The 57,553-nt window shown below is 71.2% G+C and carries 46 protein-coding genes, 3 tRNA genes and 1 pseudogene (1 of these 50 cut by a window edge); 18 read left to right on the top strand and 32 right to left on the bottom strand.

Features of this window, described 5'->3' with window-relative positions; translation table 11 throughout:
- The 4 genes from FF100_RS09700 to FF100_RS09715 form a co-directional block, all read right to left on the bottom strand.
- Positions 1 to 181: the 5' end (the start) of an alpha/beta fold hydrolase gene (locus FF100_RS09700; protein WP_139035501.1), read on the bottom strand. 449 nt of this gene lie to the left of the window's left edge; the window shows 181 of its 630 coding nt (coding positions 1–181); the start codon lies at positions 179 to 181; the stop codon falls past the left edge of the window.
- Positions 182 to 240: 59 nt separating this feature from the next.
- Positions 241 to 316 (bottom strand) — tRNA-Lys (locus tag FF100_RS09705).
- 105 nt (positions 317 to 421) lie between these two features.
- Positions 422 to 497 (bottom strand) — tRNA-Lys (locus FF100_RS09710).
- A gap of 141 nt (positions 498 to 638) precedes the next feature.
- A complete protein-coding gene (locus FF100_RS09715) occupies positions 639 to 2,210 on the bottom strand; it encodes a 2-isopropylmalate synthase (protein ID WP_139035503.1) in 1,572 nt (523 codons plus the stop codon).
- A 402-nt stretch (positions 2,211 to 2,612) separates the two neighbouring features.
- Between FF100_RS09715 and FF100_RS09720 the strand changes: the two genes are divergently transcribed.
- Positions 2,613 to 2,945, top strand: a complete 333-nt coding sequence (locus FF100_RS09720) for a hypothetical protein (RefSeq protein ID WP_139035505.1) — start codon at positions 2,613 to 2,615, stop codon at positions 2,943 to 2,945.
- 4 nt (positions 2,946 to 2,949) lie between these two features.
- Here FF100_RS09720 and FF100_RS09725 read toward each other — a convergent pair whose 3' ends face one another.
- Complete coding sequence (locus tag FF100_RS09725; RefSeq protein ID WP_139035507.1) at positions 2,950 to 4,239, bottom strand: PLP-dependent transferase; 1,290 nt, start codon at positions 4,237 to 4,239, stop codon at positions 2,950 to 2,952.
- 142 nt (positions 4,240 to 4,381) lie between these two features.
- Between FF100_RS09725 and FF100_RS09730 the strand changes: the two genes are divergently transcribed.
- Complete coding sequence (locus FF100_RS09730; RefSeq protein ID WP_139035508.1) at positions 4,382 to 4,576, top strand: Rmf/CrpP family protein; 195 nt, start codon at positions 4,382 to 4,384, stop codon at positions 4,574 to 4,576.
- A gap of 9 nt (positions 4,577 to 4,585) precedes the next feature.
- The gene (locus FF100_RS09735; protein ID WP_139035509.1) at positions 4,586 to 5,893 is read left to right on the top strand and encodes an MFS transporter; all 1,308 of its coding nucleotides are present in this window, start codon (positions 4,586 to 4,588) and stop codon (positions 5,891 to 5,893) included.
- Positions 5,894 to 5,928: 35 nt separating this feature from the next.
- Here the strand turns inward: FF100_RS09735 and FF100_RS09740 are convergent, their stop codons facing one another.
- Positions 5,929 to 6,930, bottom strand: coding sequence for an SDR family oxidoreductase (locus FF100_RS09740; RefSeq protein WP_139035510.1), 1,002 nt, complete (start codon positions 6,928 to 6,930; stop codon positions 5,929 to 5,931).
- Positions 6,931 to 7,216: 286 nt separating this feature from the next.
- On the opposite strand from FF100_RS09740, the gene FF100_RS09745 reads away from it, so the two are divergent.
- From FF100_RS09745 to FF100_RS09765, 5 genes are all read left to right on the top strand, one after another.
- Positions 7,217 to 10,228 (top strand): response regulator, encoded by a 3,012-nt coding sequence (locus FF100_RS09745; protein ID WP_139035511.1) that lies wholly within the window; start codon positions 7,217 to 7,219, stop codon positions 10,226 to 10,228.
- A 162-nt stretch (positions 10,229 to 10,390) separates the two neighbouring features.
- Positions 10,391 to 12,151 (top strand): hypothetical protein, encoded by a 1,761-nt coding sequence (locus FF100_RS09750; protein WP_139035512.1) that lies wholly within the window; start codon positions 10,391 to 10,393, stop codon positions 12,149 to 12,151.
- Between the two features lie 25 nt (positions 12,152 to 12,176).
- Positions 12,177 to 12,740, top strand: a complete 564-nt coding sequence (locus FF100_RS09755) for a histidine phosphatase family protein (RefSeq protein ID WP_139035513.1) — start codon at positions 12,177 to 12,179, stop codon at positions 12,738 to 12,740.
- Positions 12,741 to 12,890: 150 nt separating this feature from the next.
- Entirely contained in the window at positions 12,891 to 14,978 is a 2,088-nt protein-coding gene (locus FF100_RS09760; protein ID WP_139035514.1) for a YgiQ family radical SAM protein, read from the top strand.
- A 163-nt stretch (positions 14,979 to 15,141) separates the two neighbouring features.
- Positions 15,142 to 17,055 (top strand): PAS domain S-box protein, encoded by a 1,914-nt coding sequence (locus FF100_RS09765; RefSeq protein WP_139035515.1) that lies wholly within the window; start codon positions 15,142 to 15,144, stop codon positions 17,053 to 17,055.
- A gap of 14 nt (positions 17,056 to 17,069) precedes the next feature.
- On the opposite strand, the gene FF100_RS09770 is transcribed toward FF100_RS09765, so the two are convergent.
- Both FF100_RS09770 and FF100_RS09775 read right to left on the bottom strand, forming a co-directional pair.
- Complete coding sequence (locus tag FF100_RS09770) at positions 17,070 to 18,011, bottom strand: GNAT family N-acetyltransferase (protein WP_139035516.1); 942 nt, start codon at positions 18,009 to 18,011, stop codon at positions 17,070 to 17,072.
- Positions 18,008 to 18,868, bottom strand: a complete 861-nt coding sequence (locus FF100_RS09775; RefSeq protein ID WP_139035517.1) for a class I SAM-dependent methyltransferase — start codon at positions 18,866 to 18,868, stop codon at positions 18,008 to 18,010. Before FF100_RS09775 ends, FF100_RS09770 begins: the two co-directional genes overlap by 4 nt.
- A gap of 225 nt (positions 18,869 to 19,093) precedes the next feature.
- Here FF100_RS09775 and FF100_RS09780 point away from each other — a divergent pair, with 225 nt between their 5' ends.
- Complete coding sequence (locus FF100_RS09780) at positions 19,094 to 20,173, top strand: patatin-like phospholipase family protein (RefSeq protein ID WP_139035518.1); 1,080 nt, start codon at positions 19,094 to 19,096, stop codon at positions 20,171 to 20,173.
- Between the two features lie 328 nt (positions 20,174 to 20,501).
- Here the strand turns inward: FF100_RS09780 and FF100_RS09785 are convergent, their stop codons facing one another.
- The 12 genes from FF100_RS09785 to FF100_RS09840 all read right to left on the bottom strand — a co-directional run bounded on the left by FF100_RS09785 (position 20,502) and on the right by FF100_RS09840 (position 35,517).
- Positions 20,502 to 21,971, bottom strand: a complete 1,470-nt coding sequence (locus FF100_RS09785; RefSeq protein ID WP_139035519.1) for a M81 family metallopeptidase — start codon at positions 21,969 to 21,971, stop codon at positions 20,502 to 20,504.
- A gap of 237 nt (positions 21,972 to 22,208) precedes the next feature.
- A complete protein-coding gene (locus FF100_RS09790; RefSeq protein WP_139035520.1) occupies positions 22,209 to 23,705 on the bottom strand; it encodes an amidase in 1,497 nt (498 codons plus the stop codon).
- A 279-nt stretch (positions 23,706 to 23,984) separates the two neighbouring features.
- Positions 23,985 to 25,628, bottom strand: a complete 1,644-nt coding sequence (locus FF100_RS09795; protein ID WP_139035521.1) for an ABC transporter ATP-binding protein — start codon at positions 25,626 to 25,628, stop codon at positions 23,985 to 23,987.
- Complete coding sequence (locus FF100_RS09800; protein WP_139035522.1) at positions 25,625 to 26,545, bottom strand: ABC transporter permease; 921 nt, start codon at positions 26,543 to 26,545, stop codon at positions 25,625 to 25,627. The genes FF100_RS09795 and FF100_RS09800 overlap by 4 nt, the downstream gene beginning before the upstream one ends.
- An 11-nt stretch (positions 26,546 to 26,556) precedes the next feature.
- Positions 26,557 to 27,498, bottom strand: a complete 942-nt coding sequence (locus FF100_RS09805) for an ABC transporter permease (protein ID WP_139035523.1) — start codon at positions 27,496 to 27,498, stop codon at positions 26,557 to 26,559.
- A 10-nt stretch (positions 27,499 to 27,508) separates the two neighbouring features.
- Entirely contained in the window at positions 27,509 to 29,080 is a 1,572-nt protein-coding gene (locus FF100_RS09810; protein WP_139035524.1) for an ABC transporter substrate-binding protein, read from the bottom strand.
- Between the two features lie 309 nt (positions 29,081 to 29,389).
- Positions 29,390 to 30,292 carry a LysR family transcriptional regulator gene (locus tag FF100_RS09815; protein WP_139035525.1) on the bottom strand — a complete coding sequence of 301 codons (903 nt, stop codon included), beginning with the start codon at positions 30,290 to 30,292 and terminating at the stop codon, positions 29,390 to 29,392.
- Positions 30,293 to 30,346: 54 nt separating this feature from the next.
- Positions 30,347 to 30,422 (bottom strand) — tRNA-Ile (locus FF100_RS09820).
- Between the two features lie 136 nt (positions 30,423 to 30,558).
- Positions 30,559 to 31,317, bottom strand: coding sequence for an ABC transporter ATP-binding protein (locus FF100_RS09825; RefSeq protein ID WP_139035526.1), 759 nt, complete (start codon positions 31,315 to 31,317; stop codon positions 30,559 to 30,561).
- Positions 31,314 to 33,083, bottom strand: coding sequence for a branched-chain amino acid ABC transporter ATP-binding protein/permease (locus FF100_RS09830; RefSeq protein ID WP_139035527.1), 1,770 nt, complete (start codon positions 33,081 to 33,083; stop codon positions 31,314 to 31,316). Before FF100_RS09830 ends, FF100_RS09825 begins: the two co-directional genes overlap by 4 nt.
- Before the next feature lies 1 nt (position 33,084).
- Complete coding sequence (locus FF100_RS09835; RefSeq protein WP_139035528.1) at positions 33,085 to 34,122, bottom strand: branched-chain amino acid ABC transporter permease; 1,038 nt, start codon at positions 34,120 to 34,122, stop codon at positions 33,085 to 33,087.
- A gap of 237 nt (positions 34,123 to 34,359) precedes the next feature.
- On the bottom strand, positions 34,360 to 35,517 hold the full coding sequence (locus FF100_RS09840; protein WP_139035529.1) for an ABC transporter substrate-binding protein: 1,158 nt from the start codon (positions 35,515 to 35,517) through the stop codon (positions 34,360 to 34,362).
- 262 nt (positions 35,518 to 35,779) lie between these two features.
- On the opposite strand from FF100_RS09840, the gene paaG reads away from it, so the two are divergent.
- The 4 genes from paaG to FF100_RS09860 all read left to right on the top strand — a co-directional run bounded on the left by paaG (position 35,780) and on the right by FF100_RS09860 (position 39,149).
- On the top strand, positions 35,780 to 36,586 hold the full coding sequence (gene paaG, locus FF100_RS09845; RefSeq protein ID WP_139035530.1) for a 2-(1,2-epoxy-1,2-dihydrophenyl)acetyl-CoA isomerase PaaG: 807 nt from the start codon (positions 35,780 to 35,782) through the stop codon (positions 36,584 to 36,586).
- Positions 36,583 to 37,029: a hydroxyphenylacetyl-CoA thioesterase PaaI gene (gene paaI, locus FF100_RS09850; protein WP_139035531.1), complete on the top strand. Its 447-nt coding sequence runs from the start codon at positions 36,583 to 36,585 to the stop codon at positions 37,027 to 37,029. The genes paaG and paaI overlap by 4 nt, the downstream gene beginning before the upstream one ends.
- A 130-nt stretch (positions 37,030 to 37,159) precedes the next feature.
- Entirely contained in the window at positions 37,160 to 38,494 is a 1,335-nt protein-coding gene (paaK, locus tag FF100_RS09855) for a phenylacetate--CoA ligase PaaK (RefSeq protein ID WP_139035532.1), read from the top strand.
- A gap of 28 nt (positions 38,495 to 38,522) precedes the next feature.
- The gene (locus FF100_RS09860) at positions 38,523 to 39,149 is read left to right on the top strand and encodes a TetR/AcrR family transcriptional regulator (protein WP_139035533.1); all 627 of its coding nucleotides are present in this window, start codon (positions 38,523 to 38,525) and stop codon (positions 39,147 to 39,149) included.
- A gap of 239 nt (positions 39,150 to 39,388) precedes the next feature.
- On the opposite strand, the gene FF100_RS09865 is transcribed toward FF100_RS09860, so the two are convergent.
- Complete coding sequence (locus FF100_RS09865; RefSeq protein WP_139035534.1) at positions 39,389 to 39,925, bottom strand: GNAT family N-acetyltransferase; 537 nt, start codon at positions 39,923 to 39,925, stop codon at positions 39,389 to 39,391.
- Positions 39,926 to 40,106: 181 nt separating this feature from the next.
- A complete protein-coding gene (locus FF100_RS09870; RefSeq protein WP_139035535.1) occupies positions 40,107 to 41,273 on the bottom strand; it encodes a type III PLP-dependent enzyme in 1,167 nt (388 codons plus the stop codon).
- A gap of 699 nt (positions 41,274 to 41,972) precedes the next feature.
- On the opposite strand from FF100_RS09870, the gene FF100_RS09875 reads away from it, so the two are divergent.
- From FF100_RS09875 to FF100_RS09885, 3 genes are all read left to right on the top strand, one after another.
- Positions 41,973 to 43,592, top strand: a complete 1,620-nt coding sequence (locus FF100_RS09875) for an OpgD/OpgG family glucan biosynthesis protein (RefSeq protein WP_139035536.1) — start codon at positions 41,973 to 41,975, stop codon at positions 43,590 to 43,592.
- A 14-nt stretch (positions 43,593 to 43,606) separates the two neighbouring features.
- Positions 43,607 to 44,086, top strand: coding sequence for a GNAT family N-acetyltransferase (locus FF100_RS09880; RefSeq protein ID WP_246101992.1), 480 nt, complete (start codon positions 43,607 to 43,609; stop codon positions 44,084 to 44,086).
- 216 nt (positions 44,087 to 44,302) lie between these two features.
- Positions 44,303 to 44,722, top strand: coding sequence for a hypothetical protein (locus FF100_RS09885; protein WP_139035537.1), 420 nt, complete (start codon positions 44,303 to 44,305; stop codon positions 44,720 to 44,722).
- Positions 44,723 to 44,850: 128 nt separating this feature from the next.
- On the opposite strand, the gene ugpA is transcribed toward FF100_RS09885, so the two are convergent.
- From ugpA to FF100_RS09935, 10 genes are all read right to left on the bottom strand, one after another.
- Entirely contained in the window at positions 44,851 to 45,735 is an 885-nt protein-coding gene (gene ugpA / locus FF100_RS09890) for a sn-glycerol-3-phosphate ABC transporter permease UgpA (RefSeq protein ID WP_139035538.1), read from the bottom strand.
- A 4-nt stretch (positions 45,736 to 45,739) separates the two neighbouring features.
- Complete coding sequence (gene ugpB / locus FF100_RS09895) at positions 45,740 to 47,071, bottom strand: sn-glycerol-3-phosphate ABC transporter substrate-binding protein UgpB (RefSeq protein WP_139035539.1); 1,332 nt, start codon at positions 47,069 to 47,071, stop codon at positions 45,740 to 45,742.
- Positions 47,072 to 47,357: 286 nt separating this feature from the next.
- Positions 47,358 to 49,034: a thiamine pyrophosphate-binding protein gene (locus FF100_RS09900; RefSeq protein WP_139035540.1), complete on the bottom strand. Its 1,677-nt coding sequence runs from the start codon at positions 49,032 to 49,034 to the stop codon at positions 47,358 to 47,360.
- Between the two features lie 43 nt (positions 49,035 to 49,077).
- Complete coding sequence (locus FF100_RS09905) at positions 49,078 to 50,250, bottom strand: CaiB/BaiF CoA transferase family protein (protein ID WP_139035541.1); 1,173 nt, start codon at positions 50,248 to 50,250, stop codon at positions 49,078 to 49,080.
- Positions 50,251 to 50,460: 210 nt separating this feature from the next.
- Positions 50,461 to 51,513, bottom strand: coding sequence for an ABC transporter ATP-binding protein (locus FF100_RS09910; protein ID WP_139035542.1), 1,053 nt, complete (start codon positions 51,511 to 51,513; stop codon positions 50,461 to 50,463).
- Positions 51,514 to 51,541: 28 nt separating this feature from the next.
- A complete protein-coding gene (gene ugpE / locus FF100_RS09915; RefSeq protein WP_139035543.1) occupies positions 51,542 to 52,384 on the bottom strand; it encodes a sn-glycerol-3-phosphate ABC transporter permease UgpE in 843 nt (280 codons plus the stop codon).
- 119 nt (positions 52,385 to 52,503) lie between these two features.
- Complete coding sequence (locus FF100_RS09920; RefSeq protein ID WP_139035544.1) at positions 52,504 to 53,499, bottom strand: adenosine kinase; 996 nt, start codon at positions 53,497 to 53,499, stop codon at positions 52,504 to 52,506.
- 69 nt (positions 53,500 to 53,568) lie between these two features.
- A complete protein-coding gene (locus FF100_RS09925; RefSeq protein WP_246101993.1) occupies positions 53,569 to 54,120 on the bottom strand; it encodes a Uma2 family endonuclease in 552 nt (183 codons plus the stop codon).
- A gap of 41 nt (positions 54,121 to 54,161) precedes the next feature.
- A complete protein-coding gene (locus tag FF100_RS09930; protein WP_139035545.1) occupies positions 54,162 to 54,689 on the bottom strand; it encodes a Uma2 family endonuclease in 528 nt (175 codons plus the stop codon).
- A 39-nt stretch (positions 54,690 to 54,728) separates the two neighbouring features.
- Complete coding sequence (locus FF100_RS09935) at positions 54,729 to 55,040, bottom strand: hypothetical protein (protein ID WP_139035546.1); 312 nt, start codon at positions 55,038 to 55,040, stop codon at positions 54,729 to 54,731.
- 114 nt (positions 55,041 to 55,154) lie between these two features.
- Between FF100_RS09935 and FF100_RS09940 the strand changes: the two genes are divergently transcribed.
- Both FF100_RS09940 and FF100_RS09945 read left to right on the top strand, forming a co-directional pair.
- Positions 55,155 to 56,081: a protein-methionine-sulfoxide reductase heme-binding subunit MsrQ gene (locus FF100_RS09940; RefSeq protein WP_139035547.1), complete on the top strand. Its 927-nt coding sequence runs from the start codon at positions 55,155 to 55,157 to the stop codon at positions 56,079 to 56,081.
- A gap of 133 nt (positions 56,082 to 56,214) precedes the next feature.
- Positions 56,215 to 57,223: pseudogene (locus FF100_RS09945) on the top strand (integrase core domain-containing protein).
- The last annotated feature ends 330 nt before the right edge of the window (positions 57,224 to 57,553 follow it).

Below are 57,553 nucleotides of genomic sequence, written 5' to 3' on the forward strand. Positions count from 1 at the left end.
CGTTCCGGTCCCGGATCGCCGCCAGGGCGGGCCGCAGATGCTCGGCGCAGGCCGCGAGGCCAAGGCGACGGGACGGGTAGCCGAGGCTCTCGACCCGATACCCGGCCGCCCGCAGGCTTGCGGCGAGACGCGCCATGCTGGCCTGGCTGCGTCCCAGGCCATGAAGCAGCACCACGATCATGCGCGCCCCGGTCGGGAACGGCCGGAGCCGTCGAATGACATCGTCATGGTTTGAAAGGGTGGTGGGCGCACTAGGGCTCGAACCTAGGACCCGCTGATTAAGAGTCAGCTGCTCTACCAACTGAGCTATGCGCCCGTCGCCCGCGAGGACGAGAGGGGAACGGCCACCTACCGTTCCACTGGTGCCGGCCATCCTGTCGGAGCGCCGAAGACAGTTACCGCGAGAGTAACCGGGTTCTTGTGGTGGGCGCACTAGGGCTCGAACCTAGGACCCGCTGATTAAGAGTCAGCTGCTCTACCAACTGAGCTATGCGCCCGCTCTCACAAGAGCGCCTCCGGGGAAGCCACCAAACCGCCCCGGCGGTGAGGGTCGTTTAATGGGCCGGCGGAGGGCTGTCCAGCCCCGATGCCGCCGAGCCCTCGATTTTTTGCCGGCTCCCGCCCGGCTCCCCCGCGGCTTACTCGGCGGCGGCGTGCTGGGCGTGCAGGCGGCTGGCGCCGGCCTGCAGCTTGTTCAGGGCGGCGAGGTAGGCCTTGGCCGAGGCGACCAGGGTGTCCGGATCGGCGCCGCGGGCGGTGACGATGCGGTCGTCCTGGCGCAGGCGCACCGAGACCTCGGCCTGGGCGTCGGTGCCCTCGGTGACGGCGTGGACGTCGTAGAGCTCGAGCGCGGCCTCGTGCGGCACCAGGGCGTGGATGGCCTTGAACACCGCGTCGACCGGGCCGTTGCCGTCCGTCTCCTCGGTGACGATGCGGCCCTCGATGTCGAGGCGCAGCGTCGCCCGCTGCGGGCCGCGGGTGCCGGCGATCACCGTGAGCGAGACCAGCTTGATGCGGTCATGCGCGGTGGCCAGGTTCTCGTCGACCAGGGCCTCGATGTCCTCGTCGTAGACGTGCTTCTTGCGGTCGGCCAGCGCCTTGAACCGCTCGAACGCGTCCTGGAACTGGTTGTCGGACAGCCGGTAGCCCATGTCCTCGAGCTTCGAGCGGAAGGCGGCGCGGCCCGAATGCTTGCCCATCACCAGCGAGGTCTTGTGCACGCCGACCGATTCCGGCGTCATGATCTCGTAGGTGGTCTGGTTCTTCAGCATCCCGTCCTGGTGGATGCCGCTCTCGTGGGCGAAGGCGTTCCGGCCGACGATCGCCTTGTTGTACTGCACCGGGAAATGGGTGGCGCCGGCCACCAGCTTCGAGGCGCGCACCAGCTGGGTGGTGTCGATGCCGGTCTCGTAGGGCAGCACGTCGGCGCGGGTCTTGATCGCCATCACGATCTCCTCCAGCGCCGCGTTGCCGGCCCGCTCGCCGATGCCGTTGATGGTGCACTCGATCTGGCGCGCGCCGCCCTCGATGCCGGCCAGCGAGTTCGCCACCGCCAACCCTAAGTCGTTGTGGCAATGGACCGAGAACACCGCCTTGTCCGCGTTCGGCACCCGCTCGCGCACGGAGCGGAACATCGCCCGGTACTCGTCGGGCGTGGCGTAGCCGACCGTGTCGGGCAGGTTGATGGTGGTGGCGCCGGCCCGGATCGCCGCCTCGACGCAGCGGCACAGGTAGTCGATCGGGGTGCGGGTCGCGTCCATCGCCGACCACTCGATGTCCTCGACGAGGTCGCGGGCCTGGGCGACGGTCTTCAGGATGATCTCGACGACCTCGTCCTCGGTCTTGCGCATCTGGTGGGCCAGATGGATCGGCGAGGTGGAGACGAAGGTGTGGATGCGGCCGCGGCGCGCGAACTTCACCGCTTCGCCGGCCCGGGCGATGTCGGCGGGGATCGCGCGGGCGAGGCCCGCGATCACCGCCCGCTTCGAGCGCCGGGCGATCTCCGCCACCGCCTCGAAGTCGCCGTTGGAGGCGATCGGGAAGCCGGCCTCGATGATGTCGACGCCCATCGTGTCGAGCATCTCGGCCACCGCCAGCTTCTCCTCCAGCGTCATGGTGGCGCCGGGGCACTGCTCGCCGTCGCGCAGGGTGGTGTCGAAGATCAGCACGCGCTCGGCGGGGGAGGCGGTGCGGGCGGTCTGGTCGGTCATGGTCTGGCATCCTGGTACGCCCGGGAGGTCGCGTCACGACGGGGCGGCTTGGCGACGGGGCGGCTTGCGCTCGGAGGGTGTCTCGACTTTCAACCCCCAAGGGCCCAGGCGCACGCCCGGACGGCCCTCAGGGGCTGATAAGGAGAAGGAGGCCGCCGAGAAGGAGCGCGCGCGCCCGCGCCGCCGGGAGGGCGGTCGTCGGAAGCGTCAGCGGGGAGCCGGCATGAGCCACGGCTCGCGTCTCCTGAAGGGGTATGACCCAGTGCGAGGGCCGCCTGTGTAACGGCAGGCGCGCGCGATGACAAGCCGCGCCCGACGCTGCGTCGGCCCGCGATTGACCGCCCCGCCCGTGCTTGCCACAAGCTTGGCCTTACGTGTTCATCCCAAGGTGGAGTCGTCCCCGTGTCGCATTGGAAGCCCGGGCTCGCCGTCGCGGCCCTCCTCGCCCTCGCCGCCTGCCAGTCGAAGCCCGCGGTCCCGCCGCCGGCCGCCGGCCTCGGACCGGTCGCCGCGCTCCCCGCCGGGGCTCTGCCCGCCGGCACCGGCTGCGGCCCGGCCATCGCCCGCACCCAGGCGGTGGTCGACAGCGACGTCGCCACCGGCAACCTCAACGCCCCGGTCGGCAAGCGCTTCTCGGCCGACCTCGCCAACGCCTCCTCGGCCTGCGCCGCCGGCCGCGACGGCGAGGCCCTGCGCCTGCTGGCGGCCGCGAAGGCCCGTTACGGCTACCCGTAGGCTCCTACGGGACGAGCGCCCGGGCGGCTTGCTCCAGGTCGGCGATCAGGTCGCCGGCCTCCTCCAGGCCGGCATTGAAGCGGAACATCGCGCCTGTCGGGAGCATCGCCGGATCGCGGCGCGGATGGACCGGCAGCACCAGCGAGACGTGGCCGCCCCAGCTTTCAGCGACGCGAAACAGCAGAAGCGCGTCGACGAAGGCGTGGAGCCGCCCGGCCGGGAGGCCTTCGTCGAACGCGACCGTGAACAGGCTGTTTCCGGCGCCGAAATAGGCCTGGAAGCGCCCGTGATACGGGCTGTCCCGGCGCGTGGGGCTCAGGATTTGGGCCGCGAAGGCCTGGGTCTCGAACCACCCCATCAGCGCCGCCGCCGTCGCCGCGTGCCGGTCGAGGCGGGCCTTCGCGCCGTCGACCCGGTGGAACAGGCGGGTGCAGGTCTGGGGCGAGACCGCGCCGTGGCCGCTGATCCTGAGCTGCCGGCGCAGGCGGGCGAGGTCGGCCTCGCCGCGCGCGACCACGATGCCGCTCGGGGTGTCGCCGTAGCCGCCCTCGTACTTCGTCGTCGCCTGGATCGCCAGGTCGATGCCGTGGTCGAGCGGCCGGAAGCGCAGGTGGCTCGCCCAGGTGTTGTCCATCGCCGTCCGGACGCCCGCCGCCTCGGCCCGGGCCGCGATGCCGGCGATGTCGGGGATCTCGAACGTCCCGCTCACCGGCGCCTCGAGGTAGACCAGCGTGTCGCGGGGCGCGACGCGCTTGCCCGCCTGCGCCAGCAGGGCGCCGACCGCCTCGGCCGAGGCGCCGGCCGGATAGGTCAGGAGTTCGGCCCGGCCGGTCTCCGCCATGTAGCGCCAGGCCGGGAAGTAGATCCCCTCCGGAATCAGGACGAGCGTCGGCGCGAAGGCGTCGAGCACCGTCGCGATCGCCGCGAGGCCGGACCCGCAGACGATCGCACCGGCGCCGCCATGCAGGCCCGCGAACTTGGCGCCGACCGCGTCCGCCTCCGGCGACTGGACGACGCCGTACTCGGCGCCGCCATAGGGGGCGCGGCCCGCTGCGTCCGCCGCCTCGTAATCGCCGAGCGTCTCGAACCCGACGCTGCTCTGGCCGAGGGATCCGAGATCCGAGAAGGCCCGGGCATGGCCGAGGCCGCGCGGGTTGAGGTGGCCGCGCGATGCCGCGAGGTCGACGATCGGGCCATGGATGCGCCGCGTCGCCGGGGCGCACCCGGCCAGGAAGTCTGCGCGCCGCCGCACCTTGGCCTCGGCAGCGGAGGGGGCGACGGGGTCATGCGGCACGGGACGGCTCCATCTCGGGGCGGGTGACCGCCCTATAGCCGCAGGCCGCGCCGGGCGTCACGCCGATGCGCCGCACGGCCATCCCCTTCGCCTGCCGGAGCCCTAGATCGCACCGACACGGCCGACCGGAGCGACCACCCCCATGCAATCCCCGCCCGACAACCTCGACGCACACGCCCTCGGCCGCGCCGCCCCGGAGAAGGGCCTCGCCCGCGAGGCCTGCCCCTATGCCGAGGGCACCGAATCCCGCGAGCGCTGGCTGTCCGGCTACGACGAGGCCGTGGCGGCGGGGGCCGAGCCGGTGACCGGCGGCCTCAAGCGCGAACCGGGGCGCTGACCGGTCGGCATGGACGCGCGGATTCCCACCCACCCGACCCTCGACCGCAAGGCGGTCGGGGCCGTGGTCCTCGGCAACGCCCTCGAATTCTATGATTTCACCGTCTATGCCTTCTTCGCCAAGGCGATCGGCGAGGCGTTCTTCCCGGCCTCGGACGCGAGCCACAGCCTGCTCGCCTCCCTCGCCCTGTTCGGCGTCGGCTACGTCATGCGGCCGATCGGCGGCGCCCTGATCGGGGCGCTGGCCGACCGGGCCGGGCGCAAGCCCGCGATGCTCGTCACCATCGCGCTGATGGCCCTCGGCATGCTGATGCTCGCCGCCTGCCCGGGCTACGCCCAGATCGGCGGATGGGCGCAGGCCATCGTCATCGCCGGCCGGCTGATCCAGGGGCTGGCGCTCGGCGGCGAGGTCGGGCCCTCCACCGCCTACCTGCTGGAGGCGGCCCCGGCGCGGCACCGCGGCTTCGTCACCAGCTGGCAGATCGCCAGCCAGGGCTGCGCCGCCCTGTTCGCCGGTCTGCTGGCGACGGCGCTCGCGCTCACGGTCGGTGATGCCGCCATGGCGCAATGGGGCTGGCGGGCGATGTTCCTGGTCGGGCTCGCGGTGGTGCCGGTCGGCCTCGTGATCCGCAGCCACCTGCCCGAGACCGGCGGCGTTGCCGAGGACCCGCAGGCCGCGTCCTCGACCGCCGCGGTGATCCGCCGGCTGCTCGGCGAGCATGGCCGCCTCCTCGGCCTGACCTTCCTGGTCATCGCCGCCTCGACGGTCTCGAACGCGGTCGGCACCAACATGCCGGTCTATGCCGGCGCGACGCTCGGCCTCTCCGAGACCGCCGCGACCGCGGTGCCGATCGCGCTCGGCCTCGCCTCGGTCGCCTTCCCGCTGCTCGGCGGCTACCTCGCCGACCGGTTCGGCCGGCGCCCGGTGATGATCTGGCCGCGCGCCCTGATCCTGCTCCTCGCCGTCCCGGCCTTCGCCTGGCTGCTGCGGGACCCGAATGCGCTCGCCGTCTACGCCGTGACCTTCCTGCTCTCGGCCCTGTCCTCGATCAACGCCGCGGCGATCATCGTGGGGATTCCGGAATCGCTGCCGCGGGCGGTGCGCAGCTCCGGCCTCGCCATCGTGTACGCGCTGGCGGTCTCGATCTTCGGCGGCAGCACCAACTACGTCATCAACTGGCTGATCTCCGCCACCGGCGACCGGATGGCGCCGGCCTACTACCTCGCCGCCTTCAGCCTCGTCGGCACGGCGGCGGCGTGGCTGCTGCCGGAGACCCGCGGGCGGGATCTCGAGGCGGGGGAGGGGAGCCGGGGGTAGGGTGCCGAAACCCGTCGGGTCGACCGGCGCGCCCCTCACGATCGCCGTCGCCGACCCCCGAAACCCCCGAGCAGCACAGCCGCGGCCGTCGCCATCCCGGCGGCGATGCCGACGCTTGCCAGCGGGTGCAGGGTCGCCCGGGTATAGGCGCTCCGGCGCATCACCGGCACCGGCGGGTCGCCGCGCTCCTCGCCGGCCCGCACCGGGGCGTGCAGGGCACCCGCCGTGTCGCGCGGCGGCTCCGCCCGCTTCTGGAGCGCGATGATCGCCGGGGCGAGCTCGTCATAGGCGCCCGGGGCGAATTCCTTGCCCATCACGAACAGCTTGCCGCCGCCGCCGACGAAGATGTCGCGCTGCGGGTGCAAGGCGGCGTGCAGGATCGCGCGGGCGACCTCGTCGGGCGGGTAGATCGGCGGCGGCAGGGTCGGCTGGCGGTCCATGTAGTTGCGGGCGCGGTTCGGGAGCGGCGTGTCGATGGAGGCGGGCTTCACCAGCGTCACCGAGACCGGCGCGCCCTCGGCGATCAGCTCCATGCGCAGGGTGTCGGTAAAACCCTTCACCGCGTGCTTCGAGGCGGCGTAGAGGCCCTGGAACGGGAAGGCGAGGTCGGAGGCGATGCTGCCGACATTGATCAATGCGCCGCCGCGCGCCCGCAGGTGCTCGGCGGCGACGAGCGAGCCGTTCACCGTGCCCCAGAAATTGGTCCGGATCAGCCGCTCGTGGTCGTCCTGGGTGATCTCGCGCAACGGCCCGTAGACCGTGAGCCCTGCGACGTTGACCCAGGTATCGAAGCCGCCGAACGTCGCGATCGCCTTGTCGGCGACGGCCTGGACCTGCGCCCGATCACCGACATCCGCCGTCACGGCGACCGCGCGGGCGCCGAATGCCTCGGCCAGCCGGTCGAGCACGTCGCGGCTGCGGGCGGCCAGCACCACCCGGGCGCCGCGCTCGGCGGCCATGCGGGCGGTGGCGAGCCCGATGCCGCTCGACGCGCCCGTGACCACGATGACCTGCTCGCGCAGCGGCTTGTGTCGCATCGTCGAAACCCCGGCTTGGTGGAACTCGGCTGGCGCCGGGGTGACGTGCGAGGGAGCGAGTTGTTGCAACCTGTGCGCTTTCGCGCATCCGGGGCGGGTGGGCGCCGCGTGCCATGCCCGTGGCGGCGACGCCCCTGCCCGCCGGGCGATCGGTCGTGCCCTAGGCAATTGATTCGACCGAACTTTTCCAGGCGCCGGTATCCCCTTCGCGCCCGGACGCTCTAGCTCCGCCTCCTGTCGGTCGGACAACGACGCGCGAGCGGCCGGCATGCAGAGTACGGGTGACATGAGCATCAAGACCGCCGCCGCACAACGCTGGCGCTTCCTCGCCCCCGGCCGGCGCGTGCCGGGATCGCCGCTGGCGTTCCTCCTGCTCGCCCTCGCGGTCGCGACCGGCGGCTGGAACTACGTCGAGGGCGCCCGCAGCCGGGCCGAGGCCGACAGGCTCGGCCGGGTGATGGCGCTGAGCGAGCGGGTCCTGTCGACCATGAAGGACCTCGAGACCGGCCAGCGCGGCTACGTCCTGACCGGCCGCGACGATTACCTCGCCCCCTACGACACGGCGCTCGCCCGGCTCGACGGCGAGCTCACCGCCCTCGACGCCGTCACCCTCGACCCCGCCATCCGCGAGCGCCGGCGCCAGGTGGTCGCGGCCGAGCGGGACTACGCCGCCCGCGTCGTCTCCTTGCGCCGCACGGGGGGCCTGCCGGCCGCCACCGACCTGATCCAGACCGGCGAGGGCAAGCGGACCATGGATGCGGTGCGCACCCTGACCGCCCAGGTCCAGGACGGCGCCGGCGCCGAGCTGAAGCGCCTCGCCGAGGCCGATGCCCTGCGCTCGCCGCTCCTGCCGCTCGTCACCCTGGTCTCGGGCCTCGCGGCGGTGGGCCTGCTCGCCCGCCTCGCCCTGGTGCGCCGGCGCGAGAGCCAGCGCATGGCCGATCTTCTGGAGAGCGTTCTGGAGAACGCGCCGGTCGGCCTCGGCTTCCTCGACGGCGACCTCAACCTGCGCCACATGAACCGGGCGCTCGGCAACATGAGCGAGCGCGGCTTCGGCGCCGATGTCGGGGCGCCGATCTGGGCCTTCCTGCCCTCGCTGCGCGACGCGCTCGCCCCGAAGCTCGCCGCGGCCCGCGACCGCGGCCTCGTCACCGCCAATATCGAGGTCGGGGTGCCGGCCGAGAGCGCGCCCGGCGGCACCCGCTACTTCGAGGTGAGCTTCTTTCCCTTGCGCCGCCGCGGCCGCGGCCCCGAGAGCGAGCGGGCCGACGGCGTCGGCATCGTCATGGACGACGTGACGCTGGGCAAGATCGCCGAGCGGCGCCGGGCCGACAGCGAGGAGCGCTTCCGCTCGCTCACCGAGGCGACCTCGGCCATCGTCTGGACCACCACGCCGGACGGCGCGTTCCGCGAGGTCGCCTCGGAATGGACCCGCTTCACCGGCCAGTCGCCGGCCGAGGCCGCCGGGGCCGGCTTCCTGGCGGCGATCCATCCCGACGACCGCGAGGCGACGCGGGTGGCCTGGGAGCACGCCGTCGCCGGCCGCACGCTCTACACGATCGAGCACCGGCTTCGCCGCCACGACGGCGTCTGGCGCCACATGGAGGGCCGCTCGGTCCCGATCCTGGAGGAGGACGGCCGGGTGCGCGAATGGGTCGGCGCGCATGCCGACGTCACCGCCCGCAAGGAGGCCGAGCTGGAACTGGCCGCCGCCAAGGAGGCGGCGGAGGAGGCCAACCGGGCCAAGAGCCAGTTCCTCGCCAACATGAGCCACGAGCTGCGCACGCCGCTCTCCGCGGTGATCGGCTACTCGGAGATGCTGCAGGAGGAGCTGGAGGATCTCGGCGAGGAGAGCCTGCTCGGCGACATGCGCAAGATCGAGGCGAATGCCCGCCACCTGCTGGGCCTCATCAACGACGTGCTCGACCTGTCGAAGATCGAGGCCGAGCGGATGGAGGTCTATGCCGAGGATCTCGACGTCGCCGAGACCGTCCGGGAGGTCGCCACCACCGTCGACGCCCTGGTGGTGAAGAAGGGCAACCACCTCGACCTGCATCTCGGCGAGGGAGACGGCAAGGACTTGGGCCGGGCGCATACCGATGCGACCAAGCTCCGGCAATGCCTGATCAACCTGCTGAGCAACGCGGCGAAGTTCACCGAGGGCGGCACCATCACGCTCTCGGCCGCGCGCGAGCACCGCGAGGGCGGCGACCGCCTGCGCTTCACCGTCACCGATACCGGCATCGGCATGAGCGAGGAGCAGCTGTCGCGGCTGTTCCAGCGCTTCACCCAGGCCGACGCCTCGACCACCCGGCGCTTCGGCGGCACCGGCCTCGGGCTCGCCATCACCCGCGCCTTCGCCCGGATGCTCGGCGGCGAGATCACCGTCACGAGCCGGGTCGGGGAGGGCACGACCTTCACCCTGGAGCTGCCGGCGCTCTACGAGGAGCGCGATCCGGCCGAGCCGGGGCACGAGGACGGCCATCCCGTCCCCGACGCCCCGGCCGTCCCCACCGCCGGCTCCAACCTCGTCCTCGTCGTCGACGACGACCCGGCGACCCGCGACCTCATCGCCCGTTTCCTGCGCCGGGACGGGTTCGAGGTCGCGACCGCCGCCGACGGCCGCGCCGGCCTGGAGGCGGCGCGGCGCTTGCGCCCCCGCGTCGTCCTCCTCGACGTGACGATGCCCCGGATGGACGGCTGGGCCGTGCTGCGGGCGCTGCGCGCCGATCCGGATTTCGGCGCGATCCCGGTCATCATGGTGACGGTGCTCGACGAGCAGAACCTCGCCTTCTCGCTCGGCGCGACCGACTACCTGCACAAGCCGGTGGAGTGGGGCGCGCTGAAGGAGGCGATGGAGCGTTTCCGCCCGGCGATCCACGAGGGGCCGGTGCTGGTGGTCGACGACGACCCCGACGTGCGCGAGCGCATGACCACGATGCTGACCCGCGAGGGCTGGCGGGTGGCGAGCGCCGAGAACGGTCTCGCCGGTCTCGAGGCCGTCGGCGTGCGCAAGCCCGGCCTCGTCCTCCTCGACCTGATGATGCCGGAGATGGACGGGTTCGGCTTCCTCCGGGCCCTGCGCGACCGGCCCGAATGGCGCGACATCCCGGTCGTGGTGCTGACCGCCAAGGACATCACGGCGGAAGACCGCCGCCGCCTCGCCGGCCGCGCCGACCGGATCCTGCAGAAGGGCCATCTCGGCATGGCGGATCTGGCGGCGACCCTGCGCGGGCTGATGGGCGGGGGCGGGGAGGGGGCGCCCGTGGAGGGGCCGGATCGGGCGGTGGTGCCGTGACTTCTTGAGGATGCGTCGGCGATTGCGGATTCCGGGTTCTCGACGTCGTCGAGCCCCGGGATGACGTCGAGCGATGGAAACGAGCACGCAGGCTTGGTGCGCCGAACGGCAGGATTTGAGTCGATCAACCCCTGACCTGCCACCACGAGGACTGGTGACACCATGCTCGTCTACGGCGACGTCCGGCGCCAGGCCGATCCCCGCGCGGAAGCCGCCCGCCTGCGCGACGCCGTCGAGGCCGCGCGCGGCCTCGGCCCGGGCCTGGAGCGCCACGCCGCCCTCGTCGGCGCGCTGATCGCCGCGGGCGAACTCACCCAGGGCGTCGCGGATGCGGCGTTCGAGGCGACCGGTCGCGACGGGCGGGACGGCGCGGCGGCTCCGCTCACCGCCCTCCTCGTCCGCCTCGCCGGCGCCGTCTGGGACTCCTGGCGGGGCGGCTTCGCGCAGGCCGAGCTTCCGACCCGGGACGGGATCGCCCGGGCCTGCGCTCACCTCACCCCCGCCCGGGTCGAGATCCGCCTGCCCGAGGGCTTCGCCTTCTATGCCGTTTATCCGGAGGCCTACGCGGCGGCCGCCGCCGCGTCGGGGCTCGGGGCCGGCGCGACGGTGATCGGCCTGCGCAGCATCGGCACGACGCTCGGGGCGATGACCGCCGCCGGTCTCGGCAGCATCGACCTCGTGACGCTGCGGCCCAGCGGCCACCCGTTCCGGCGCGAGCTGCGCCTGTCGGACAGTTTGCGCGACACCCTGACCCCGGCACGCCGCGTCGCGGTCGCTGACGAGGGGCCGGGCCTCTCGGGCAGTTCCTTCGGTGCGGTGCTCGGGCTCCTGGACGAGCGGGGCATTCCGGCCGAGAGCGTCGCCCTGTTCCCGAGCCATGACAATTCGCCGGGCCACGCGGCGGCGGACGAGACCCGCCGGCTTTACGCCCGGGCCCGGCGCCACGTCCGCACCGTCGACGACCTGATCCTCCGGGCCGAGCGGCCGGAGCATCGCCTTCGGACCTGGCTCGCCGCGCTCGTCGGGCCGCTGACGGCGCCGCTCGCGGAGGTCTCGGGCGGGGGCTGGCGCGCCCACCGTTACGACGATCCGGGCGACTGGCCGCCGGCCCACCCGATGCAGGAGCGCCGCAAATTCCTCGCCCGCACCGCGCGCGGGATCTGGCTCGCGAAGTTCGTCGGCCTCGGGCACGAGGGCGAGCGGAAGGTCCGGCGTGCCCGGGCGCTGCACGCCGCCGGCTTCAGCCCGGAGGTCGCCGGGTTCTGCCACGGTTTCCTCGTCGAGCGCTGGATCGAGGGGGCGACGCCCCTCGACCCCGCCCGCTACGATGCGCAAGCCCTCGGCGAGCACGTCGGCCGCTATCTTGCCCACCGGGCGAAAATCTTCCCCGGCGAGCCCGGATGCGGCGCCTCCCTCGATGCCCTGTGGGAGATGGCACGCCACAACGCGACCGAGGCCCTGGGCGAGGAGGCGGGCCGGGCGATCGATCGATGGCGCGCCGCGCTGCCGGGCTTTGCCGCGCAGGTGCGGCCGGTCGAGACCGACAACCGCCTGCATGCCTGGGAATGGCTCGTGCTGCCGGATGGCGTCCTCCTGAAGACCGACGCGGTCGATCACCACGCCGCGCACGACCTCGTCGGCTGCCAGGACAGTGCCTGGGACGTCGCCGGCGCCGCCATCGAGCTCGGCCTCGTCGGCGAGGCGGGCCGATCCTTGCGCGCCGTCCTCGCCCGGCAGACCGGCCGTGCCGTCGATCCGGCCTTCGTCGCGTTCCTGGAGATCGCCTACGCGGCGTTCCAGCTCGGCGCGGCGACGATGGCGGGCCATGCCGCCGGCGCGGACGAGCAGCCGCGGCTCCGGGCGGAGGTCGCGCGCTACCGCGCCCATCTCGCCTCGCGGCTCGGCGTCGCGGCTCCGCGCTGACGCTTGGCGCCCTACTTAGACGCTCATGATCCTGCTTCGCCATGGCCAGAGCCAGTTCAACCTCCACTATCACGCCACCGGCGTCGATCCCGGCATCGTCGATGCGCCGCTGACGCCGCTCGGGCACGAGCAGGCCGAGGCCGCCGCCCACGCCCTGGCTGGGGAGGGCCTGCGGCGCATCCTGTGCTCGCCCCTGACCCGCGCCCTGCAGACGGCGACCCCGGTCGCCGCCCGGCTGAACCTGCCGATCCTGGTCACCCCGGCGGTGCGGGAGCGGCGCGGCGCCAGCTGCGACATCGGCACATGCCGGACCGATCTCGCCCGCGCCTGGCCGCATCTCGATCTCGCCCATCTCGACGAGGTCTGGTGGCGGGGCGAGGGGGAGGAGGATCTGGAGGCCGACGACGTCTTCGCGGCCCGGACCGCGTCCTTCCGGGCCGGGATGGCCGCCGATCCCGACTGGGCCCACACCCTGGTCGTGTGCCACTGGGGCTTCATCTCGGCCGTCACCGGCCGCGACCTCGCCAATGGCGAGTGGGTCCGCTGCCGGATGGACGAGGGCGGGCGACTGGCCGCCGTGGCGGGATGAAGAGGGAAGTCGAGGAGCGAGTTCGCCGGCCCCGCTGACCGAAGGAAAGCTTGGCCGCGACGGGGCGGGGCAGAGTGCCGCCCCTTTTCGCCGCTCGTCAATCTCGCGGTTCGTTGATCTTGCGGCTGCATCGGCCTATGCATCGGCCCCATGCAGCTCCCCGCTCTCGCCGACCGCTCCGTGGCTCCCCCCGTGGTTCCCTCCGCGCGTCCCTTGGCCTGCCCGTCGCCGCGGGCCGGACGGGCGGCGCCGTTCCTGCCGATGAGCCGCGCCGAGATGGCGGCGCTCGGGTGGGATGCCTGCGACATCGTCCTGGTGACCGGCGACGCCTATGTCGACCATCCGAGCTTCGGCATGGCGATCATCGGCCGGCTGCTCGAATCGCAAGGGTTCCGGGTCGGCATCATCGCCCAGCCCGACTGGCAGTCGGCGGAGCCGTTCAAGGTTCTGGGCAAGCCGAAGCTGTTCTTCGGCGTGACCGGCGGCAACCTCGATTCGATGGTGAACCGCTACACCGCGGACCGCCGCTTGCGCCACGACGACGCCTATACGGCCGGCGGCGAGGGCGGAAAGCGGCCGGACCGCTCGACCATCGTCTACACGCAGCGCTGCCGCGAGGCCTTCAAGGACGTGCCCGTCATCCTCGGCGGCATCGAGGCCTCGTTGCGCCGCATCGCCCACTACGATTACTGGTCGGACAAGGTACGCCGCTCGATCCTGGCGGATGCCAAGGCCGACCTGCTGATCTACGGCAATGCCGAGCGCGCCGTGGTCGAGGTCGCGAACCGGCTGGCCGCCGGCGAGGCGCCGCACGAGATCGATTCGGTGCGCGGCGTCGCCCTGTTCCGCCGGGTGCCCGAGCACTTTTCGGAGTTGCCCGCCGACGACATCGATTCCGCCGACGAGGCCGCGTCCCGCAAGCCCGGCGACACCGTGATCCGGCTGCCCGCCTATGACGTGGTCAAGGACGACAAGGAGGCCTATGCCCGCGCCTCGCGCGTGCTGCACCGCGAGGCCAATCCCGGCAACGCGCGCCCGCTCGTCCAGCGTCACGGCGACCGCGACCTGTGGCTGAACCCGCCGCCGATCCCGCTCACCAGCGACGAGATGGATGCGGTCTACGACCTGCCCTACGCCCGCGCGCCCCACCCGTCCTACGGCAACGCCAAGATCCCCGCCTGGGACATGATCAAGTTCTCGGTGACGATCATGCGCGGCTGCTTCGGCGGCTGCACCTTCTGCTCGATCACCGAGCACGAGGGCCGGGTGATCCAGAACCGCTCGGAGGGCTCGATCCTGCGCGAGATCGAGCTCATCCGCGACAAGACCCCGGGCTTCACCGGCGTGATCTCGGATGTCGGCGGGCCGACCGCCAACATGTACCGGATGGCGTGCAAGGACCCGAAGATCGAGGCGGCGTGCCGGCTGCCCTCCTGCGTCTTCCCGGACATCTGCCCGAACCTCAACACCTCGCACGACGACCTGATCCGGCTCTACCGCAAGGTGCGCGAGGTCGAGGGCGTCAAGAAGGTGATGGTCGCGTCGGGCGTGCGCTACGACCTCGCGGTCAAGAGCCCCGAATACGTCAAGGAACTGGTGACGCACCACGTCGGCGGGCGCCTCAAGATCGCGCCCGAGCATACCGAGCGCGGGCCGCTCGACCTGATGATGAAGCCGGGGATCGGCACCTACGACCGCTTCAAGGAGATGTTCGACGAGGCCGCCAAGCAGGCGGGCAAGAAGTACTACCTGATCCCGTACTTCATCGCGGCGCATCCCGGCACGACCGACGAGGACATGCTGCACCTCGCGCTCTGGCTCAAGAAGAACGACTACCGCGCCGACCAGGTCCAGACTTTCCTGCCGTCGCCGATGGCGACCGCGACGGCGATGTACCACACCGAGGTCAACACGCTGAAGGGCGTGCGGCGCGGCGGCAGCGAGCCGGTCGAGGCGATCAAGGGCCTGCGCCAGCGCCGGCTGCACAAGGCGTTCCTGCGCTACCACGACCCCGAGAACTGGCCGCTGCTGCGCGAGGCTTTGCGGGAGATGGGCCGCGCCGACCTCATCGGGCCGCGGCCGGACCAGCTCGTGCCGCTCTCGCAGCCGCCGGGCACCGGCCTGGGCAAGGGCCAGCCGGGCAAGGGCCAGCCGGGAAAGGGCCAGCCGCGACCCACCTACCGCCCGGGCGGTGGCGGCCAGCGTTTCACCACCAAGGGCGTGCCGATCAGGAAGTGATTCGCGCCCCCGGCCGGCGGAGGGGGCGAGGGCGCCGTCCGCGTCCCGGCCCTCGGCCTTTCGTCGCATCGGCGATGCGCCTTTTTTCCTTCGTGCGTGATAAAATCGTGGGAGAGTCATTCCCGCCTGCGTTACAAGGCCGGACCGACAGCCCTAACGCCTGATGCCCGTTCCGCCCCTGCCCGCCCTCGTCCACGATCCCGACCGCCTCGCGGCCCTCGCGGGCCTCGACCTGCTCGGCACGCCGCCCGAGGCGGAATTCGAGGACATCGTGCATCTGGCCTCGATCCTGTGCGAGACGCCGGTGGCGCTGGTCAGCCTCGTGGCGGGGGACCGCCAGTGGTTCAAGGCGAGGGTCGGCTTCCCGCCCTGCGAGACCGCCCTCAACGCCTCGGTCTGCGCCTACACCCTGGCCGAGCCGGACCTGCTCACCATCCCCGACCTGACCGTCGATCCGCGCACGCGGGACAACCCGCTGGTCACGGGCGAGCCGTTCATCCGCTTCTATGCCGGGGTCCCCCTGCATGCGCCCGACGGGCATGTGCTCGGCAGCCTCTGCGTGATCGACCACGCGCCGCGGCCCGACGGGCTGTCGGCCCGGCAGGCGGACGGCTTGCGACGGCTGGCCCGGCAGGTAACGACGGTGCTGCGCGAGCGCAGGCTCGCCCTGGAGATGCGCCAGGCCCGCGACGCCCTGCGGCTCTCCGAGGAGCGGCTGTCCTTCGCGTTCGAGGCGGCGGGCAGCCTCGGGTGGTGGGATTGGGACATCCAGGGCGACCGGCTCTATGCCGGGGAACGCTTCGCCCGCATGTACGGCGTCGATCCCGACCTCGCGGCGCGGGGCGCGCCGCTCACCGCCTTCGTCGCGGGCATCCACCCCGACGACCGGTCATGGGTCGGCGAGCGCATCCAGCACGCCGTCGCGACGGCCGGCGCGTTCGGCGAGGAATATCGCCTGCGCGATCCCGATGGCGGCGTGATCTGGGTCCAGGCCAGCGGCCGGTGCTTCCACGACGGCGACGGCAGACCGCTGCGCTTCCCCGGCGTCGCCGTCGACATCACCGCCCGCAAGGCGGCGGATGCCGCCCGCTTCGCCGGCGAGGCACGGCTGAAATCGGTGATGGAGACCGTGCCGGTCGGGATCCTGCTCGCCGACGCTCCCTCCGGGCGCATCCTGATGGGCAACCGGCGGCTGGCCGAGATCCTCGGCCACAGCACCCTCTACGCCTCGTCCAGCAACGCCTACGGCGAGTTCGTCGCCTACCACGCCGACGGCAGGCTGGTGGAGGCGCAGGATTACCCGCTGGCCCAGATCGCCGGCGGCCGGAGCAAGCGGGCCGCCATCGAGGTGCAGTACCAGCGCCCGGACGGCGAGCGGCGCTGGATCGCGATTTCCGGCGAGGCGATCGAGGACGAGCAGGGCGCGACGGTCGGCGCGGTGGTCGCGGTCAGCGACATCGGCGACCGCAAGGCGGCGGAAGCGCAGCAGGACATCCTCAACCGCGAATTATCGCACCGGCTGAAGAACACCCTGACGCTGGTCCAGTCGATCGCGTCGCAGACCCTGCGCAACGCCCCCAGCCTCGACGCTGCCCGCGATGCCCTGGCGGCGCGGCTGGTCGTGCTCGGCAAGGCGCACGACATCCTGCTGGCCGGGCAGACCGACTCGGCCTGCGTCGACCGGGTGGTGCAGGAGGCGTTGGGCCTGCACGACGACACCGGCCGCCGCTTCCGGGTCACCGGCCCGAGCCTGTTCGTCGGTCCGTCGGCAGCGCTCTCCCTCGGGCTGATGCTGCACGAACTGGCGACCAACGCCCTGAAATACGGGGCGCTCTCGGTGCCGAACGGCTGCGTGACCGTCGACTGGACGGTGGAGGGCACGGGCGCGGTGGCCGAGTTCCGGCTGGACTGGCGCGAGCAGGGCGGCCCGCCGGTGACGCCCCCGACCCGCAGGGGGTTCGGCTCGCGGCTGATCCAGCGCGGCCTCGCCGGCGGCGACGTGGCGTTGCGCTACGCCGTCGAGGGCGTGCGCTGTACCCTGAGCGCGCCTCTCGCAGGGTTGCGCGTCGACCTCTGACCTGACGCACCCTGTCACGCCCGCCGCACCCGGCGCCGGACCGTGCGGGTGGGCACGGCCCCCCAGCGGGACTTGTACGGCTCGTCGCCGCGCAGGAAGTGGAACTCTCCGGCACCGCAATCGGCGGCCGCCTCGATCAGGCAGGCGAAGGCCAGGGTGCCGAAGCTCTGGCCGGGGACGGTCATGTCGACGGCGTTGATGTAGGAGTGCCAGCGCGCGCCGTCGGCGAGGCCGTACAGCACGGCGACGATCCGGCCGGCCTGGCGCACCACCGCGATGCGCAGGAGGCCGGCCTCCGCCAGCCCCGGCGCCGCCGCGCGGTGGAAGGCCCGGATCCGGGGATCCGCCAGCACGCCGGGCTGCCCGTCCCGTGCCCAGCGGGCGCCGTGAAGATCGAACAGGGCGTCGAGCGCCCCGTCGATCTCGTGCGCCTCCACCAGCTCCTCCCGGACATCGCCGAGCGACGCGGCGCGGTGGCGGTCATGCACGACCTTGCGGCGCTGGCTGCGGGTGAGACCGTCGAGCGGCGAGCCCCGGCGCGGCAGGGCTAGCACCGGGCAGGTCTCCGCCGTCTCGTCGGTCGCCGTCCAGCCGGCGGGCGGCGGGGTGAGCAGCGGCGAATCCGGGCGCAGGTCGGGCAGCAGCACCTCGTCGAAGGCCTCGGGAGACCTGAGGATCGCCGGCCACAGCCGCTCCGGCGCCGTGCCGGGGGTCAGCAGCGCGTCGCAATAGTCGCTGTGGCCGGCCCCGACCGGCACCAGCCGGCGCGTCCCGGCATCGTCCCATACGAAGAGCGGCAGCGCCGCCGCGAGCCGGCCGTCGGCGTCGCGGATCTCGGCGTCGTATCGCGGGCCGCCGCCGAGATGGGTCCACCACGCGTCGAGCCAGGCCGGCGACTGGAACGGCGTCGCCCGCGGATCGGACCGCCACAGGGCCCAGTGCTCGTCCGGCGTCACGCCGGCCGCCTCAGCTGGAAGCCGTGCGCGTCCCAGATCGCGAAGGGCCGCTCGCCGGCGCGCAGCACGGCGAAGCCGGTCTCCGCGGCGAGCGCCCGCGCCTCGGCGACGTCCCGCTCCGGATCGCCGCGATACGACCAGTTGAACACGACGAGGTCGCCGCCGGGCGCCAGCGCCCGGGCCGCCTCGGCCAGGAACGGCCGGACGGCGTCGGCGGCGACGAGGTAGGGCAGGCTGTCGGCCGCGACGATGAGATCGACCGTGCCATCCGCTACGGGCAAGCGCCGCGCGTCGCCCTGCACGAACCGGACGGTCGCGCGCGCTCCCGCCCGCCGCCGCGCCTCGGCGACCATGCCGGCGGACACATCGAGGCCGAGGATGGCCTCCCCCCCGTCGGCGAGCGCGAGGGCGACCCGGCCGATGCCGCAGCCGACATCCAGCACCCGGCCCGCCGCCCCCGGCGCCCAGGCGCGGAGCACGGCGACGAGCTCGGCGGTCGCAGCGGCGAGCTCCTCCGGATCGCCGAGGGAGTAGAAGGCGACGCCGGCCTCCGGCGCCTCGGCGGCGAGACGGTCGAACAGGGCGGCGGTCTCGGACAGGAGATCGGTACCGGCGGGCCACAGCCCGGACCGGGCGAGGCGGCCCAAATCCGGCAGGCGGCCGGCATGGCGCGCCGCCAGCCGGGCGAGCGCGGCGAGCGGTGCCGAGCCGGGATCGTCCGCGGCGCGGCGCGCGAGGGTATCGGCCTCCACCGCCTCGCCCGCGAGCAGCAGGCGCGACAGCGCGATCTGCGGCGAGATCTCGCTCCGCCGGCACAGATCGAGGATCGTGTCGCGACTCGTGGGGTCGTCGGTCATCCCGCCTGCTCCCTCCACGACGGGAGATAGGCCGGGGCCCTGCGGTGTACAGGGTGGGGGTACTTTGCCGGGCTGCCGTATCGGTCTTAACCTGGGTCAACGCGGCGGGCAGGTCGCACCGCGCCCCGGGGAACCGCGGCGGTACCCCGGGCACTATGACGGTTGCGGGCGGTGCGCCCGTCCCGCTCCGATCGTCTCCCCCCCTTCCATGCCCGCCGGAGTGCCATGCCCGATCCGACCTCGCCCGACCGTCCGGCCGCGTCGCGGGACCTCGCCCTGGTGCTCGCCGGCGGCAACGCCCTCGGCGCCTATCACGCGGGCGGCTACGAGGTGCTGCAGGCGCGTGGGCTCGAGCCGGACTGGATCGTCGGCGCCTCGATCGGCGCGGTCACCGCCGCGATCATCGCGGGCAACCCGCCGGAGGACAGGGTCGCCCGCCTGCGCGAGTTCTGGGACGAGACGACCCAGCACACCGCGCCGAGCGTCACCGACTTGGTCAAGCCGCGCCAATATTACAACGCCCTGCACGCCGCCCTGACCCTGGCCTGGGGCCGCCCCACCATCTTTCGCCACCGCCTGCCGGGGCTCTGGTCGGCGCTGCCGTGGATGCCGAACGACGTGGCCCTGTTCGACCACTCGCCCCTGCGCGCCACCCTGGAGCGGCTGGTCGATTTCGACCGGCTGAACCGGGGCGGTCCCCGCGTGACCATCGGCTGCGTCGACATCGCCACCGGCGAGGAGGTGTACATCGATACCGCGCACCAGGCGATCCGCCCCGAGCACATCCTCGCCAGCACCGCGATCATCCCGGCCTTCGCGCCGGTGGAGGTGGACGGCCGCCTGCTCTGCGATGCCGGCTACACCAACAACCTGCCCCTCGACCCGATCTTCGCGACCGAGCCGGAGCGGGATCTGGTCTGCATCGCCCTCGACCTGTTCGCCCTGGCCGCGCCCCGCCCGGCCTCGCTCGACGCCGTGCTGGAGCGGGCGAACGACCTGATCTTCGCCAGCCCCGGCCGGCGCACCATCGCGGCGCTGGAGCGGGAATACGCCCTGCGCCAGCAGCTCGACCCGGACGGGCCGGCCGTCACGCTGCTCCACATCGCCTACCGGGCCGAGGCCGACCAGCTCGCGGCGAAGAGCTTCGACTTCTCGCCCTCCTCGATCCGCGACCGCTGGCGGGCCGGCGCCCGCGACGCGGGCCGCGGCGCCGACCGGCTCGAAGGGCATCATGAGACGGGGCGGCGCTTCACCCCTCTGACGCTCTCCTCACCGGATCCGACCCATGGACGATCGGACACGTAATACTGGCGCAACAAACCTCCGCCAATATGAGAGGTGGACGATGAAATTTAGGGGTCCCATCTTCATTGATGTATTCAATCTGCATCATTTCGATGAGAGCGATCCCTCCCCGTGCTGTATCGGTTGCGTAGGCGTACGACTTCCCCTGCATCGAGAAGGCTCAACGCGATGATGGCTCAGGCACGGCGTAAGGTCGATTGTTCGCAGGACACGACCGCCGAGGCGATCCGGTCGCATGTCAGGGCGCGGCTCGAGCGGCTGGCCGCCGCGCTCAAGGGCGGCGCGGAGTAACCGGCCCCCCTCGGGCGGGGCCGAGGGGGGGTGAGGCTCACGCCCCGTCGCGCGGCTCGAACGGATCGGCGACGATCGGCCAGAGGGGGCGGGCGGCCTTCGGCAGCCTGAGGGCGGCGAAATCGGGATTGGCGCTGCCCGGCACCGCGACGTAGTGGATGCGGTCGGCCCGCGGCGCGAAGGCCGCGTTGAAGTGCTGGGCCGACTTCACGAACACGGTGGCGTAGTCGTTTAGGGATACGCCGAGCTGCTCGAACGCCTCGGGGTGGAAGACCTGGGTGCGCAGTGTGTTCAACAGGATGTGCAGCCCTCCCGCCTCGACGAGCACGCAATCGCCCATCGGCTGCTTGCCGTTGCCGTAGGTCTGGATCGCGTCGGTCCGGATGCCGAGCACCCGGACGTTCAGGTCCACCGGCTCGCCCGACATCGGGCCGGTCTTGCCGCCGATGCGCAAGGGCAGGCGCGCGCCAGCACCGGCCTCGCGGCAGAGCCGCACCGCGACCGGATCCCAGAAGCTGCCGATGATGCATGCCGTCGCGCCGGCCTCGACCAGGGCGCGCAGCAGGAAGGTCGCATCGCTCGCCGAGCCCGCCCCGGCATTGTTCGACACGTCGGCCAGCACCGTCACGCCCGCCTGCGGCGCCAGGGCGACGCCGACCGCCTCGTCGAGGGTCATCAGCCGGTCGGTCGTCGCCTCGCGCATCTCCCACAGCTCGCGGGCGAGCGCGTCGGCCTTGCGCCGGGCGAGGTCTGGATCGCCGTCGGTGACCGCCACCACCTTGGCGCCGACATCCGGGATGTCGGCCCAGGGAAAGCCGTGGGCGAGCGACAGCGACAGGATCCCGTCCCGCCCCTCCGCCGCGCTCATCCGGTCGACGAAGCCGCGGGTCGGCTGGTTCGGCGTGCGCCACACCGCCAGCATCCGGCAATCGGCCACCGCGATGGTCGGCCGGGTGCGGCCGGCCCGGGCGTCGTCGCAGAGGCGGAACAGGTCGCGCGCCCGGTCGTCGACGTCGATATGCGGGTATTCCTTGTAGGTCAGCAGCACGTCGGAGGCCGCCACGATCCGGTCGGTGAGGTGGCAATGCAGGTCGAGCTCGACCCCGATCGTGACCGACGGGCCGACGATCTCCCGCGCGGCTGTGACGAGCTCGCCTTCGCAATCATCCTGCGCGTCCGCGATCATCGCGCCGTGAAGGTTGAACAGCACCAGATCGACCGGGCCGGCGGCCTTGAGGTCGCTCAGCACGCGGTCGCGCAGCTCCTCCCAGACGTCCTGGCGCGTCGGCCCGCCCGGCGGCGCGAAGGCCGCCAGGCTCTGCACCACCTCGTAGCCGGCCGCTTCGCCGAGCGTGCGCCAGACCTTGAGCGGTCCGGCGAACCAGTGCTCCGAGCGCCGCGAGGCGTCTGTCTCGACGAAGAGGTCATCCACGAAGGCGGCGCGTCCGGTCGGGATCGGCGAGAAGGTGTTGGTCTCGGTGCCGATCGCGGCGATGAAGAGCTTCACGGGTGGGTCTCCTGGCTGGAGATTTCTGGACGAACAGAAGCGGTGAACCGGCGTTGCGCATGCCCTCCGGGTCATCCTGGCGCGCGCCCAAGGCGAGGACCCGGGATCCATGACCGCGGACGGTGCCGGACGAAGCGACGGCGTTCCGTCTTTGCCCGCCATCGTCAGCGGTTGTGGAGCCCGGGTTCCGCGGCGCGGCCCCGGGATGACGTCGAGGGTGTCGCGGACGTCCGACGATCAGGCGGGCGCGTGGCCGCTCATTCCCGCCGCCACGTGCACCCCCGGCCGAGCCCCGTCGTTCCACTGCCCCCCGATCGCCCGCTCGACCTGCGCGGCGAGCTGCAGCAGCAGCCCGTCCTGGCCCTGGCGCGCCTGGGCCTGGATGCCGAGCGGCAGGCCGTGCTCGTTCCAGGCGAGCGGCATCGACAGGGCCGGCAGGCCGCACAGATTGGCGAGCGGCGTATAGGCGAAGTTGCGCCACAGGTTCTCGAACCAGGCGTAGACCGACGGCTCGTCGCTGATCGTCAGGTACTCGGTGGTGCCGACCTTCGGCGTCGGCAGGGCGGTGATCGGGGTCAGGATGATGTCCCACTCCTCGAAGAAGGCGCCGAAGCCCCGCGCCGTGGTGTTGAACGTCGCCTGCATCGCCGTGCGCTCGGTGTAGGTGGCGTGGCGCCCGGCCTCCCAGATCCGGATGTTCATCGGCTCGACGAGGTCTTCCGGCGGCCGGTCGAGGCCCTTGGCGGCGATCAGCCCGTTGATGGTCTGGGCGAAGTTGGTGATGTAGCACGTCGTTTGCGCCCGGAAGGCGGCCGGCAGGTCGACGGCCGGCAGCGCCCAGTCGACGTGGTGGCCGAGCCCTTCGAGGAAGCGCCCGATCCGCTCCAGCTCGGCGACGTGATGCGGCACGGCGCTGTACTCGCCCCATTCGTGCGACAGCGCGATGCGCAAGGACCCCGGATCGCGCCCGATCAGCGTGGCGTAGGGCTCCGGCGCGGTCCAGTACGGCATGAACTCGCCGGGCGCGGCCCCGCGGCATTGATCGACGAAGGTCGCGGTGTCGCGCACGCTGCGCGACTGGCAGCCCTGGATCGACACGATGCTGGTGAGATCCGACCCGTAAGGGGCGATCGAGAACACGCCGCGGGAGGGCTTGAGCCCGAGATTGCCGTTGACGCCGGCCGGGATGCGGATCGAGCCGCCCCCGTCGGTCGCATGGGCCATCGGCACCACGCCCGAGGCCACCGCCGCCGCCGAGCCGGCCGAGGAGCCGCAGGTGGTGTAGTCGAGATGCCACGGGTTGCGGGTGACGTAGACCGCCGGGTTCTCGGCCGAGCTGCACACGCCGAATTCCGGCGTGGTGGTGCGGCCGATCAGGTTGAGCCCCGCCCGACGCATCCGGCCCGTGAGGTGGCTGTCGCTCGTCGCGCGGTTGCCGCGCATCAGCAGCGAGCCCATCTCCTGCAGCCGGCCCTTCAGGGTCGGCCCGAGATCCTTCATCAGGAACGGCACGCCCGCGAAGGCGCCCCCGACGTCGGTGCCGTCCCGGGCCGGGTCCGCGATGCACTCGTCGAACAGCTCGATCACGGCGCTGGTCTGCGGGTTCGTCAGCGCCACGCCGGAAGCCGCCTGGGCGGCGAGCTCCGCCGCGGTGACCTCCCCGGCGCGCACCCGCGCGGCGAGCGCGCAGGCATCGTGCTGCGCCCATTCCTCCCAGCTCATGGCGAGGGTCATTGGATCGGTCCTGTTCTGGTTACGCGTAGAAACTGTCCCGTCGCTTCAGGATGAAGCGCGGAACGTCTCCTCTCCCCGCGGGCGGGGAGAGGGCTGCGCTCCCGTCCAGGGAGTGCGGCGAGCCAGCGGGGCGAGGATGAGGGGGTGTTTCCGGAGGCGCCCCACTCGTCGGGACCCCCTCGCCCTCGCTCCGGCCTCACCTCCGCTCGCCGTGGCCCCTGAACGGGAACACGGCCCTCTCCCCGCCCGCGGGGAGAGGGGGAACCCGTATGGGCGGCATCACGCGGGCACCGCCTCGGCGGTCGGCTCCACCCCCCGCCCGAACTCCCGCCCCGGCGCCGCCTCGATCAGGGCCCGCGTATAGGCCGCTTTCGGCCGGGCGAAGACCTCCGCGGTCGGACCCTCCTCGACGATGCGGCCGCGCTGCATCACGATCAGCCGGTCGCAGATCTGCGCCGCCACCCGCAGGTCGTGGGTGATGAACAGGATCGCGAGGTCGAAGCGGCGCTGCACGTCGTCGAGCAGCGCGAGGACTTGGCGTTGCACCGAGACGTCGAGGGCCGAGACCGCCTCGTCGGCGATCAGGATCTCGGGTTCCATGGCGAGCGCCCGGGCGAGCGCGATGCGCTGGCGCTGGCCGCCGGAGAACTGGTGCGGGTAGCGGGCGAGCGCCGCGGGATCGAGCCCGACGAGGCTCATCAGCTCGCGCGCCCGCGCCGTCGCCGCCGCGGGCGACGTGCCGAAATTCACCGGCCCCTCGACGATCGACGCCCCGACCGTGCGGCGCGGGTTGAGCGAGCGGAACGGGTCCTGGAACACCACTTGGATTGTCCGGCGCAACGGCCGCAACCTGCGCTCGGGCAGGCGGGCGATGTCCTGATCGCCGACCATGATCTGCCCCTCGCTCGGGGCGATCAGCCGGGCGATGCAGCGCGCGACCGTCGACTTGCCGGAACCCGACTCGCCGACGATGCCGACGGTCTCGCCGCGCCGGATCCTGAGGGCCACGTCGGCGGCGGCCTGGACGGTGCGGGTCCTCGCGAACAACCCGCCGCTGCGGTAGCTCTTGCCCAGGCCCGCGGTCTCGAGCGCCAGCGCCCCTTTCGGGGCCGGGCGCGTCGCCGGCGTCATCGTCGGCACCGCGGCGATCAGCATCTTCGTGTACGAGTGCTGGGGGTTGCCCAGCACCTGGGCCGCCGGCCCCTGCTCGACGATGCGGCCGCGCTGCATCACCACGACCCGGTCGGCGATCTCGGCCACCACACCGAAATCGTGCGTGATGAACAGGACGCCGGTGCCGCGCCGCGCCTGCATCTCGCGGATGAGCTTCAGGATCTGGGCCTGGGTGGTGACGTCGAGCGCCGTCGTCGGCTCGTCGGCGATGAGGAGCGCCGGGTCGAGGATTAGGGCGGCGGCGATCATCACCCGCTGGCGCTGCCCGCCGGAGAGCTGGTGCGGATAGGAGGCGTGCATCCGCTCGGGGTCAGGCAGGTGCATCGCCTCCAGCATCGCCAGCACCTTCGCTCGCCGCTCCTTGGCCCCGAACTCGGTATGGATGCGCAGAACCTCCTCGATCTGGTCGCCGACCGTCAGCACCGGGTTCAGCGCCGTCATCGGTTCCTGGAAGATCATCGCCATGCGGTCGCCGCGCAAAGCCCGCAGCCGCTGGGGGCTTGCCGACAGCACGTCCTCGCCGAGCAGCCGGATCGCGCCGGCGACGGGCTTGAGCACCCGGGCGAGCAGGCCCATCACCGAGAAGGCGGTGACCGACTTGCCCGAGCCCGACTCGCCGACGACGCAGACGATCTCGCCGGGCGCGACGGTGAACGACACGCCGTCGACCGCACGAAGCCGGTCGCCGCCGCCCGGTAGCGCGATGGCGAGGTTCTCGACCTCGAGCACGGGAGAAGTCGTCGCGCTCATCGGCCGGCCATCTTCGGATCGAGGGTGTCGCGCAGGCCGTCGCCCAGCATGTTCACGGCGAGCACCGTCAGGCCGAGGAAGATCCCCGGATACAGGATGGTGTGCGGATAGACCCGGAACAGGCTGCGCCCCTCCGCCATGATGTTGCCCCAGCTCGGAATTTCCGGCGGGATGCCGATGCCCAGGAAGGACAGGACCGCCTCGACCAGGATCGCCGAGGCGGCGATGAAGGTGCCCTGCACGATGAGGGGCGCGACCGTGTTCGGCAGGATGTGGCGCGCCATCAGCAGCGGCAGGCGGGTGCCGGCCATGATCGCGGCCTCGACATAGGGCTCCTCGCGCACCGAGAGCACGATCGAGCGCACCAGCCGCACCACCCGGGGAATCTCCGGCACCACGATCGCCGCGATGACCGCCGGCAGGCCGGCCCGGAACAGCGAGACCACCGCGATGGCGAGCAGGATGCCGGGGATCGCCATCAGCCCGTCCATCAGCCGCATGATCGGCCCGTCGAGGGGGCGGATATAGCCGGCGAGGAGCCCGAGCAGCAGCCCGACCGCCAGCGCCAGGGCGGCCACGGAGACGGCGATCGCCAGCGACACCCGGGCGCCGTAGAGGACGCGGCTGTAGACGTCGCGCCCGAGGCTGTCGGTGCCCATCCGATAGCGGAAGGCCGTGGCGCTGCCGTCCTCGGCCCGGATCGTGCGCTCGAAGCCCGGCGGGCGGTTGCGGATCGCCGGGTTGATCGCGGTCGGGTCGATCGTGCCGAGGAACGGCGCGAAGAGGCCGATCAGCGTCATCACCAGGAGGACGCCGGCGCTCGCCACCGCGACGGGGTTGCGCAGGAGGCGCCAGGCCAGGGAGATGGCGGGGGGTGAGGGCAGGGCGGGGGCCAGCACGGTGGGTTCGGCACTCATGACTCAAGACCTCACTGGCGGATCCGGGGATCGAACAGGCCGTAGGTCAGGTCGATCAGGAGGTTGATGAGGACGTAGACGCCCGAGAACAGCAGGATCAGCGCCTGGATCGTCGGGTAGTCGCGGGCCAGCACCGCATCGACGGTGAGGCGGCCGAGGCCGGGAATCGCGAACACGCTCTCGGTCACCACCACCCCGCCGATGAGGAGGGCGATGCCGATGCCGACGATGGTGACGATCGGCACCGCGGCGTTCTTGAGCGCGTGGCGGAACAGGATCTTGCGCTCGACCTGGCCCTTGGCCCGGGCGGTGCGGATGTAATCCTCGGTGAGCACCTCCAGCACGCTCGCCCGGGTCATGCGGGCGATGAGCGCGATGTAGACGACCGACAGGGTCAGGGACGGCAGGACCAGCCGGTGCAGGTAGCCCCCGAACCCGCCGGAGAGGGGCTGGTACCCCTGGACCGGGAACCAGCCCAGCGTGATCGAGAACACGTAGATCATCAGGTAGCCGATCACGAAGACCGGCACCGAGAAGCCCAGCACCGACACGCCCATCACGATCCGGTCGAGCCAGGAGCCGTGCCGGTAGGCCGCCACGACGCCCAAGGGGATCGCGACGCAAATCGCGATCAGCATCGTGGCGGCGGCGAGCGACAGGGTCGGCTCGATCCGCCCGAGGATCAGTTCGCCGATGCTCTTCTTGAAGAAGAACGATTCGCCGAGATCGCCCCGCGCCAGGTTGCCGATCCAGATCGCGAACTGCGCCGGCAGCGGCTGGTCGAGGCCGAGCTGGTGGCGCACCTGGGCGATCTGCTCGCTCGAAGCGTTGTCCCCGGCGATCACCGCCGCCGGGTCGCCGGGAGTGAGCCGCAGCATCAGGAAGACCAGAACCGCGACGATCGCCAGGACCGGGATGGCGGCGAGCAACCGCCGCAGGACGTAGCCGAGCATGACGTGATCGCTACTTCTTCTCGACGTTCCAGAACACCGGCGCCGGGGCGGTCAGGATGCCGGAGACGTTCTTGCGTGCGGCGATCGGGATGTAATACTGGCCGAGCGGGACGTACGGCACGACCTCGCGCCAGCGCAGCTGCACGGCCTCGGCGATCGCCTTCTGCTTCACCGGATCGACCTCGCGGGCGAAGTCGTCGCGGAGCTTCTCCATCTCGGCATCGCAGGGCCAGCCGAACGGGGCCTTGTCGCAACTCATGTTCATGAAGCTCGACATCACCGGGTTGAGGATGTCGGCCGAGACCCAGGACGTGTTCATCAGGTTCCAGCCGCCCTTGTCGACCGGATCCTTGCGCACCCGGCGCGACACCACGGTCTGCCAGTCGGAGGATTGCATATCGACCTTGAAGCCGCCCTTCTCCAGGAGCTGCTTGGCCACCGGGCCGAGATTGGTCAGGGTCTGAAGGTCGGTCGAGTGCAGGAGGACGATCGGGGTGCCGTCGTAGCCCGCCTCCTTCAGCAACTGCTTCGACTTGGCGAAATTCGATTCGAGGAGGCCGTCCATCCCCTTGTCGGTCGCCATCGGCGAGCCGCAGACGAACAGCGCCTTGCAGGTCTTGTAGTAATCCGGTTCGCCCACCGCCGCCTGGAGGAAGTCGGTCTGGTTGAGGGCGTAGGTGAGCGCCTGGCGCACCTTCGGGTTATCGAAGGGCTTGATCAGGTGGTTGGGCCGCATCGCGTATTGCAGGCCGAGGGGATTGTAGTCGACGAGCTTGATGTTGGAATCGCCCTTGAGCAGCGGGATCAGGTCGTAGGCCGGCTGCTCGATCAGGTCGATCTCGCCGGCGAGCAGCGCGTTGACCGCCTGCTGCTGGTCGGAGACCGCCAGCCACTCGACCCGGTCGAGCTTGGCCACCTTGCCGCCGGCGAGGCCCGAGGCGGGCTCCGCGCGCGGCTTGTAGTCCTTGAACTTGGTGTAGACGATCTTGTCGCCCGGCTTCCACTCGTCGGTCTTCATCATGAACGGGCCGGAGCCGGTGAAGTCCGAGATCTGCTGGTTCGGGTCGGTCTCGGCAACCCGCTTCGGCATCATGAACGGCACGTTCGAGGACGGCTTGGCGAGGCCGAACAACAGGAGGCCGGTCGGCGACTTGAGCGTGACGGTGAAGGTCTTCGCGTCGTCGGCTTTCATGCCGTCGACGAAGGTCATCAGCTTCTGGCCGAGCGAGTCACGGGCCGACCAGCGCTTGATCGAGGCGACGCAATCCTCCGCCGTCACCGGCTTGCCGTCGTGCCACTTGAGCCCGTCGCGCAAGGTGAACGTGTAGGTGAGGCTGTCCGGCGACACCGTGTAGGCGTCGACCATCTGCGGCTTGACTTGGCCGTCGGCGTCGAGCGCGAACAGCGTGTCGTAGATCATGTAGCCGTGGTTGCGGACGATGTAGGCGGTGGTCCAGATCGGATCGACGATCTTGACGTCCGAATGCATCACCGCCTTGAGCGTCTGCGCCGGCGCGGTTCCGGGGGCGAGCAGGGCCGCGGTTGCGGCGACGAGGCCGAGAACGGACCGACGAAGCGCCATCAAGTTGTCTCCTCGCAGTGTCGCCGCCGATGCGGCCGTGAGAAACCGGGCGCCGTGTCGGGCCGCCCGCGGCAGGGCCCATGCAATCGCCAGACCAGCCTGCCCGCATCGCGGGGCGCAGGTCGGTTGCGCCGAAGACCAGGGCGCCGGCCAAGATCAGGAAAGCAGAGGCGGGATCTCGCGGGTCTTGACGAGGCCCTTGCCGCTGCTGACGAGTGCAGGATGCGGGAGCCCGCGCGGGCTGACTACGACGAAAACGTGCGAGGGGTGCACCGCTTTGCGTGGCACTGCGTCAGGGATGGCGGACGCTCATGGCCGCAGCTGCATCAGGGCCGTCTCCAGGTCCCGGCGCAGGCGCTCGGCGGCGAAGCTCGGCTGGCGGTCGGCCGGGACGCACAGGTCGAGGGAGGTCTCGACCGGCATCGCCTCGGGGAAGGGGACCGCCACCATCGTGCCGGCGGCGATCTCGTCGGCGAAGGCCGCGCGGGGCAGCACCGCGAGGGCGCCGGCCTCCCGGATGAGCGCGCGCTGCAGGGCGAGGGAGGCGGCCTCGAAGGTCGGGACGATCCGGCAGCCGGCTTCCGCCGCCGCCCGGTCAATGAAGGTGCGCACCCCGAATTCCGGCCCCGGCAGGACCCAGCGATAGGAACCGAGCAGGGTGCAGACCGCGCCGCCGGCCTGCGTCACCGGATGGCCCGGAGGCGCGATGATGAATTGCGGCAGCCGCACCCGCCGGACCACCGCGATGGCGTCCGAGGCCGGAGCGAAGAAGGTCAGGGCGAGGTCGCAGGAGGCGTCCTCGATCGCCCGTACCGCGTCCTTGGCGGTGCCGGTGCGCAGCCGGGCGCGGACCTGAGGGTAGCGGGCCGAGAAGGCGGCGAGCACCGGCACCAGGACCGCCGAGGCGACGCCCTCGGCGGCGTGAACCCCGACGAGGCCGCCGCGCAGCCCCTTGAGGTCGTCGATGAGGCGGGCGACGTGGTCGAGCTCGTTGATCGTGCGGTCGAGCTTGGCGGCGAGCAGCTCCCCCGCCGCGGTCAGCCGGATGCCGAGCGGCCCGCGCTCCAGCAGCGGCGCATCCATGTAGTATTCGAGCTGCGAGATGTGCCGCGCCAGCACGTTGGGATGGATGTCGAGCTGGGTGGCGGCATCGCGCAGCGAGCTGCAGCGGGTGACGACCGCGAAGTAATGGAGAGCGACGATCTTCGCCATGCCGGAGCGCGACCTAGACGGACAGCTTGTCGGAGCCGCTCGGGGAGAGGACGATGGTGGGCCCGGCAGGACTTGAACCTGCAACCAGACCGTTATGAGCGGTCGGCTCTAACCATTGAGCTACAGGCCCTCGGTTCTCGTCTTCAATGCCTCATCTGCAGGCGGGATGCAGCGTCGGTCACGGAAACGGCGACGAAAAACCTGTCCGTAGGTACCCGGGCCCGGCGCGTCCGGCAAGCCCCCGGACGGCCTTGATCCGCACCGCCTCACCGCCCGGAGGCGGCCCGGCCGGGCGGCCCGTCCTCGTCGACCGAGAGGCTGCCGAGATAGGTCTCGACCACGCGCGCGTCGCCCTGGAGGGTGCGGCTGTCACCCTCCAGCACCACGGTGCCGCCGTCGAGGACGTAGCCGTGATCGGCGATCCGGAGCGCCGCGCGGGCATTCTGCTCGACGAGGAGGATCGCCACCCCCTCGTCGCGCAGGCGCGCCACGGTGCGCATCACCTCGGCGACGATCAGCGGCGCCAGGCCGAGGCTCGGCTCGTCGAGCATCAAGAGGCGCGGGCGGCCCATCAGGGCGCGGGCCATGGCGAGCATCTGGCGCTCGCCGCCCGAGAGCGTGCCGGCGTGCTGGCGCCGGCGCTCGGCGAGGCGGGGGAACAGGCGGTACATCTCGCCGAGGTCGCCGCCGCCGCCCTTGGCCCGGAACCGGAAGGCGCCGAGCTTCAGGTTGTCCTCGACGCTCATGGTCGCGAACAGCTCGCGGCGCTCGGGAATCAGGCTGAGGCCCCTGGCGACGCGGGCCTCGACCGGCAGCCGCATCAGGTCGTCGCCCTCGAAGCGGAGCGCCCCCTTCGCCGGCAGCACCCCCATCAGGGCGTTGAGCAGGGTGGTCTTGCCGGCGCCGTTGGCGCCCAGCACCGTGACGAGCCGACCCGGCGCGACCGTCAGCGAGACGCCGCGCACCGCCTCGACCTTGCCGTAGGCGACGACGAGGTTCTCCGCCTCGAGCATCGGACGCGTCATGCGGCGCTCCCCAGATAGGCCTCGACCACCGCCGGGTCGCGGCGGACCGCGGCGGGGGCGCCCTCGCACAGCTTGGCGCCGAAATTCATCACCACCAGCCGGTCGGCGAGCCCCATCACGAAATCCATGTCGTGCTCGACGAGCAGGATCCCGAGTCCCTCCTGGCGCAGGCGGCGCAGCAGGTCGCTCAAGCCCTGCTTCTCCTGGTGGCGCAGGCCGGCGGCCGGCTCGTCGAGAAGCAGCAGGGTCGGGCCGAGGCACAAGGCGCGGGCGATCTCGACGATGCGCTGCTGGCCGAGCGCCAGGCTGCCCGCCGGCAGGTCGCGACAGGCGGAGAGGCCGACCCGGGCGAGCTGCCGGTCGGCCTCGGCGAAGAGCGCCGCCTCCTCCGCCGCGTCGAGGCCGAGCGCGCCGCGGACCGGGCCGGCGGAGCCGCGCAGATGGGCGCCGAGCGCCACGTTCTCGATCACCGACATGCCGGCGACCAGCTTAACGTGCTGGAAGGTGCGGGCGCAGCCGAGCCGGGCGATGCGCCGTGCCGGCAGGCCGGTCACGTCGCGGTCCCCGAGGCGCACCATCCCGGCGGTGAGGCGCGCCACGCCCGTGACGAGGTTGAAGGTGGTGCTCTTGCCGGCGCCGTTCGGCCCGATCAGCGCCACCACCTCGCCGGCCGCGACCGAGAACCCGATCTCGTTGACCGCGACGAGGCCGCCGAAGGTCTTTCTCAGGTTCGACGCCTGGAGCAGCACCGTGCCCGGGGCGGCGGCCGGGCGCGGCGACAGGGGCGCAGTCGCCGGGCCGCGGTCCGGGGGCCTCGAGACCGTGCGGCGCACGATCAGCGGCCACAGCCCGTCGGGGGCGCGCTGGAGCATCAGCACCAGCAGGATCCCGAACACGATCGCCTCGAAATTTCCTTGCGTGCCGAAGACCAGCGGCAGCACGTTCTGGAGCTGGTCCTTCAGCACCGTCACCAGCACGGCGCCGAACACGCCGCCGCCGATCGAGCCGGCCCCGCCGATCACCGCCATCAGCAGGTACTCGATGCCGGCATTGATGCCGAACGGCGTCGGGTTGATGGCGCGCTGGATATGGGCATAGAGCCAGCCCGACAGCGCCGCCAGCAGGCCTGCGTAGACGAAGGCGACGATCTTCACCCGCGCCGTGTCGACCCCGAAGGATTCGGCGGCCACGACGCCGCCTTTCAGCGCCCGGATCGCCCGGCCGGTGCGCGAGCGCAGGAGGCGGTGGGTGAGCCACAGGCACAGGGCGAGGAAGCCCCAGGTGAGCAGCATCGCCTCGGCCCCGCCGAGCACCGGATGGCCGAGGATGGTGATCGGCGGCAGCCCGGTCAGGCCGTCGTAGCGCCCGAGCACGTCGGTGTTGCCCAGCACGTAGAAGAACGAGATGTTCCAGGCGATGGTGCCGAGCGGCAGGTAATGGCCGGAGAGCCGCAGCGTGATCGCGCCGGTGACCCAGGCGGCCATCCCCGACAGCAGCAGCGCCACCGGCAGGGACAGCCAGGGCGACAGGCCGCCCTGCGTGGTGAGCAGCGCCGTGGCGTAGGCGCTGATGCCGACGAACATCGCCTGCCCGAAGGAGGTGATGCCGGCGACGCCCGTGAGCACGACGAGCCCCGTGACCACGATGGCCGAGAGCCCGGCATAGGTCATCAGCGTGAGCCAGAACGGCGGCACGCCGGGCAGGACCGGCAGCGCGACGACGGCGAGGGCGGCGAGGAGACGGGTCGGATCGAGACGGGTGGGCATCTTACTCCTCGTCCTCGATCGGGGCCGAGCGCAGGGAGCGCCAGAGCAGGACCGGGATGATCGCCATGAACACGATCACCTCCTTGAAGGCGCTGGCCTCGAACGAGGCGACGGATTCGATGATGCCGACGAGGATCGCCGCGGCGGCTGCCGCCGGGTAGCTCGCCAAGCCGCCGATGATCGCCGCGACGAAGCCCTTGAGGCCGATGAGGAAGCCGGTGTCGTAATAGACCGTGGTGAGCGGCGCGATCAGCACCCCCGACAGGGCACCGATGAAGGCCGCGACCGAGAAGCTGAGCCGGCCGGCGAGGGAGGGCGCGATGCCCATCAGCCGGGCGCCGAGCCGGTTCACGGCCGTGGCGATCAGCGCCTTGCCGAGCAGGGTGCGCGAGAAGAACAGCCACAGCGCCACGATGATCGCGAGCGTCAGGCCGATCATCCACAGCGACTGCCCGCTGACCAGCAGGGGACCGGCCGGGAACGAGGCCTCGGACAGGGGCGGGGTGCGCGAGCCCTCCGCGCCGAAGAACACGAGGCCGAGGCCCGTCAGCGCCAGGTGCACGCCGACCGAGGCGATCAGCAGCACCAGCACCGAGGCGTGGGCGAGCGGCCGGAACGCCACCGCGTGCAGGAAGCCGCCCATCGGCGTCACGATGGCGAGGGTGACCAGGATCTCGACCAGGAGGCCCGGCTTCAGCGGCGCCAGGAACCAGGCCGCCGCGGCGACGAGGGCCGGCAGGGCGAGGTCGCGCAGCGCGAGGCGCAGCAGCACCCGTCCGGTCAGGATCGCGCGCGCCTCGGCACAATCGGCCAGGAAGGCGAGGGCGCCGAGGCCGAGAAGCAGCGGCACGGTGCCCGGCAGGGTGCCGGCCTCCAGGCTCGCCAGCGTCAGCGCCCCGTAGGCCACGAACTCGCCCTGCGGGATCAGGATCACCCGCGTGACGGTGAAGACCAGGACCAGCGACAGGGCGATCAGCGCGTAGATCGCGCCGTTCACGACGCCGTCCTGGAGGAGGAGAAGGAGGATCGTGGCGTCCACGGAGAATGATCCTGGGCGTCTTCGGGAGTGACGTTCTTGCGAATCGATCGCCCGCGAGACCGCATCCCGAGGTACGGGCGAGCGCGGCTCGCTGAGCCTCGAGAGAGATCTGCGGCGGTCTCTTGTGAGCTCCGCCTGATGCATTCGAGGAAATCTGGAGCGCGTCCCCCCTCTCCCACCCGGGAGAGGGGAGCCCGCGCTCTCTGGGTTCTCGAACCGATCAGTCGGCAGTGCCGCTCAATTCGTCGCCGACAACAGCTTCCACTTCCCGTTCTCGATCGTCACCATCACGCGGGCGCGGTCGTCCTGGCCGACATGGTCGGTCGGGGTCATGGTGACGACGCCGTTGGTGTAGACGACCTCCTTCAGCCCTTCGAGCGCGTCGCGCAGCGCGGTGCGGAACTCCGGCGTGCCGGGCTTGGCGGTCTTGAGCGCGACGGGAATCGCGTTCGCCAGCAGCACCTCGGCGTCGTAGGCGTGGCCGCCGAAGGTCGCGAGGCTCCCTGCGCCGAACTTCGCCTCGTAGGCCTTGGTGTAGTCGAGGGCGACCTTGCGCACCGGGTTCGAGTCGGGGAGCTGCTCGGCCACCAGCAGGGGACCGGCCGGCAGCACCGTGCCCTCCAGGTCCTTGCCGCCGACGCGCAGGAAGTCGGCATTGGCGACGCCGTGGGTCTGGTAGTACTTGCCGGCGTAGCCGCGCTCCTTGAGCGTCTTCTGCGGCAGCGCCGCCGGGGTGCCCGACCCGGCGATCAGCACCGCGCCGGGCTTCGCCGCCATCACCTTCAGCACCTGGCCGGTGACACTGGTGTCGGTGCGGGCGTAGCGCTCGGTGGCGGCGAGCTTGATGCCCTTGGCCTCCAGCCGCGGGGTGATCTCGGCGAGCCAGCCGTCGCCGTAGGCGTCGTTGAAGCCGATGAAGCCGACCGACTTCACCCCGGCTTTCGCCATGTGGGCGGCGATCGCCTCGGCCATCAGGGCGTCGTTCTGCGGCGCCTTGAACACCCAGCGGCGCTTGTCGTCCATCGGGGCGACGATCTTGGAGGAGGCCGCGAGGCTGATCATCGGCACCTTGGCCTCGGCCGCGACCTCGACCATGGCGAGCGAGACCGGGGTCACCGACGAGCCGATGATGGCATCGACCTTGTCGTCGCTCGCGAGCTTGCGGGCATTGGCGACGCCCTTGGTGGTGTCGGTGGCGTCGTCGAGGACGATCCACTCGACCTTCTGGCCGCCGATCTCGGTCGGCAGCAGCGTCACGGTGTTGGCCTGCGGAATGCCGAGCGAGGCCGCCGGGCCGGTCTTGGCGATGGTGACGCCGATCTTGATCGGCTGTGCCAGCACCGGACCGGCCAGCACGGTGCCGGCGACGGCGAGCGCCCAGACGATGCGCCTCATGGTGGTGTCCTCCCGTTCGTGCCGCGCCGGTTGGGATCCGGTCGCCGGCATCACGGGCTTCGTTGAGCCCGCCGATCGTTGCTTTGCAATCCCGCGCGGCGTCCGTCTACCCCGGGTTCTGGCCACCCTGGCGTTCGGCTGACGGCGTCGAGCGTTTGACTTCGTTGCTTGAGCTTTATAATTTACCGTCCGGTTGGTCAATAGATCGCGCCGGCGGTGCCCCGAGGGCATTCGACACGGCGGGACGGGGAGGGCACACCCAATGAGTGAGGCTACCGGCGAATCCCTGGTGCTGACGGAGCGCCATGCGGGCTACCGCGTGCTGGTGCTCAACCGGCCCGACCGGCTCAACGCCTTCACCGAACCTCTGCACCTCGCCCTGCGCGACGCCCTGAGCGATGCCGCCGCGGATCCGGAGTGCCGGGCGCTGATCCTCACCGGGGCCGGCCGCGGCTTCTGCGCCGGCCAGGATCTCTCGGCCCGCAACTTCGCGCCCGACGTCGAGCCGGACCTCTCGCGCACGCTCGAAGCGTTCTACAATCCGCTGGTCCGCCAGATCCGCGACCTGCCGATGCCGCTGATCTGCGCCGTCAACGGCGTGGCCGCCGGGGCGGGGGCCAGCCTCGCCTTCCACGGCGACCTCGTGCTCGCCGCCCGCTCGGCCAAGTTCCTCCAGGCCTTCGCCAAGCTCGGGCTGATCCCGGATGCCGGCGGCACCTGGCTGCTGCCGCGCCTCGCCGGCCGGGCGCGGGCCCGCGGCATGGCCCTCCTGGCCGAACCGATCACCGCCGAGCAGGCGGAGGCCTGGGGCATGATCTGGCGGGTGATCGACGATGCCGACCTGATGGCCGAGGCTCACCGCCTCGCCGCGCAGCTGGCGCAGGCGCCGACCTACGGCCTGGCGCTGATCCGCCGCGCTTTCGACGCCTCGGAGACGAACGACCTCGACGCGCAGCTCCAGGTCGAGAGCGACCTGCAAGGCGAGGCCGGGCGCTCGCCGGATTACCGCGAGGGCGTGGCGGCCTTCCTGGAGAAGCGACCGGCCCGCTTCACCGGGCGGAAGCGGTGAGCCCCGACGACTTGGCCCGCGCCTGCGCTGCGGCCTTGTGGGCCGAGGACCGGGCGAGCCAGGGGCTCGGCCTGACCCTCGACCATGTCGGTCCGGGCGCGGCGACCCTGTCGATGCGGGTGCGCGACGACATGACGAACGGCCACGGCACCTGCCACGGCGGCTTCCTGTTCGCGCTCGCCGATTCGGCCTTCGCCTTCGCGTGCAACACCGCCAATCAGCGGGCGGTGGCGCAGCATTGCTCGGTCACCTTCCTGCGGCCGGGCCGGCGCGGCGAGGTGCTGACGGCCCGGGCCGTCGAGCGGGTGCGCGAGGGGCGTTCGGGCCTCTACGACGTGACGGTGACCGACGCGGACGGGCAGGTGGTGGCGGAGTTCCGCGGCCATTCGCGGACCGTGCCGGGGACGGTGCTGGCGGGGGAGGGGGGGCCGGCCTCCGGGTGATCTCCCCGCCGATCGAACAGCCTGCGCGACATCCCGGGCTCCGCTTCGCGGCCCCGGGATGTCGTGGAGGGTTTCAGGGCCGTCGGTCACGCCGACGGGACATCATAAAAATCGCCACGGGAGAGACGCCATGCTCCAGATCGCCCCCCGCAAGCTCGCCCGCATGGTGCCGGATGCCGCCGAGCTCGACCGGTTCGAGACCGCCTCGAGGCCTGAGCTCGCCGCCTGGCAGCGCGACAGGCTGCGCGAGACCCTCCACCACGCCTACGCCAACGTGCCGCATTACCGCGCCGCCTTCGACGCGGCCGGCGTGCACCCGGACGATTTCTCCGACCTTCCCGACCTCGCCCGCTTCCCCTTCACCGCGAAGGCCGATCTGCGGGCGAACTATCCGTTCGGGATGTTCGCGGTGCCGCGTGAGGAGGTGGCGCGCATCCACGCCTCGTCCGGCACCACCGGCAAGCCGACGGTGGTCGGCTACACCAAGGCCGACATCGACACCTGGGCCGACGTGGTGGCGCGCTCGATCCGGGCGGCGGGCGGGCGGCCCGGAATGCTGATTCACGTCGCCTACGGCTACGGGCTGTTCACCGGCGGGCTGGGCGCGCATTACGGCGCCGAGCGCCTCGGCTGCACGGTGATCCCGATGTCGGGCGGGATGACCGAGCGCCAGGTCCAGCTGATCCAGGACTTCCGGCCCGACATCATCATGGTGACGCCGTCCTACATGCTGGCGATCCTCGACGAGTTCCGCCGCCAGGGGCTCGATCCGCGGGCCTCCTCGCTCAAGGTCGGCATCTTCGGCGCCGAGCCCTGGACCAACGCGATGCGGGCCGAGATCGAGGAGGCCTTCGACCTCCACGCCGTCGACATCTACGGCCTGTCCGAGGTGATGGGCCCGGGGGTCGCGAGCGAGTGCGTCGAGACGAAGGACGGGCTGCATATCTGGGAGGACCACTTCTACCCGGAGGTGGTCAACCCGACGACCGGCGCGGTGCTGCCCGACGGCGAGGAGGGAGAGCTGGTCTTCACCTCGCTCACCAAGCAGGCGATGCCGGTGATCCGCTACCGCACCCGCGACCTGACCCGGCTCCTGCCCGGCACCGCCCGGGCGATGCGGCGGATGGAGAAGATCACCGGCCGCTCCGACGACATGATGATCGTGCGCGGGGTCAACGTCTTCCCGAGCCAGATCGAGGAGAAGATCCTGACGATTCCCGCCCTCTCGGCGCATTACCAGGTGGTGCTGACCCGCGAGGGCCGGATGGACACTATGACGATCCGCGTCGAGGCGCGGCCGGAGGCCGACATCGCGGATTTGCGCGCGGCGGCGGCCGACCGGCTCTGCCACGCGGTCAAGGACACGATCGGCATCACCGCGGCAGTCGAGGTGGTGCCCCCGGGAGCTATCGAGCGCTCGCTGGGCAAGGCCCGCCGCGTCATCGACCGACGCCCCCGACACTAGCCCACACGATCAGTCACGACGAGACTCCATGGCCCGCACCCGCGCCAGCGACTACGACGACAAAAGCCGGGCGATCCTCGATCGCTCGGCGGAACTCTTCGCCGCCCACGGCTTCGACCGCGCCTCGATGAGCCGGATCGCCGAGGCCTGCGGCGTCTCGAAGGCGAATCTGTACCATTACTATCGCGACAAGGACGAGATCCTGTTCGACGTGATCCGGCTGCACCTCCAGGAGCTGCTGGAAGCGGTCGAGGCCGCCGACCGCCCCGGGCTTCCCCCCGAGGCGCGTCTGCGCAGCCTCACCGAGGCATTGCTGGAGGCCTACCGGGACGCCGACGCGCAGCACAAGGTGCAGATCAACCATCTCGGCCTGCTCTCGCCCGAGCGGCAGGCCGAGGTGAAGGCGAGCGAGCGCGACTTGGTGCGGCTGTTCTCCGAGGCGATCGCCGGGGTGGCGCCGCACCTCGCCGGGACGGCGCTCCTGAAGCCCGTGACCATGTCGTTCTTCGGAATGGTCAACTGGCACTATCTCTGGTTCAAGCCCGGCGCCGGACTGACCCGGGCGGATTACGCCGATCTGGTGACCCGGCTGATCGCCGAGGGCGCGCGGGGAATCGGGGAGGAGAGGGGGCAGGTGAGGGCGGTAGGGGGATAGGCGACGGCTTGGCGGCGGCAACGCGTGAAGAACCACCCACCACGCCCTTTCCCGGACGACGGCAACGACGTGGAAGGAGATCCGGGATCCAGCACAAAAAGTCGCGAAGCGTCCTTATGTCTGCAACATTGCGACAATCGGAGCCGCTACGCGGCAGTTCTTCTGCTGGATCTTGGATCTCCTTCCGCTGACGCTACAGTCGTCCGGGAAAGGGGCGGGCATGGAGCCCGCCCTTCCACTCACGCCGCGACGCGGAATTCCTCGGCCGGCAGGGCGCCCGGCACCGCCCGCCCGGTCGCCCGCACCATGCCGCCGACGCCGTCGAGCGCGCCCGGCACGAGGTCCAGGGCCAGGAACCGCTCCGGCGCGTAGGGGCCGGGCAGGCTCAAGGCCCCGACCCGCTCGCGGGTGAAGCCGAACCGGGCGTAGTAGGGCGCATCCCCGACCAGGATCACCGCCCGGTGACCGAGGGCCGCCGCACGCGCCAGCCCGTCGCGCATCAGCCGGTTGCCGATGCCGAGCCCGTGCAGGCTCGGATCGACCGCGATCGGCCCGAGCATCAGGGCGGGGCGGTCGCCGGCCTCGACGTGCCACAGGCGCACGGTGGCGACCAGCCGGCCGTCCATCTCGACCACCAGGGCAAGGCCGTCGGCCGGAAGACGCCCCTCGCGCAGGCGCTCGCAGGTCTTGGTGAAGCGGGCCTCGCCGAAGCACGCATCGAGCAGGTGCTCGCGGGCGGCGAAGTCGGCGGCGCGCTCGTCGCGGATCTGGATCACGGCCGTACTCTCCCGAAACCGACTCAAGACGGGCAAAGGACAGCCCTCGCACCCGCCGCAACACGGCGGGCCGTCCGGGGCTATGGGGATGGGATGAAGGCGCGAACGCGCCGGGGCCCCTGTAACGGCGGACCCGGCGCGTTGTTCCGAGTCATCGGCACCTTTCGGCGCCGATCCTCGATCAGATCACGTAGGACTGGAGCGGCGGGAAGCCGTTGAACGCCACCGCCGCGTAGGTGGTAGTGTAGGCGCCCGCTCCCTCGATCAGCACCTTGTCGCCGATCGCCAGCGAGATCGGCAGCGGGTACGGGGTCTTCTCGTAGAGCACGTCGGCCGAGTCGCAGGTCGGGCCGGCGAGCACGCAGGGGATCGTGCGATCCTCGTCGTGCTCGGTGACGATGCGGTAGCGGATCGACTCGTCCATCGTCTCGGCGAGGCCGCCGAACTTGCCGATGTCGAGATAGACCCACCGCACCTCGTCCGCGGCGTCCGACTTCTGCGAGACCAGCACCACCTCGGCCTCGATCACGCCGGCATTGCCGACCATGCCGCGGCCCGGCTCGATGATCGTCTCGGGCAGCTGGTTGCCGAAATGCTTGGTCAGCGCCCGGAAGATCGCGTCGCCGTAGGATTCCACGCCCGGCACCGCCTTGAGGTACTTGGTCGGGAAGCCGCCGCCGAGGTTCACCATCGAGAGATGGATGCCGCGGGTCGCGCATTCGCGGAAGATCATCGAGGCCGAGGCGAGCGCCCCGTCCCAGGCTTCCGTGTTGCCCTGCTGCGAGCCGACGTGGAACGACACGCCGTAGGCGTGCAGCCCCCCGCGATAGGCGTGCTCCAGCACGTCCACCGCCATCTCCGGCACGCAGCCGAACTTGCGCGACAGCGGCCACTCGGCGCCGGCGCCGTCGCACAGGATGCGGCAGAACACCTGCACGTCCTCGCGGGCGACCTTGACCGCGTCGGCGGCGCGGACGATCTTGTCGACCTCGGCCTGGCAGTCGACGGCGAAGAGCCGCACGCCGAGCTGCAGCGCGCGGGCGATGCAGCGCTCCTTCTTGATGGTGTTGCCGAACGACACGCGGTCGGCGGTGGCACCGGCGGCGAGCGCCATCTGCACCTCGACCACCGAGGCGGTGTCGAAGCAGGAGCCCATCTCGGCGAGCGCGCGCAGCACCTCGGGGGCCGGGTTCGCCTTGACGGCGTAGAAGACCCGGGTGTCCGGCAGGGCGCGGGCGAAGGCGGTGTAGTTGTCGCGGACGACGTCGAGGTCGAGCACCATCACGGGACCCTCGTCCCGGCCGAGCTCGCGGCGCACGCGCAGGAAATCGCGGATGCGATCGGTCATGATCAGCCCCACCAAAGGTTCGAGAGGGCTCCCGCGGGAACCCGAAGTCGAGATCGAGACGGCGCACGTCGGCCGTCCGGCGTCAGGGGGCGATGCAACGCGGCGCCGACGTGCTGTGGAGACACGCCATGCGACGCGGGCGCAGAGCACCCGGAAGCTGCCTTTGCTTGGAACGGGGAAACCCGATCCGCACTCGGGGCAAGGAGAAACAAGCCTCTTCGGTGTCGGCCTTTGGAGGGCCGACGAGACCAAAAAAGCCCGTTCGTCGTTGCTTTAAGCTGCGTCCCCCGTGGAGAGCGGGGTTCGCCGGTTTTGCCTCCGGCTGCCGGTTGTTGTCGGGGTCCGGTGTCGCCACCTGGATGCCGGCCGGAGGGATCCACCCTTCCCGGCCATCGATCCTTTAAGACCCCTGGCGGCTGTCCGGCCTCTTGTCCGGATGCCCACCAACCGGCACGCGGCCACAGGCACGTGCGAAATTGGGCAAGGCGGTAGATACGGACCAAGGCCCCCCGCCGCAAGCCCCGTCACGCGGATTTTCGCCGGATTTTCGCGCCGTGGCGCGGGGGACACGGCCGTGGTCTCGCCCATGGAGAAACCGTCACGTCGCGGGGCCTTCTCAAGTGGCGCCGGACGGGCCATTCAACCGGACGACGCATGCGGGCGCGCGTTCAGCCGGCGCGCCTTATTCTCCGGGACACCATGACCATCGCACCCTCGCGCCGCGCGCTGCTTGCCGGCCTGCTCTCCTCCGCCGCCCTGACCCGGGCCGCCACCGCCCAGGTCGGTCCGACCCAGCCCGGCCCGAGCGCCCTGCCGCCGCCGGCCCCGAGCCCGGCCCCGGCCGGTCCGCCGCGCTTCCGCTTCGACGAGGTGGTGCGCCGGGCGAAGGCCTTGGCCGGCGCACCCTTCGAGGCGACCGTCGCGCCGCTGCCGGCGCCGCTCGCCTCCCTCGACTACGATGCCTGGCGCGACATCCGCTTCCGGCCCGACAAGGCGCTGCTCGGGGATCAGGACGGGCCGTTCCGGCTCCAGCTGTTCCATCTCGGCTTCCTCTATACCCGCCCGGTGACCGTGAACGTGGTGCGCGACGGCGTTCCGACCCCGATCCCCTACCAGCCCGGCCTGTTCGATTACGGCCGCACCACCATCGACAAGCCGCTGCCGGTCACCCTCGGCTTCGCCGGCTTCCGGCTGCACTATCCCCTCAACAAGCCGGCCCTCCTCGACGAGCTGATCTCGTTCCTCGGCGCCAGCTACTACCGCTTCCTCGGCCGCGACCAGCTCTACGGGCTGTCGGCGCGGGGCCTCGCCGTCAACGTCGAGGGCGTCGGCGGGCCGGAGGAGTTCCCGGTCTTCCGCGAGTTCTGGATCGAGATGCCGCCGAAGGGCGCCGACCGGGCGGTGATCTACGCCCTCCTCGACGGGCCGTCCTGCACCGGGGCGTTCCAGTTCCTGGTCTATCCGGGCGACGAGACCGTGGTCGACGTGCGCTGCACGCTCATTCCGCGCCGGGAGCTCGCGACGGTCGGCATCGCGCCGCTGACCTCGATGTTCTTCATCGGCGAGAACGACCGCCACCACTCGGACGATTACCGGCCCGAGCTGCACGATTCCGACGGGCTCCTGATGCAGTCCGGCGGCGGCGAGTGGATCTGGCGCCCCCTGCGCAACCCGAAGGAGCGCTGGATCTCGGCCTTCCAGGACCGCAATCCCAAGGGGTTCGGGCTGATGCAGCGCGACCGGGTGTTCGAGGATTACCAGGACCTCGAAGCGTTCTATCACCGCCGCCCGGGCTACTGGGTCGAGCCGCAGGGCGAGTGGGGCGAGGGCACGGTGCGTCTGGTCGAACTGCCGACCGAGAACGAGACCCACGACAACATCGTCGCCTCGTGGCAGCCGAAGCAGCCCTACCAGCCCGGCGAGGCGGTGGAACTGTCCTACAAGGTCCGGGCGCTCGCCGAGACCGACGACCTCCATCCCGGCGGCCGGGTGGTGAACACCTACGTCGCCCGCACCACCGCCAGCGGCGGCACCGCCGACGGCAGCGAACCGCTGACCCGGCGCTTCCTCGTCGACTTCTCGGGCGGCGACCTCGCCTACTGGCTCACCGACCCGAAGGCGGTCGAGATCGTGCCCTCGACCACCGCCGGCAAGATCACCGCGGTCTCGCTGGTGCCCAACCTCCACGTGAAGGGGTTCCGCGCCGCGATCGACGTGCGGCTCGATCGACCGGGCCAGGCGACCGACCTGCGCGCCTTCCTGCGCGCCCGCGGCCAGACCCTGACCGAGACCTGGACCTACCCGTGGAAGGCCGCGTGAACGGGGAGGGCCGCGTGAACGGTCCTGCGCCCCAGCCGCCGGCCGTCACGATCCGGCCGGCGCTCCGGGAGGACCTCGACGCCCTGATGGCGCTCGAGGCCGCGGCCTTCGCCACCGACCGGGCCGAGCGCCGGGCGATCCGCCACGCGATCGGCTCAGCGTCGATCTCGCTCCTCATCGCCCTCGACGGCGCGGTGCTGGTCGGTGCCGCCACGATCGAGCGCCGCCGCGGCAGCCGCCGCGCCCGGCTGTCCTCGATCGCGGTGGCACCGAGCCGGGCCGGCACGGGCTTGGGCCGGGTGCTGCTCGACGCCGCCGAGGCCGAGGCGCTGGCCCATGACTGCGATCGCCTGCGCCTGGAGGTCCGCGAGGATAACGGCGCCGGCATCCGCCTCTACGAGCGCAGTGGCTATCGCCGCTTCGAGACCGTGCCGGACTATTACGAGGACGGCACCACCGCCTGGCGCTACGAGAAGCCGCTCTCGCGTTCATGATCGGGCGGGCCGGGAGAGCGCCCGGCCTGCCCCATCCTGAGACACCCTGCCAATGTCCGGGACCGGACATTCGCCGCCAGGATTGCTTGCCGCTGCGACATGTGCCGGTTCGGAATGGTTTCCGATCGGTTACGGATGGCACGCCGTTCGCAAAGATCCCGGCGACCGAGGCAGACGCTGCCTCACTCCGGGATCTTCGAGGATAAGGTGGCAGCCATGGCAATGACCGACGCCGATTTTCGCAGGATGATCGCCGGGTACCGTGGTGCCGTTGCCGAGGCGCTGCCGCCCCTGACCCTGCCCGACCGGGTGCCTCACCGTTACGAGCCGCGCTCGCGGCTCCCGGTCCGGTCCGAGGCGGTCGAGCCGCGCACCATCGAGATCGTCTGGGCACCGGCGGCTCCCGTGCGGTCCGGCGGCGCCCTGCGCGGCCTCGCCATGCTCGCCAAGGTGCTGGCGGTGCCGGTGCTGCTCGCCGGCGGCGTCTACGCCAGGCCGGTCTACGAGTGCCACAAGCAGAAGAGCCACGGGATGCTGTATTACGGCACCACCGTGCAGATGTGCGTCAGCGAGCGGATGTCCGCCAAGGTCGAGGGTATGCAGGCCTTCGTGGATCGGCAGTTGCGGGCGATGTGAGGGGCGGCTTCATGGACCCGACCCGGGTCTGCCACCCGCCTGGTCATTCCGGGCTCCGCTGCGCGACCCCGGAATGACCAGGCGGGTGGCAGGTCGGATGGCGCCGATCCGTCACCCATCCCAGCCCGTCAATACGCCACCCGCTTCTCCACGTAGCGGAACTGAATCGCCGTCAGGCCGATCACGATCGCCATCAGCACCACCGACTGCGCCGCCGAGCCTCCGAGATCGGCGCCGATGCGGCCGTCCTGGTAGACCTTGTAGACCAGCGTCTGGGTCGCCCGGCCCGGGCCGCCATGGGTCAGCACGTCGATGACGCCGAACGTCTCGCAGAAGGCGTAGACGACGTTGACCACCATCAGGAAGAACGTGGTCGGTGACAGCAGCGGGAAGACGATGGTCCAGAACCGCCGGGCCGGGCCGGCGCCGTCGATCGCCGCCGCCTCGATCACGCTGCCCGGGATCGCCTGGAGCCCGGCGAGGAAGAACAGGAAGTTGTAGGAGACCTGCTTCCAGGCCGCCGCCATCACCACCAGGATCATGGCGTGGTTCCCGTCGAGCAGCGGGTTCCACGGGATGCCAATCTGGTTGAGCCCGCGGGCGATCAACCCGAGGCCGGGCTGGAACAGGAAGCCGAACAGCACGCCCGCCACCGCCGGGGCCACCGCGTAAGGCCAGATCAGCAGGGTCCGGTAGAGCCCCGCACCCCGGATCTCCCGGTCCGCCATCGCGGCGAGCAGCAGCGCGAAGCCGAGCGACAGCCCCGCCACCGCCGCCGCGAAGATCAGCGTGGTGGCGAGGGCCTGATAATAGCCCGGATCCGTGAACAGGGCCCGGTAATTCTCGAACCAGACGAATTCCGTCGAGAGCCCGAACGCATCCTGCATCTGGAACGATTGCCAGACCGCCTGGACCGCCGGCCAGTAGAAGAACAGGCCGACGATCAGGAGCTGCGGCGCGATCAGCGCCGCCGGCAGCAGCCGGCCTCCGAAGGTGATGCGCTCGGGACCCATGAAATTACCGTCCGGCCTGCTTCTCGAACTGGCGCAGCATCGCGTTGCCGCGGGTCGCCGCCTCGTCGAGGGCCTGCTTCGCCGCCTTCTTGCCGGCGAGCGTCGCCTCGATCTCCTCGGCCCAGAGGTCGCGCATCTGCGGCAGGTTGCCGAGGCGCAGGCCGCGGGAATTCTCGGTCGGCGGCTTGTTGGTCAGCTCCTTGATCGGCACCTCGAGCGCCGGGTTCTTGGCGTAGAACCCGTCCGCCTTCGATTTCTCGTAGGCCGCCTTGGTGATCGGCATGTAGCCGGTGGTCTGGTGGAGCTTCGCCTGCCGGTCGGTGTCCGACAGGAAGCTGAAGAACTTCGCCACGCCCTTGTACTCGTCCGGCTTCTTGCCGCCCATCACCCACAGCGAGGCGCCGCCGATGATGCTGTTCTGCGGCGCGCCCGGCACGTCGGGATAGTAGGGCATGGGTGCCGCCGCCCAGGCGAACTTCGCCGCGGACTTCACGTTGCCGTAGGAGCCCGACGACCCGAACATGATCGGGCACTCGCCGGCGGTGAAGCGGCCGAAGCCGCTGTCGTAGCGGCCGGAATAGTCGAAGGACTTGTCCTTCTGCGCCTCGGCGAGGTTGCCGAGATGCTTGACCTGGAGCGGCCCGTTGATCTCGAGCGTGGTGTCGAGGCCGTCCATGCCGTTGGCCTTGGTGGCGACGGGCACGTTGTGCCAGGCCGAGAGCTGCTCGATGTTGAGCCAGGTGACCCAGGTGGTCGAGAAGCCGCAATTCGGGAAGCCGTTCTGCGTCAGCTTCTTGGCCGCGGCGAACAGGTCGGGCCAGGTCTTCGGCGGCTCGGAGAGGCCGATCGCCTTCAGGGCGTCGAGGTTGGCCCACATCACCATCGACGACGAGTTGAACGGGAACGAGAGCATCTCGCCCTTGGTCGTCGAGTAGTAGCCGGTGATCGCCGGCAGGTAGGCGTTCGGGTCGAACGGCTCGCCCGCGTCCTTCATCAGCTGGTAGACCGGCTTCACCGCGCCCTTGGCCGACATCATCGTGGCGGTGCCGACCTCGAACACCTGCATGATGTGCGGCGCGGTGCCGGCGCGGAAGGCGGCGATGCCGGCATTCAGCGTCTCGCCGTAATTGCCCTTGTAGGTCGGCACCACCTTGTAGTCGCTCTGCGCGGCGTTGAACTCGTCGGCGAGGCGGTTGACGGCGTCGTTGTTGGCGCCCGTCATCGCGTGCCACCATTGCAGCTCGGTCACGGCGAGCGCCGGGGTCGCGGCGGCCGCCAAAGTCGTCGCCAAGCCGAGGCCGGCGAGGGCGATGCGGATCGTCTGGGTGGGGGCCATCGGGTTGTCGTCTCCTCGTGTGCGGCCTCTCATGCGGGGCCTGCGTGACACTCCGACGACAGGGCCGGCGGAGGCCACGCGGTCCGCACCGTCTCGGGCGGCGGGTCGCTTGTTAGTAGCTGGCTAAGCACAGCCGGGAGCGGCGGACAAGGGCGGCGCGGGAGTCTCTTCGACATCACCAAGGGAATTGAAACCCTCCGCGTCATTCCGGGCTCCGCTTTCGCGGCTCCGGGATGACGCGGAGGGTGGCGATGCTGCCGGGGGCAGCCGGGACAGGGCCGCCGGATTACGTCCGCTTCCGGTCCCGCAGCGCCTGGATCGTGGTCGTCGGGGTGATCGCCTCGGGATCGATCGGGCAATGCAGGATGGACGGCAGGCCCGAGGCCAGGGCCCGCGCCAAAGCCGCCGGGAAGTCCTCGGTCCGCTCGACCCGCTCGCCATAGCCGCCGAAGGCGGTGGCGTAGGCGGCGAAATCGGGGTTCTTGAGCGCGGTGCCGGAGACGCGGCCGGGATATTCGCGCTCCTGGTGCATCCGGATCGTGCCGTACATCCCGTTATCGACCAGGATCACCAGGACCGGGAGCCCGTACTGCACCGCGGTCGCGAATTCCTGGCCGTTCATCAGGAAGTCGCCGTCGCCCGACACCACGACCACGGTGCGGTCTGGCAGCAGGCGCTTGGCGCCTATGGCGGCGGGCACGCCGTAGCCCATCGAGCCCGAGGTCGGGGCGAGCTGGCCGTCATGGGCGCGGAACGGCCAGAACCGGTGGACCCAGGTGGCGAAGTTGCCGGCGCCGTTGCACAGGATCGCGTCCGCCGGCAGCGCCTTGCGCAAATGCGCCATCACGCCGCCCATCTGGAGCGTGCCCGGGGTGGTGATCCGGGTCGGATCGCTCCAGGCGAGGTAATCGGCGTGCAGGGTCTCGGTGCCGGCGGCCCAGGGCAGGGTGCGGGGCGGCTGCACCGTCTCGATCGCCGCGGCGAAGGCGGTCGGGCTGGCATTGATGGCGAGGGCCGGGCTGTAGACCCGTCCCAGCTCCTCCGGGTCCGGATGGATATGCACGAGGCGCTGGCGCGGTCCGGGAATGTCGAGCAGCGTGTAGCCCTGCGACGGGATTTCCGACAGCCGCCCGCCGACGACGAGCAGCAGGTCGGCCTCCTTGATCCGCGCGAGCAGCTTGGGATTCACGCCGAGGCCGAGATCGCCGGCGTAGCAGCGGTGATCGGCCGGGAAATGGCCCTGGCGCCGGAACGAGCAGGCGACGGGCAGCGAGAACAGGTCGGCGAAGCGCGCGAAGCGCCGAACGGCCTCCGCCGACCAGCGGCTGCCTCCGAGGATCGCGAAGGGTTTTTCCGCCTGCGCCAGCATGGTCTGCACCGCGACCATCTGGGCCAGCGCCGGATGGGTCTCGACCGGCCGGAAGGCCGGGGCATCCGGCACGGTCGCGGTCTCGACCAGCATGTCCTCGGGCAGCGCGATCACCACCGGGCCGGGCCGGCCGGCGGTGGCGACGTGGAAGGCGCGGGCGATCAGTTCCGGGAGGCGGTCGGCGCTGTCGATCTCGGTCACCCACTTGGCGATGGTGCCGAACACCGCCCGGTAATCGAGCTCCTGGAACGCCTCGCGCTCGCGCGCCGACCGGTCGATCTGGCCGACGAACAGGATCATCGGGGTCGAATCCTGCTTGGCGATGTGCAGGCCGGGCGAGGCGTTGGTGGCACCGGGGCCGCGGGTGACGAAGCAGATGCCGGGCCGGCCCGTCAGCTTGCCGTGCGCCTCCGCCATCATGGCGGCCCCGCCCTCCTGCCGGCAGACGGTGAGCCGGATCTCGGCGTCGTGCAGCGCGTCGAGCACCGCGAGGAAGCTCTCGCCGGGGACGCAGAAGATGTCGCCGACGCCGTGGCGGGCGAGCTGGTCCACCAGGATCTGCCCGCCGGTGCGGGGGCGGGGGGCGTCGGTCATGGGCGTGTCCTCCAGCGATCTCTTCAGGCGTAGCCGATTCCGGTCAGCCGCCCCAGGCCGGATCGGCCAGCACGCTCTGCGTGTGATCCCCGACCTGCGGCGAGGCGGTCTCCGCCGCCATCGGCACGCCGTCGATGACGATCGGCGAGCGCACGCTCGGGATCGTGCCGCCCTTCGCCCGCGGATCGGGCAGGTCGAGGCGCAGGCCACGATGGACCACCTGGGGGTCTGAGAAGACCTCGGCGAGATCGTTGATCGGGCCGACCGGCACGTTGACGGCACCGAGCCGCGCCAGGAGATCGGCCTTGCTGTGGCGGCTCGTCTCGGCACTGATGAGCGGGATCAGCACGTCGCGGCGGGTGACCCGGCCCGGATTGGTGGCGTAGTCCGGGTCGAGGTGCCAAGCGGTGCCGAGCACGCCGCAGAATTTCTGGAACTGGCCGTCATTGCCGCAGGCGACGATGATGTGGCCATCAGAGGTCGGGAAGACCTGGTAGGGGACGATGCTGGTATGCTCGTTGCCCATCCGCGGCGGCAGCAGGCCCGACACGAGGTACACCAGCGCCTGATTGCCGAGCACCGAGACCTGCGTGTCGAGGAGCGCCATGTCGATGTGGCAGCCCTTGCCCGTGGCGTGCCGGCCCTGGAGGGCGGCGAGGATCGCCACGGTCCCGTAGACCCCGGTGAACACGTCCGCGAAGGCGACCGCATTCTTGACCGGCTCGCCCGCGGGCTCGCCGGTGAGCGACATGATCCCGCCGAGGCCCTGGACCATGAAATCGTAGCCGGCGCGCGGCGCGTAGGGGCCGTCCTGGCCGAAGCCGGTGACCGAGCAGGTGATCAGCCGCGGGTTGAGGGCGCTCAACGCCGCGTGGTCGAGCCCGTACTTCTTCAGGCCGCCGACCTTGAAGTTCTCGATCACCACGTCGGCATGCGCCGCCAGCCGCTTGACCACGGCCTGCCCCTCGGCGGTCTCGAAATCGGCCGCGACCGAGCGCTTGCCGCGATTGGTCGAGTGAAAATACGAGGCCGAGAGCGTGCCGCCCTCCGCGCCCTCGACGAAGGGCGGGCCCCAGGATCGCGTGTCGTCGCCGACGCCCGGCCGCTCGACCTTGACCACGTCGGCGCCGAGATCCGCCAGGAGCTGGCCGATCCAGGGTCCTGCCAGGATGCGGGCGAGTTCGAGCACCTTGATGCCGGCGAGGGGTTTGTGCACGAAGACCGAGCCTCCCTAGAGCATTTCCCGACGAAGCGGATGCCGGTTCGTCGCAGAAAGTGCGGCACAATCAAAGACCTGGAACACTGTCCGGTCGCAACGCGATCGGACAGTGCTCCAGTGGCGCGCCTCCCGTCGACGGAAAGGCGCTCTTATTCTCCGCTTGCATACGACGCGGCTTGGCCGCCGGGAATGCCCCCCGGCCTCCGGTCAGCCCTGCGCCAGCCGCCGCCCCGCGGCGGGGTCGAACAGGTGCAGGGCGCTTCCGTCGATGGCGAGCCGCACCGTGTCGCCCTCCTGCGCGCCCGCACCGGCCGGGACCTGCACCGCCACGTCGGTGCCGGCGAGCGGCCCGTGCAGCAGGCGGGTGGCGCCGAGCTCCTCCACGAAGGCGATGCGGAACGGCAGGCCGTCCTCGGCGATCCGCAGATCCTCCGGCCGGATGCCGGCCTCGACCGCCGTGCCGGGGGCGAGGCCCGTGACCGGGATCACCGTCCCGTCGATCCGCACGCCCCCGGCCACCGCTTCCGCGGGCAGGATGTTCATCGGCGGCGAGCCCATGAAGGTCGCGACGTAGCGGGTCGCCGGGCGGCGATAGATCTCGATCGGGGTGCCGACCTGCTCGATCTGGCCGCCATTCATCACCACCAGCCGGTCGGCCATGGTCATCGCCTCGACCTGGTCGTGGGTGACGTAGACCGTGGTGACGCCGAGCTGGCGCTGCAGGCGGCGGATCTCGACCCGCATCTGCACCCGAAGCTTGGCGTCGAGGTTCGACAGCGGCTCGTCGAACAGGAACACTTGCGGCTTGCGCACGATCGCCCGCCCCATGGCGACGCGCTGGCGCTGGCCGCCCGACAGCTGGCGCGGGTAGCGCGTCAGCATCGCCTCGAGGCCCAAGAGCCGCGCCGCGTCCTTCACCCGGGTCTCGATCTCGGGCTTCGGGGTGCCGCGGTTGCGCAACCCGTAGGCCAAGTTGTCGTAGACGCGCATGTGGGGATAGAGCGCGTAGTTCTGGAACACCATCGCGATGTCGCGGTCGGCGGGCTCGACGTCGTTGACGGTCCGCGCGCCGATGGTGATCGCCCCCGAGGTCACGGTCTCGAGGCCGGCGATCATCCGCAGAACCGTGGACTTGCCGCAGCCCGAGGGGCCGACGAGGACGCAGAAGGCGCCGTCCGGCACGTCGAGCGACACGCCGCGCACCGCCTCGACGCCGCCGGCATAGGTTTTTCGGAGCTGGTCGAGGGCGAGGCCGGCCATCAGAGGCACCCGAGGTTGAGGAGGGACATCACTTCTCGGTCTCCACCAGGCCGCGCACGAACAGCTTCTGCATCGCGAACACCACCACGACCGGCGGCAGCATCGCCAGCACGGCGGTCGCCATCACGATCTGCCACTCGGTGAGCTGGTCGGTGATCGAGGTCATCTTGCGCAGGCCGATCACCACCGTCTGCATGTCGTCGCGGGTGGTGACGAGGAGCGGCCAGAGATACTGGTTCCAGCCATACAGGAACTGGATCACGAACAGGGCCGCCATCGTGGTGCGCGAGAGCGGCAGCAAGGTGTCGAGGAAGAACCGCACCGGCCCGGCCCCGTCGATGCGGGAGGCCTCGACGAGCTCGTTCGGCACCGTGAGGAAGAACTGGCGAAACAGCAGCGTTGCCGTCGCCGAGGCGATCAGCGGCAGGGCGAGGCCCGCATAGGTATCGAGCAGGCCAAGATCCGCCGCGACCTTGTAGGTCGGGTAGATCCGCACCTCGACCGGCAGCATCAGGGTGACGAAGATCGCCCAGAAGGCGGTCTGCCGGAGCGGGAACTTGAAGTAGATCAGCGCATAGGCCGAGAGCAGCGAGATGAAGATCTTTCCGAGCGCGATGGCGAGCGCCATGATCGTGCTGTTGAGGAGCATCACCCCGACGGGTACGCCGGCCATGCCGGATTCGGTCAGCGCCCGCCGGTAGGTCTCGAGCCCGTGCCCGCCCGGCCAGAGCGGCATCTGGCCGTTGGCGATGGTGGCGGCATCATGCGTCGAACCGATCAGCGCGAGGTAGACCGGGAAGACGACGATGCCGACCCCGAGGCAGAGCACGAGATGCGGGATCAGGTTGCCGAAGCGGCGGTTCTCGACCAACGGGGCCGCTCCCTGGCGGATGGTTTCTTAGGTCCCGGTGCCGCACCAGGATGACGGGCGTGCGACGGCTCCTATCATCGGTCAAGCTCTGACGGAAGCGCCGCCCGCCCGAAACCGTCCTACAGGCCGGCTTCCGCCGCCAGCGCCTTGAGATCCGCCTGCGGCCGGGCGCCGAGATGCGAGATGATCTCCGCCGCTGCGACCGCGCCGAGGCGGGCGCAATCGGCGTGGTCGAGGCCGCGGGCGAGGCCGGCGAGGAAGCCCGCCGCGAACAGGTCGCCGGCGCCGGTGGTGTCGACCACCTCGCGCACGGGCGAGGCCGGCACGGATCGCGTCTCGGTCCCCGAGACCACCAGGGCGCCCTCCTCGGAGCGGGTGACGACGCCGAGGAGCCCCGTCTCCTGGCGCAGGGCCGCCAGCGCCGCGTCGGCATCCGCGGTCTGGTACAGGCTCTTCAGCTCGTGGATGTTGGCGAACAGGATGTCGAGGCTGCCGTCGCGGATCAGGCCGATGAACTCGTCGCGGTAGCGGTCGACGCAGAACGCATCGGAGAGGGTCAGGGCGACCTTGTTGCCGGCACCATGGGCGATCTGGACCGCCTTGCGGAACGCCTCCTTGGCGGCCGGCGGGTCCCACAGGTAGCCCTCGAGATAGACGTGGCGGGCGCTCTTCACGACCTCCGCGTCCACGTCCGCGGCGGTGAGGCCCTGGCAGGCGCCGAGATAGGTGTTCATGGTGCGCTCGCCGTCCGGCGTGACCAGCACGAAGCAGCGCGCCGTGGCCGGGCCCTCGGCGGCCGGGGCGACGCCGAACTGCACGCCGGTGGCGTTGAGGTCGTGGGCGAAGAGGCGGCCGAGCTCGTCGTCCCGCACCTTGCCGACGAAGCCGGCCCGCGCGCCGAGCAGGGCCGCGCCCACCGCCGTGTTGGCGCCCGAGCCGCCCGAGATCACCGTCGCCGGCCCCATCACCCCGAACAGGTGCTCGGCCCGCGCCTCGTCGATGAGCTGCATGGCGCCCTTGTGCACGCTCTCGCGCACCAGGAAGGCCTCGTCGGTGCGGGCCATCACGTCGACGATGGCGTTGCCGAGGACGAGGAGGTCGAGGGGGGCGGTCATGCAGGGGCTCGTGCGCAAGATGCTGCGCCGCCTGTCGCATCCGGTGCCCGGGGGGTCAAGCGCGGGGGTTCACGGCTCCTCGAACAGGGATGTGACGGCGAGTTCGAGGCCCGGCGGGTCGAGCCTCAGCCTGCCGTCCTGCACGAAGGCGGTCTCGATCCCGTCCCCGGCCCGGCGGTGATGGATGACCACGCGCCGGTCCGGATCGACCATCAGGTCATGGTGGATGCTCGGCACGCGGAACTCGCCGGTCGGTTTCTCGCTCGCGTCGGTCCGGCGGGTGCTCGGTGACGAGACCTCGACGACGATGACCGGGTCGGGGACCTCGGCGGAGTTCGCGTCCCTGCGCGGTCCACAATGGACCAAAGCGTCCGGCTCATACGCGGTGCTGTCGTCGATGCGGACAGTCATGCCGTCCGGCATCGCCCGACATGGCAGCGCGGCCGCCCGAATGCCGCGCCGCAGCGCGATGTAGGTGGCGGCCGTGACCTCCGCGTGCACCACGCGCTCCGGTGTCGTCGCGTACGCCTCGCCCCGCACGAGCTCGCAGCGGCCGGGATTCGTCTCGCTCCAGACCAGGTACTCGTCCACGCTCATCTGCGTCTGCGGAAGCGACTTCATCGCGTCGACCCTGTCGATGGCGGTCCTGCACCGGCATCGTCTCACGCCCCTCGGCGCTCGCCCGAGAGATCGTCCACCGCGAGCCCGATCCCGGGCGGGTCGAGCGACAGGGTCCCCTCGGTCACGATCCGGGTCTCGATCGTCGCGCCGATCCGGCGGTGATGGATCAGGCAGGCCCGCCGGGGATCGACCAGCCGGTAGTGCATCACGCCCGGCACCAGGAAGCCGCCGGCGACCGTCGCCCCCGCATCGACCGACCGTGTCCCGGGCGACAGCCCCTCGACCGATCGCCGGCGGCGGCGCCTCGACCGCGTCGGGGGCCGTTCGGGGCCGCAATAGACCAGCGCGTCCGGCTCGTCGGCGGTGTGGGCGTCGATCCGCACCGTGATGCCGTCGGGCCGCATCTCGCCGGGCACGCCCAGCGCCCGCAGGCCGCGATCGAGGGCGAACGTGACCCGGGCATGGCACGCCCGCTCCGGCGCCATCGCGACGACCTCGCCGGCGACGAGCGCGTGGCGGCCCGGAACCGTCGCGCCCCACGCCAGGAACGCAGCGACATCATGCGGGATCGGGGCAGGCCGGCCATGGGATCAGCCTACCACGCCCCGTCACTGCAGCGACTGCATCTCGCAATTCGCGTAGGCCACGCTGCCGTCGGCGTAGGCCTTGAGCTTGCGGGCATAGGCCTCGGCACCCGTCCGGTAGGGGCCGAGCTGCGCGTTATACGCCTTGATCCCGTCATTGTAGGTGTAGGCCTCCCAGCCCGGGCACCCGCCCTTGGCGTCGAGGCAGGCGGGCTTCTGCGGCAGGGCGGGCTTGACCGGCTTCTCGCTCGCCGGCGGCGGCATCGGCGCGGTGCAGGCGGCGTGAGCCGTGACCGGTGTCAGCAGCAGGAGGGCGGCGAGGACGGTGCGGGACATGGCTCGGTCTCCTCGAAGGGGCAGCCTCTCACGCCATCGTGTGGTCGGCGGATCGGGTCAAACCGCCGCTCGCGGCTTATCTGTGGCGCATTCCGCACTGCACTCAGGTCCCGAATGACCGTCCACCCCCGGATCGCCACTCCTCGCTCAGCTCCCGCTCGCATCGCCTGGCCATGGCTCGACCGGGCCGGACGGCTGTCGCGGTTCAAGCTCGCGGTGTTCCTCCTCGCGCTGGCGCCCGGCCTGTGGTTCACCGCGGCCTACGCCCTCGACCAGCTCGGCGCGAAACCGCTCACCGCCTACCTGCACGCCATGGGCGACTGGTCGGTGCGGTTCCTGATCATCTCGCTCGCGGTCACGCCGATGCGGCGCATCGCCAACGCGCCGAAGCTGATCCTGGTGCGACGGATGCTGGGTCTGACCGCGCTCGCCTACGCGCTCGTCCACTTCACGCTCTACATCGCCGACCAGAAGTTCGACCTCGCCCGGGTGGCGAGCGAGATCGTGTTCCGCATCTATCTCACCATCGGCTTCGCGGGCCTGCTCGGCCTCGCCGTGCTCGGCGTCACCTCGACGGATGGGATGATCCGCCGCCTCGGCAAGGCCTGGCCGCGGCTGCACCGGCTGGTCTACCCGCTCACCGCCCTGGCGCTGCTGCACTTCTTCCTGCAATCGAAGATCGACGTCTCGAAGCCGGTCTACTGGAGCGGGCTGTTCCTCGCCCTGATGGGCTGGCGGCTGATGCACCGGTTCAAGGTGCCGACGACGCCGCTGCCGCTTCTCGGCCTCAGCGTGGCCGCCGGTCTCGCGACGGCGGGGCTGGAGGCCCTGTGGTACGCGCTCGCCACGGGCGTGCCGGCCGAGGCCGTGCTGTCCGCCAACCTCGACCCCTTCGACGACGTGCGGCCCGCCTGGTGGGTCCTCGGCACGGTGATCCTGATCGTGCCGCTCAACCTGTGGCAGACGAGAGCGACGTCGGGCGGCAAGGGGTCGTCCGAGAAGGAGCCGGTAGCACGGCCGGCGCGTGCGGCGAAGGTGTGATCGATTGCGCCGGCGGACCTGAAGCCCTCCATCGTCAGCCCGGGGCCGCGCAGCGGACCCCGGGATCCATCACCGCCGGCAGTTCACTCTCATGGTTGATCCCAGGGTTTGATGGTGCACTCGTCACTCCGGAGTGGAGGGAGGCGCCAGGGGACGGGTTCGTCACGGCAGCGCCACAACGACGGAGGCGGTCCGTCGCGCGATCCAGCATAGTCAAGCGAGCCTGAGGGCACTGGCCAAGCGCCACGGCATCGACCCGACGACCGTGGCCAAGTGGACGCGGCGCAACTCGGTCGCCAACCAGCGCACCGGCCCCAAGGAGCTTCGCTCGACGGTACCGTCCTGTCGGCCGACGAGGAGGCGATCGTTGTCGCCTTCCGGCGCCCTGCGCTGCCGCCGCTCGACGACTATCTCTACGCGCCCCAGGCTACCATCCCGCGCCTGACCCGCCCGTCGCTGCATCGATGTCGGCAGCGCCACGGCATCAGCCGCCTGCCGGATGTCGATGGTGAGCAGAAGCGATCCCGCGTCAAAGTCTACCCGCTCGGCGGCTTCCCCATCGACCTCGCCGAGGTGCGCACAGCGGCGGGTCGGCTCGACCTGTTCGTGGCCATCGACCGCACCACCAAGTTCGCCTTCATCGAACTGCACGGGCGAGCGACGCGACGCATCGCCGGTGACTTCCTGCGCCATCTGATCGAGGCTGAGCCCTCTCGGGTGCACACGGATCTCGCCGACAACGGCACCCACTTCACGACGCCCGGCAACGTCGCCCCGGCCGCGCCCCTTATCAAGGAGGCGATCGCGGCCGGCGAGATCTTCCGCGCCCACAGCTTCGAGTCGGCCTGCCCCCGCAACGACGTGGAGCACCGCCTGACCAAGCCACACTGCCCTTAAACCAACGGTCAGCTCGAGCGGATGAACCGCACGATCAAGGATACGACCGTCCGGCGCTACCACACCGACAGCCACGCCCAGCTGGGCACGCATCTGGCGGACTTCGTCGTGCCGACAACTATGGCCGGCGCCTCGAGACCTTACGGGGCCTCACGCCGTATGAGGCCATCTGCAAAGCTTGGATCGCTGAACCGGATCGGTTCAGGGCCAGCCCGCTCCACCAAATGCCGGGACCAAACACCTAATGAACAGGGGAGCCATGTGCCCCTTGAGCGTCGCGCAGAACGAGACGGGCGAGAACTCCCAAGGCGGCTCTCTAAAAAGCCGCCTTGAATCGCTCCGCTGCCGCCAATGGAACCCCAAGTGTCCCTATCATCCGTTGCCTGAAATGCGGTTATTCCATCCATCAACGGGCGACTTCGCTTGCCGAAACATCTGACCGTCCAGGATGCGCCTTAGGATTGATCGTGACGTGTGCGGGTGTGGCAGGGGAGAGCCGTTGCCTGGACCGAGCGCGTCGCGGGGGCGATCTGTCAGGTTCGGGATATCGGATGGGCAGAGGCGGGGAAGAAGAC

This window comes from Methylobacterium terricola, from assembly GCF_006151805.1.
Classification (GTDB): domain Bacteria; phylum Pseudomonadota; class Alphaproteobacteria; order Rhizobiales; family Beijerinckiaceae; genus Methylobacterium; species Methylobacterium terricola.

What these genes read in the sequence shown, in the direction of transcription:
- FF100_RS09810 (WP_139035524.1), bottom strand. Translation starts at nt 29,080, where the DNA reads ATGGCGCTTCGTCGGTCCGTTCTCGGCCTCGTCGCCGCAACCGCGGCC.
- ugpA (WP_139035538.1), bottom strand. Translation starts at nt 45,735, where the DNA reads ATGGGTCCCGAGCGCATCACCTTCGGAGGCCGGCTGCTGCCGGCGGCG.
- FF100_RS09760 (WP_139035514.1), top strand. Translation starts at nt 12,891, where the DNA reads ATGCAGCTCCCCGCTCTCGCCGACCGCTCCGTGGCTCCCCCCGTGGTT.
- FF100_RS09780 (WP_139035518.1), top strand. Translation starts at nt 19,094, where the DNA reads ATGCCCGATCCGACCTCGCCCGACCGTCCGGCCGCGTCGCGGGACCTC.
- FF100_RS09815 (WP_139035525.1), bottom strand. Translation starts at nt 30,292, where the DNA reads ATGGCGAAGATCGTCGCTCTCCATTACTTCGCGGTCGTCACCCGCTGC.
- FF100_RS09940 (WP_139035547.1), top strand. Translation starts at nt 55,155, where the DNA reads ATGACCGTCCACCCCCGGATCGCCACTCCTCGCTCAGCTCCCGCTCGC.
- FF100_RS09765 (WP_139035515.1), top strand. Translation starts at nt 15,142, where the DNA reads ATGCCCGTTCCGCCCCTGCCCGCCCTCGTCCACGATCCCGACCGCCTC.
- paaG (WP_139035530.1), top strand. Translation starts at nt 35,780, where the DNA reads ATGAGTGAGGCTACCGGCGAATCCCTGGTGCTGACGGAGCGCCATGCG.
- FF100_RS09795 (WP_139035521.1), bottom strand. Translation starts at nt 25,628, where the DNA reads ATGAGCGCGACGACTTCTCCCGTGCTCGAGGTCGAGAACCTCGCCATC.
- FF100_RS09715 (WP_139035503.1), bottom strand. Translation starts at nt 2,210, where the DNA reads ATGACCGACCAGACCGCCCGCACCGCCTCCCCCGCCGAGCGCGTGCTG.
- FF100_RS09745 (WP_139035511.1), top strand. Translation starts at nt 7,217, where the DNA reads ATGAGCATCAAGACCGCCGCCGCACAACGCTGGCGCTTCCTCGCCCCC.
- FF100_RS09885 (WP_139035537.1), top strand. Translation starts at nt 44,303, where the DNA reads ATGGCAATGACCGACGCCGATTTTCGCAGGATGATCGCCGGGTACCGT.
- FF100_RS09840 (WP_139035529.1), bottom strand. Translation starts at nt 35,517, where the DNA reads ATGAGGCGCATCGTCTGGGCGCTCGCCGTCGCCGGCACCGTGCTGGCC.
- FF100_RS09740 (WP_139035510.1), bottom strand. Translation starts at nt 6,930, where the DNA reads ATGCGACACAAGCCGCTGCGCGAGCAGGTCATCGTGGTCACGGGCGCG.
- FF100_RS09910 (WP_139035542.1), bottom strand. Translation starts at nt 51,513, where the DNA reads ATGGCCGGCCTCGCCCTCGACCAGCTCCGAAAAACCTATGCCGGCGGC.
- FF100_RS09860 (WP_139035533.1), top strand. Translation starts at nt 38,523, where the DNA reads ATGGCCCGCACCCGCGCCAGCGACTACGACGACAAAAGCCGGGCGATC.
- FF100_RS09830 (WP_139035527.1), bottom strand. Translation starts at nt 33,083, where the DNA reads ATGCCCACCCGTCTCGATCCGACCCGTCTCCTCGCCGCCCTCGCCGTC.
- FF100_RS09900 (WP_139035540.1), bottom strand. Translation starts at nt 49,034, where the DNA reads ATGACCGACGCCCCCCGCCCCCGCACCGGCGGGCAGATCCTGGTGGAC.
- FF100_RS09775 (WP_139035517.1), bottom strand. Translation starts at nt 18,868, where the DNA reads ATGACCGACGACCCCACGAGTCGCGACACGATCCTCGATCTGTGCCGG.
- FF100_RS09800 (WP_139035522.1), bottom strand. Translation starts at nt 26,545, where the DNA reads ATGAGTGCCGAACCCACCGTGCTGGCCCCCGCCCTGCCCTCACCCCCC.
- FF100_RS09805 (WP_139035523.1), bottom strand. Translation starts at nt 27,498, where the DNA reads ATGCTCGGCTACGTCCTGCGGCGGTTGCTCGCCGCCATCCCGGTCCTG.
- FF100_RS09755 (WP_139035513.1), top strand. Translation starts at nt 12,177, where the DNA reads ATGATCCTGCTTCGCCATGGCCAGAGCCAGTTCAACCTCCACTATCAC.
- FF100_RS09925 (WP_246101993.1), bottom strand. Translation starts at nt 54,120, where the DNA reads ATGAAGTCGCTTCCGCAGACGCAGATGAGCGTGGACGAGTACCTGGTC.
- FF100_RS09790 (WP_139035520.1), bottom strand. Translation starts at nt 23,705, where the DNA reads ATGACCCTCGCCATGAGCTGGGAGGAATGGGCGCAGCACGATGCCTGC.
- FF100_RS09735 (WP_139035509.1), top strand. Translation starts at nt 4,586, where the DNA reads ATGGACGCGCGGATTCCCACCCACCCGACCCTCGACCGCAAGGCGGTC.
- paaK (WP_139035532.1), top strand. Translation starts at nt 37,160, where the DNA reads ATGCTCCAGATCGCCCCCCGCAAGCTCGCCCGCATGGTGCCGGATGCC.
- FF100_RS09920 (WP_139035544.1), bottom strand. Translation starts at nt 53,499, where the DNA reads ATGACCGCCCCCCTCGACCTCCTCGTCCTCGGCAACGCCATCGTCGAC.
- FF100_RS09750 (WP_139035512.1), top strand. Translation starts at nt 10,391, where the DNA reads ATGCTCGTCTACGGCGACGTCCGGCGCCAGGCCGATCCCCGCGCGGAA.
- ugpB (WP_139035539.1), bottom strand. Translation starts at nt 47,071, where the DNA reads ATGGCCCCCACCCAGACGATCCGCATCGCCCTCGCCGGCCTCGGCTTG.
- FF100_RS09870 (WP_139035535.1), bottom strand. Translation starts at nt 41,273, where the DNA reads ATGACCGATCGCATCCGCGATTTCCTGCGCGTGCGCCGCGAGCTCGGC.
- FF100_RS09935 (WP_139035546.1), bottom strand. Translation starts at nt 55,040, where the DNA reads ATGTCCCGCACCGTCCTCGCCGCCCTCCTGCTGCTGACACCGGTCACG.
- FF100_RS09730 (WP_139035508.1), top strand. Translation starts at nt 4,382, where the DNA reads ATGCAATCCCCGCCCGACAACCTCGACGCACACGCCCTCGGCCGCGCC.
- FF100_RS09825 (WP_139035526.1), bottom strand. Translation starts at nt 31,317, where the DNA reads ATGACGCGTCCGATGCTCGAGGCGGAGAACCTCGTCGTCGCCTACGGC.
- FF100_RS09875 (WP_139035536.1), top strand. Translation starts at nt 41,973, where the DNA reads ATGACCATCGCACCCTCGCGCCGCGCGCTGCTTGCCGGCCTGCTCTCC.